General features: G+C 69.2%; 54 protein-coding genes (1 of these 54 running past the window's edge). 18 read left to right on the plus strand and 36 right to left on the minus strand.

The annotated features are described in order from the left end of the window. Positions 1–8: 8 nt before the first annotated feature. Both V6M57_RS11575 and V6M57_RS11580 read right to left on the minus strand, forming a co-directional pair. Entirely contained in the window at positions 9–1001 is a 993-nt protein-coding gene (locus V6M57_RS11575; protein WP_332815145.1) for a phosphopantetheine-binding protein, read from the minus strand. Further along, a complete protein-coding gene (locus tag V6M57_RS11580; protein ID WP_332815146.1) occupies positions 998–1963 on the minus strand; it encodes a radical SAM/SPASM domain-containing protein in 966 nt (321 codons plus the stop codon). The genes V6M57_RS11575 and V6M57_RS11580 overlap by 4 nt, the downstream gene beginning before the upstream one ends. 2 nt (positions 1964–1965) lie before the next feature. Between V6M57_RS11580 and V6M57_RS11585 the strand changes: the two genes are divergently transcribed. Continuing rightward, positions 1966–2184, plus strand: coding sequence for a hypothetical protein (locus V6M57_RS11585; RefSeq protein ID WP_332815147.1), 219 nt, complete (start codon positions 1966–1968; stop codon positions 2182–2184). 286 nt (positions 2185–2470) lie between these two features. On the opposite strand, the gene V6M57_RS11590 is transcribed toward V6M57_RS11585, so the two are convergent. From V6M57_RS11590 to V6M57_RS11620, 7 genes are read right to left on the minus strand one after another with little or no spacing between them, the layout of a single operon-like run. Continuing rightward, positions 2471–3067, minus strand: coding sequence for a hypothetical protein (locus V6M57_RS11590; RefSeq protein WP_332815148.1), 597 nt, complete (start codon positions 3065–3067; stop codon positions 2471–2473). An 11-nt stretch (positions 3068–3078) separates the two neighbouring features. Next, positions 3079–3711, minus strand: coding sequence for an SCO family protein (locus V6M57_RS11595; protein WP_332815149.1), 633 nt, complete (start codon positions 3709–3711; stop codon positions 3079–3081). Continuing rightward, a complete protein-coding gene (locus tag V6M57_RS11600) occupies positions 3711–4166 on the minus strand; it encodes an RrF2 family transcriptional regulator (RefSeq protein WP_332815150.1) in 456 nt (151 codons plus the stop codon). The genes V6M57_RS11595 and V6M57_RS11600 overlap by 1 nt, the downstream gene beginning before the upstream one ends. 14 nt (positions 4167–4180) lie before the next feature. After that, positions 4181–4780 (minus strand): c-type cytochrome, encoded by a 600-nt coding sequence (locus tag V6M57_RS11605; RefSeq protein ID WP_332815151.1) that lies wholly within the window; start codon positions 4778–4780, stop codon positions 4181–4183. Positions 4781–4796: 16 nt separating this feature from the next. Beyond that, positions 4797–5408 carry a cbb3-type cytochrome c oxidase subunit II gene (locus tag V6M57_RS11610; protein WP_332815152.1) on the minus strand — a complete coding sequence of 204 codons (612 nt, stop codon included), beginning with the start codon at positions 5406–5408 and terminating at the stop codon, positions 4797–4799. Next, a complete protein-coding gene (locus tag V6M57_RS11615) occupies positions 5398–7044 on the minus strand; it encodes a cbb3-type cytochrome c oxidase subunit I (RefSeq protein WP_332815153.1) in 1647 nt (548 codons plus the stop codon). The genes V6M57_RS11610 and V6M57_RS11615 overlap by 11 nt, the downstream gene beginning before the upstream one ends. After that, positions 7044–7439 (minus strand): group III truncated hemoglobin, encoded by a 396-nt coding sequence (locus V6M57_RS11620; protein WP_332815154.1) that lies wholly within the window; start codon positions 7437–7439, stop codon positions 7044–7046. Before V6M57_RS11620 ends, V6M57_RS11615 begins: the two co-directional genes overlap by 1 nt. A gap of 348 nt (positions 7440–7787) precedes the next feature. On the opposite strand from V6M57_RS11620, the gene V6M57_RS11625 reads away from it, so the two are divergent. Further along, positions 7788–8468, plus strand: coding sequence for a hypothetical protein (locus V6M57_RS11625; protein WP_332815155.1), 681 nt, complete (start codon positions 7788–7790; stop codon positions 8466–8468). 4 nt (positions 8469–8472) lie between these two features. Here the strand turns inward: V6M57_RS11625 and V6M57_RS11630 are convergent, their stop codons facing one another. The 11 genes from V6M57_RS11630 to gspG all read right to left on the minus strand — a co-directional run bounded on the left by V6M57_RS11630 (position 8473) and on the right by gspG (position 18616). Continuing rightward, positions 8473–9375, minus strand: coding sequence for an EamA family transporter (locus tag V6M57_RS11630; RefSeq protein WP_442968820.1), 903 nt, complete (start codon positions 9373–9375; stop codon positions 8473–8475). Between the two features lie 162 nt (positions 9376–9537). Then, on the minus strand, positions 9538–10932 hold the full coding sequence (locus V6M57_RS11635) for a GspE/PulE family protein (RefSeq protein WP_332815156.1): 1395 nt from the start codon (positions 10930–10932) through the stop codon (positions 9538–9540). Then, the gene (gene gspD / locus V6M57_RS11640; RefSeq protein WP_332815157.1) at positions 10932–13124 is read right to left on the minus strand and encodes a type II secretion system secretin GspD; all 2193 of its coding nucleotides are present in this window, start codon (positions 13122–13124) and stop codon (positions 10932–10934) included. The genes V6M57_RS11635 and gspD overlap by 1 nt, the downstream gene beginning before the upstream one ends. Positions 13125–13129: 5 nt before the next feature. After that, a complete protein-coding gene (gene gspN, locus V6M57_RS11645) occupies positions 13130–13924 on the minus strand; it encodes a type II secretion system protein N (RefSeq protein ID WP_332815158.1) in 795 nt (264 codons plus the stop codon). A gap of 15 nt (positions 13925–13939) precedes the next feature. Then, positions 13940–14422 carry a type II secretion system protein GspM gene (gene gspM, locus V6M57_RS11650; RefSeq protein WP_332815159.1) on the minus strand — a complete coding sequence of 161 codons (483 nt, stop codon included), beginning with the start codon at positions 14420–14422 and terminating at the stop codon, positions 13940–13942. Beyond that, a complete protein-coding gene (gspL, locus tag V6M57_RS11655) occupies positions 14419–15627 on the minus strand; it encodes a type II secretion system protein GspL (RefSeq protein ID WP_332815160.1) in 1209 nt (402 codons plus the stop codon). Before gspL ends, gspM begins: the two co-directional genes overlap by 4 nt. 54 nt (positions 15628–15681) lie before the next feature. After that, positions 15682–16662, minus strand: coding sequence for a type II secretion system minor pseudopilin GspK (gspK, locus tag V6M57_RS11660; RefSeq protein ID WP_332815161.1), 981 nt, complete (start codon positions 16660–16662; stop codon positions 15682–15684). Further along, on the minus strand, positions 16659–17360 hold the full coding sequence (locus V6M57_RS11665; protein ID WP_332815162.1) for a PulJ/GspJ family protein: 702 nt from the start codon (positions 17358–17360) through the stop codon (positions 16659–16661). Before V6M57_RS11665 ends, gspK begins: the two co-directional genes overlap by 4 nt. 2 nt (positions 17361–17362) lie before the next feature. Further along, on the minus strand, positions 17363–17725 hold the full coding sequence (gene gspI / locus V6M57_RS11670) for a type II secretion system minor pseudopilin GspI (RefSeq protein WP_332815163.1): 363 nt from the start codon (positions 17723–17725) through the stop codon (positions 17363–17365). Next, on the minus strand, positions 17722–18201 hold the full coding sequence (locus V6M57_RS11675; protein WP_332815164.1) for a prepilin-type N-terminal cleavage/methylation domain-containing protein: 480 nt from the start codon (positions 18199–18201) through the stop codon (positions 17722–17724). Before V6M57_RS11675 ends, gspI begins: the two co-directional genes overlap by 4 nt. Next, complete coding sequence (gspG, locus tag V6M57_RS11680) at positions 18176–18616, minus strand: type II secretion system major pseudopilin GspG (RefSeq protein WP_332815165.1); 441 nt, start codon at positions 18614–18616, stop codon at positions 18176–18178. The genes V6M57_RS11675 and gspG overlap by 26 nt, the downstream gene beginning before the upstream one ends. Before the next feature lie 41 nt (positions 18617–18657). Here gspG and V6M57_RS11685 point away from each other — a divergent pair, with 41 nt between their 5' ends. Further along, positions 18658–19113 carry a type II secretion system protein N gene (locus V6M57_RS11685; RefSeq protein ID WP_332815166.1) on the plus strand — a complete coding sequence of 152 codons (456 nt, stop codon included), beginning with the start codon at positions 18658–18660 and terminating at the stop codon, positions 19111–19113. 24 nt (positions 19114–19137) lie between these two features. On the opposite strand, the gene ilvA is transcribed toward V6M57_RS11685, so the two are convergent. Beyond that, a complete protein-coding gene (gene ilvA / locus V6M57_RS11690; protein ID WP_332815167.1) occupies positions 19138–20682 on the minus strand; it encodes a threonine ammonia-lyase, biosynthetic in 1545 nt (514 codons plus the stop codon). 260 nt (positions 20683–20942) lie between these two features. Between ilvA and V6M57_RS11695 the strand changes: the two genes are divergently transcribed. Next, a complete protein-coding gene (locus tag V6M57_RS11695) occupies positions 20943–21392 on the plus strand; it encodes an OsmC family protein (protein ID WP_332815168.1) in 450 nt (149 codons plus the stop codon). On the opposite strand, the gene coq7 is transcribed toward V6M57_RS11695, so the two are convergent. Then, a complete protein-coding gene (gene coq7 / locus V6M57_RS11700) occupies positions 21393–22010 on the minus strand; it encodes a 2-polyprenyl-3-methyl-6-methoxy-1,4-benzoquinone monooxygenase (RefSeq protein ID WP_332815169.1) in 618 nt (205 codons plus the stop codon). A 297-nt stretch (positions 22011–22307) separates the two neighbouring features. On the opposite strand from coq7, the gene V6M57_RS11705 reads away from it, so the two are divergent. The 8 genes from V6M57_RS11705 to V6M57_RS11740 all read left to right on the plus strand — a co-directional run bounded on the left by V6M57_RS11705 (position 22308) and on the right by V6M57_RS11740 (position 32246). Next, entirely contained in the window at positions 22308–23405 is a 1098-nt protein-coding gene (locus V6M57_RS11705) for a porin (RefSeq protein ID WP_332815170.1), read from the plus strand. A 177-nt stretch (positions 23406–23582) separates the two neighbouring features. Beyond that, complete coding sequence (locus V6M57_RS11710; RefSeq protein WP_332815171.1) at positions 23583–25163, plus strand: ABC transporter substrate-binding protein; 1581 nt, start codon at positions 23583–23585, stop codon at positions 25161–25163. A gap of 212 nt (positions 25164–25375) precedes the next feature. Then, complete coding sequence (locus V6M57_RS11715) at positions 25376–26356, plus strand: ABC transporter permease (protein WP_332745178.1); 981 nt, start codon at positions 25376–25378, stop codon at positions 26354–26356. Further along, positions 26356–27585, plus strand: a complete 1230-nt coding sequence (locus V6M57_RS11720) for a M20 aminoacylase family protein (protein ID WP_332745174.1) — start codon at positions 26356–26358, stop codon at positions 27583–27585. The genes V6M57_RS11715 and V6M57_RS11720 overlap by 1 nt, the downstream gene beginning before the upstream one ends. Positions 27586–27619: 34 nt before the next feature. Then, entirely contained in the window at positions 27620–29194 is a 1575-nt protein-coding gene (locus tag V6M57_RS11725) for an ABC transporter substrate-binding protein (RefSeq protein ID WP_442909629.1), read from the plus strand. A gap of 64 nt (positions 29195–29258) precedes the next feature. Beyond that, positions 29259–30170: an ABC transporter permease gene (locus tag V6M57_RS11730; protein ID WP_332815172.1), complete on the plus strand. Its 912-nt coding sequence runs from the start codon at positions 29259–29261 to the stop codon at positions 30168–30170. A 16-nt stretch (positions 30171–30186) separates the two neighbouring features. Beyond that, on the plus strand, positions 30187–31182 hold the full coding sequence (locus tag V6M57_RS11735) for an ABC transporter ATP-binding protein (protein ID WP_332815173.1): 996 nt from the start codon (positions 30187–30189) through the stop codon (positions 31180–31182). Next, positions 31179–32246: an ABC transporter ATP-binding protein gene (locus V6M57_RS11740; RefSeq protein WP_332815174.1), complete on the plus strand. Its 1068-nt coding sequence runs from the start codon at positions 31179–31181 to the stop codon at positions 32244–32246. Before V6M57_RS11735 ends, V6M57_RS11740 begins: the two co-directional genes overlap by 4 nt. 146 nt (positions 32247–32392) lie before the next feature. On the opposite strand, the gene zwf is transcribed toward V6M57_RS11740, so the two are convergent. Next, complete coding sequence (zwf, locus tag V6M57_RS11745; RefSeq protein ID WP_332815175.1) at positions 32393–33856, minus strand: glucose-6-phosphate dehydrogenase; 1464 nt, start codon at positions 33854–33856, stop codon at positions 32393–32395. 124 nt (positions 33857–33980) lie between these two features. On the opposite strand from zwf, the gene tal reads away from it, so the two are divergent. Genes tal through V6M57_RS11760 form a run of 3 tightly spaced genes read left to right on the plus strand, consistent with a single transcriptional unit; the run spans position 33981 to position 36914 of the window. Continuing rightward, a complete protein-coding gene (gene tal / locus V6M57_RS11750) occupies positions 33981–34928 on the plus strand; it encodes a transaldolase (RefSeq protein ID WP_332815176.1) in 948 nt (315 codons plus the stop codon). Positions 34929–34930: 2 nt separating this feature from the next. Next, complete coding sequence (gene pgi / locus V6M57_RS11755) at positions 34931–36490, plus strand: glucose-6-phosphate isomerase (RefSeq protein ID WP_332815177.1); 1560 nt, start codon at positions 34931–34933, stop codon at positions 36488–36490. Between the two features lie 55 nt (positions 36491–36545). Beyond that, positions 36546–36914, plus strand: a complete 369-nt coding sequence (locus tag V6M57_RS11760) for a DUF805 domain-containing protein (RefSeq protein ID WP_332815178.1) — start codon at positions 36546–36548, stop codon at positions 36912–36914. A gap of 168 nt (positions 36915–37082) precedes the next feature. On the opposite strand, the gene groL is transcribed toward V6M57_RS11760, so the two are convergent. Continuing rightward, positions 37083–38726 (minus strand): chaperonin GroEL, encoded by a 1644-nt coding sequence (groL, locus tag V6M57_RS11765; RefSeq protein ID WP_332815179.1) that lies wholly within the window; start codon positions 38724–38726, stop codon positions 37083–37085. Between the two features lie 92 nt (positions 38727–38818). Next, a complete protein-coding gene (locus V6M57_RS11770; protein WP_332815180.1) occupies positions 38819–39118 on the minus strand; it encodes a co-chaperone GroES in 300 nt (99 codons plus the stop codon). Positions 39119–39715: 597 nt separating this feature from the next. On the opposite strand from V6M57_RS11770, the gene V6M57_RS11775 reads away from it, so the two are divergent. Then, the gene (locus V6M57_RS11775; RefSeq protein WP_332815181.1) at positions 39716–40663 is read left to right on the plus strand and encodes a DMT family transporter; all 948 of its coding nucleotides are present in this window, start codon (positions 39716–39718) and stop codon (positions 40661–40663) included. Positions 40664–40694: 31 nt separating this feature from the next. Here the strand turns inward: V6M57_RS11775 and V6M57_RS11780 are convergent, their stop codons facing one another. From V6M57_RS11780 to V6M57_RS11795, 4 genes are all read right to left on the minus strand, one after another. Continuing rightward, complete coding sequence (locus V6M57_RS11780) at positions 40695–41594, minus strand: 5'-nucleotidase (RefSeq protein ID WP_332815182.1); 900 nt, start codon at positions 41592–41594, stop codon at positions 40695–40697. 19 nt (positions 41595–41613) lie between these two features. Beyond that, entirely contained in the window at positions 41614–42831 is a 1218-nt protein-coding gene (gspF, locus tag V6M57_RS11785) for a type II secretion system inner membrane protein GspF (RefSeq protein ID WP_332815183.1), read from the minus strand. 113 nt (positions 42832–42944) lie between these two features. Further along, entirely contained in the window at positions 42945–44561 is a 1617-nt protein-coding gene (locus V6M57_RS11790; RefSeq protein WP_332815184.1) for an AMP-binding protein, read from the minus strand. 14 nt (positions 44562–44575) lie between these two features. Further along, complete coding sequence (locus tag V6M57_RS11795; RefSeq protein ID WP_332815185.1) at positions 44576–45052, minus strand: MarR family winged helix-turn-helix transcriptional regulator; 477 nt, start codon at positions 45050–45052, stop codon at positions 44576–44578. A 127-nt stretch (positions 45053–45179) separates the two neighbouring features. Between V6M57_RS11795 and V6M57_RS11800 the strand changes: the two genes are divergently transcribed. Together V6M57_RS11800 and V6M57_RS11805 are read left to right on the plus strand one after the other, a co-directional pair. After that, positions 45180–46448 carry a class I SAM-dependent methyltransferase gene (locus V6M57_RS11800; protein ID WP_332815186.1) on the plus strand — a complete coding sequence of 423 codons (1269 nt, stop codon included), beginning with the start codon at positions 45180–45182 and terminating at the stop codon, positions 46446–46448. Beyond that, positions 46448–46771 carry a DUF1840 domain-containing protein gene (locus tag V6M57_RS11805; RefSeq protein ID WP_332815187.1) on the plus strand — a complete coding sequence of 108 codons (324 nt, stop codon included), beginning with the start codon at positions 46448–46450 and terminating at the stop codon, positions 46769–46771. Before V6M57_RS11800 ends, V6M57_RS11805 begins: the two co-directional genes overlap by 1 nt. 150 nt (positions 46772–46921) lie before the next feature. Here V6M57_RS11805 and V6M57_RS11810 read toward each other — a convergent pair whose 3' ends face one another. From V6M57_RS11810 to V6M57_RS11840, 7 genes are all read right to left on the minus strand, one after another. After that, complete coding sequence (locus tag V6M57_RS11810; RefSeq protein ID WP_332815188.1) at positions 46922–47926, minus strand: Bug family tripartite tricarboxylate transporter substrate binding protein; 1005 nt, start codon at positions 47924–47926, stop codon at positions 46922–46924. Between the two features lie 198 nt (positions 47927–48124). Continuing rightward, on the minus strand, positions 48125–49063 hold the full coding sequence (locus tag V6M57_RS11815) for a tripartite tricarboxylate transporter substrate-binding protein (RefSeq protein ID WP_442968823.1): 939 nt from the start codon (positions 49061–49063) through the stop codon (positions 48125–48127). A gap of 182 nt (positions 49064–49245) precedes the next feature. Next, entirely contained in the window at positions 49246–50493 is a 1248-nt protein-coding gene (locus tag V6M57_RS11820; RefSeq protein WP_332815190.1) for a phenylacetate--CoA ligase family protein, read from the minus strand. A 154-nt stretch (positions 50494–50647) separates the two neighbouring features. Continuing rightward, on the minus strand, positions 50648–51457 hold the full coding sequence (locus V6M57_RS11825) for an ABC transporter ATP-binding protein (RefSeq protein ID WP_332815191.1): 810 nt from the start codon (positions 51455–51457) through the stop codon (positions 50648–50650). A 99-nt stretch (positions 51458–51556) separates the two neighbouring features. Further along, positions 51557–52888, minus strand: coding sequence for an ABC transporter substrate-binding protein (locus tag V6M57_RS11830; RefSeq protein WP_332815192.1), 1332 nt, complete (start codon positions 52886–52888; stop codon positions 51557–51559). 109 nt (positions 52889–52997) lie between these two features. Further along, positions 52998–54074, minus strand: a complete 1077-nt coding sequence (locus V6M57_RS11835) for a branched-chain amino acid ABC transporter permease (protein WP_332815193.1) — start codon at positions 54072–54074, stop codon at positions 52998–53000. 98 nt (positions 54075–54172) lie between these two features. Next, a protein-coding gene (locus tag V6M57_RS11840) for a branched-chain amino acid ABC transporter permease (protein ID WP_332815194.1) crosses the window boundary here: on the minus strand, positions 54173–54665 show its 3' portion. Its footprint extends 437 nt past the window's final position; only the last 493 of its 930 coding nucleotides appear in the window; its start codon lies beyond the right edge, outside the window — the gene reads right to left on this strand; it ends in the stop codon at positions 54173–54175.

Below are 54665 nucleotides of genomic sequence, written 5' to 3' on the forward strand. Positions count from 1 at the left end.
GCCCCGCGTCAGCGCCCGCGCCGCATCGCCGCCCGCTGCCGCGCCTGGCTCAGACCGTCGCTCGCCGACGAGCCGCCGTAGTGGGCGGCCAACGCAGCGACCGTAGGGAAGCGGAACACGTCCAGTGCATTGGCCGCGATCCCGCAGCGTTCACCGAGTTGCCGGCTCAACTGGATGGCCTTGAGCGAGGTGCCTCCAAGGTCGAAGAAGTTGCTGCCGTGGGGAACCTCGGCGAGCGACAGCACTTCGCGCATGGCGTCGGCGATGCCGGATGCGAGCGTCCCGCCATTCACGGGTGAACCGGTACTTGCCGCGATCGCGGCGGCTCGGGGCTCGTCGGCCGCCGCGGCCATCGTGCCGGTGCCGGACGCCTGCACCAGCGTGGCCGGCACGCCCAGCGCGGTGGCGCCGGCGGGCACGTCGCAGACAACCAGTGTGTTGGCGGCAATGGTGGCCCCGGCGCCGATGCGCAAGTCCGGCAGGATGCTGGCGTTCGAGCCCACATACACCCGGTCTTCCAGGACCACGCGCGCGTTGATCACCGCATTGGGCGCCACCACGCAGCCCCGGCCCACCTGGGATCCATGGCCCACCACGGCGCCCACCAGCACCACGCTCGACCGGTCCACCGAAGCGGCGGCGCCGATGGTGGCGTGCTCGTAGATGCTGACTTCACCGGCCAGCTGGGCGCCGAGCAGGTCGACGCCCGGGTGCACCAGCGAAGCGAAGGGAATGCGAAAAGCGGCGATGCGCTCGCGTGCGCGGGCACGGCCGGCGGTGGTGCGGGTGACCAGGTTCACCACTTCGTCGAGTGCCGGGTCGGCCTGGCGCAGCAGGTCGAAGGAGCCGGCCACCGGCAAACCCAGGCGGGTGCTGCCGTGCTTGTCGGCGTCGTCGTCGAGCAGCACGATGCGACGCCAGCGCTCGGTGGCGCGGTTGACCTGCAGCGCCAGGCGGATGCCTTCCCCATTGCCCACGCCGCACAGATAGAGCGTCCTCATTTGGCCGCCACCGCATTCAGCCGTTGCCAGGTGGGTTCGACCGGGACAGCGTCGGCTTCGGGCCGCACGCGTTCCGCGGCGCCGGTCATCCAGTCGGTGCACTTGTGGCAGCGCTCCGGAAGCTCGTCGAACCTGCGCTCCAGGTGCAGTTCGCGGTACCGTCCCAGCTTCGCCCACAGGTTCGCCAGGCTGTCGTGCCAGGCATTGCCGGCGCCTTCTTCGCCCTCGGTGTCGCCGGGGCAGCGCGGCACCCGGCCGTCCCAGAACACGTGCATCATGGTCACGGCCCATGGGCAGGGGATGCGCTCGTCGTTCGAGATGCCCAGGCCGGTCTCGAACTGGCCGCCCCAGCTGAGCTGGCGGCGCACCTTCACGACGGCGTTGCGCGCCAGCCAGTGGGCCTTGTAGTCGTCGACCTCGTGGGCGTTGTCTTCCATGGTGATGAACTGCACCTGGATCGCCAGCTTCGAGCCGATTTCGTCGCGCCGCGACAGCAGGCGTTCGACGTTGGCATAGACCACGTCTCGGTTGGCCTTCACGCGGTACTTCTCGAACGAGGCCTTGGAGAAACCATCGACGCCGAAGACGACGAGGTGCGCGCCCGAACCGAGGATCGCATCGTCGAGGTCGGGCGTGAGCAGCATGCCGTTGGTGTTGATGTTCAGGGACTTCAGGCCCACCGATCGGCCATAGGCCAGGCATCTCAGCAGCAGCTCGGGCTCCAGCAGGGGCTCGCCGCAGAAGGAGAACCAGCATTCGGTCCGCGGCGAGACGGCTGCGATCTCGTCGGCACACTTCTGCCACAGCGGAAAAGGCATGGTGCCCTTCGGCCGCTTCATCGAGGGGTGGTGGCACATCGAGCAGGCGAGGTTGCATTCGGCGCAGATCTCGACGGCGAATTTCCGCGGGAAGGCGAACTTGCCCAGGGTGGCGGCAATGTTTTCGAGTTCGACGGCAGCCATGAATGCATCTCCATGAAAAGGTGGAAGGCAACGCCCTGGCGCCGGAGGAAATCCGGATCCACGCCGGCGGCACGAATCAGGCTAATCAATTCGGCGATTGCGGTGGGGTCGTGGCACACCGCCGTCGGACCGGGTGTTTGATCTCCATCATCGATTCGTCGCGCGAGCCCGAACTGCACAACCCAGCAGTGCAACTCATGCGCGGCCGCCGTGGCCGCTGATGTGTTTAGGTGGAAGTGCGCGGACGATGGGCGTGGCCCGCAGGCGCGCGGCGCCGGCTTGCTAACCCGTCTTGCTTTCGCTCACCACGCTGGGCGCGGGGTGGCGCTGGTCACGCAACGAAGCGGCGCGCACAATGCGTGAGGACTTTCTCCCGATTGCACGCCATGAACCGGTTCTGGGCGCGTTTCACGCCACTGCTGCTGGAGTCGGAGCCATTGGCCGCCGGCATCGCAGGGGCGGCGCTCCTGCTCGTCATCTGGTGGTCCGGGTACTGACGCGAAGGCGTCAGCCCTTTTCAGCCACGGGCTGTGCCGCGGCCGGGTGCATCAGTTTGCGCGTGGCGTGGACCAGCCAGGCGACGGCCACGATGGCACAGCCCGCGATCAATCCCTGCCCGACGCGGACCTGGTCGTCCAGCAGGTAGGCGTTGCACACGCGCAGGGGCGAGTCGATGAACAGCTGCCCCGCCATTGCCGTCATGGGCAGGACGTTCCCGAGGAAGAAGAACTGGCCGAGCAGCCCCGACTTGGTCCATGAGAGCCGCAGCGCGGCACCGGTGGCGAGCAGGGCGATCCACTTGGCCGCTTCGATCCGCGTGTCCACCAAAGCCAGGTCCAGCAGGCGCGGGATCATCAGCAAGGCCAGCAACAAGGCGGCCGCCAGCAGGCCGGTGAGGCCGTAGGCGTTCCAGCGCTGCAGCCGCTCGCGCACCCCCGGCTGCAGCGCCCCCGCCAGCACGAATCCGGCCAGCGCGACCAGCGGAAACTGCAGCAGCATGTGCAGTGCCATGCTGCCCTCCAGCAACGGTCGCAGCGGCGGCAGCGCGAGCACCACCAGCAGGCCGGCAGCCAAGGCGGGTGCCCTGCCGCGCAGCAGTGCCATCGGACGATTCCTCACAGCTGCCCGCCCGCCGCCAGGTGACGCGCATAGTCCAGCGCCATCTGCTGCTCGGCCAGGTCGAAGATGCGCACCAGCCGGCCCTGCGCATCGACCACCAGCAGCGCGGCGTTGTGCTGGAAGTCGCCGCGGCCGTCCGGCACCACCACCAGCTGGAAGCGCTCCAGCAGCTGCCGTGTGTCGACCGCATCCGGCACGCGCACGAAGCGCCACAGCGCCGGATCGGCCTTCATCAGCTTCGTCGCATACCAGTCCAGCCGCTGCACCGAATCGCGCTCCGGATCGAAGGTCACGGACAGCAGGCGCACGCCGGCATCGCCGGGCTCGGCCTGCAGCACCGCCTGCATCTGCTGGAAGGTGTTGCCCAGCACCAGGCACAGGCTCTCGCAGTGGGTGTAGACGAATTCGACGATGGTGACGTGGCCGCTGTCGGCCAGCAGCTGGCGCAGGTCGCGCTGCGCGACCTGCGGCCCTTCGACCGGAACGGCGGGCACGGGAACGGGCTGCTGCACCACCTCCAGCCGTCGCGCGCCTTCGGCGGTCCACACCTGGAAGTCGTGCGTAAGCCAGCCGGCGCCGAACCAGGCGCCCAGCGCCAGCACGGCACAGGCGACGGCGGTGCGCAGCATCAGCGCACCTCGGCCTTGGCCGGCCTGTGGACGTGGACGCGCCGCGGCGCCCCTGGCGCCGGTGGCAGCACGTCGGCCAGGGTGTGCGAATCCAGGTGGTCCATGAACCGGTGCAGCGCGCCGTCCATGATGCCGGTCAGTTCGCAGCTGCCCGTGAGCGAACAGGTATTCCCCGTGGAGAAGCATTCCACGATGAAGAAGTCCGGCTCCATGGTGCGCACCACGTCGCCCAGGCGGATCTGCTCCGGCGGGCGCGCCAGCCGGATGCCGCCGCCCTTGCCGCGCGCGGTCTCGAGCCAGCCCGCCAGCGCGAGCTGGTGGGTGATCTTCATCAGGTGGGTCTCGGAAATCCGGTAGGCATTCGCGACCTCGGCAATGTGGCAGCGCCGCTCGGGGTGCTGCGCCACGTAGATCAGCAGGCGCACCGCATAGTCGGTCATGTGCGCAAGCCGCATCGCGCCGCCTTCGCTCAGTTGCTGCCGCCGGCCAGCGCCTTCAGACCGGCCTCGCCCTCGAACGGTTTGTCGCGGGTGGACGCCTTGCGCTCGCCGGCGATCAGCGCGGCGTCCAGCGGCTCGGCCTTGTTCGACCAGCTCGAACGCACGTAGCTCGCCACCGCGGCCAGCTCCGCGTCGCCCAGCTGCGCAAACGCCGGCATCGCGCCCTGGTAGGTGGCGCCCTTGACCGTCAACTCGCCGGTGACGCCGTGCAGCAGGATGTTGGCCAGCACGCGCGGCTCGCCGGTGACCCATTCGGAGCCGTCCAGCGGCGGGAACACGTTCGGCAGGCCGGCGCCGGTGGCCTGGTGGCAGGCCACGCAGTTGGCCGTGTAGACCTGCTTGCCGTCGATGGCCACGCCGGCGGGCGGGCCGGCGAGGTCGGCCACCGTGCGCTGGTCGCCCAGCGCCGGTGCGCCGAAGGGCTCGGACAACAGGATGTAGCCGACGCCGGCCAGCACCATGGCCAGCGTGACGCCGGCCACGATCAGCGGAATCGGCTGGGTGCGTTCGGTCGGTTCCGCCTCCTCGCGCAGCTGCGCCGGAGTGGGCGGGGGGGCTTGGGTCGCCATGCAATGCCTCCTTCGATCAGCGCGCGGCGGCTGCCGCCGGGGCGGGCAGCACCGGGTAGGTGTGGTCCAGGCCCTGCATGTACTTCACCAGGTCCAGCGCCTCGGGCGTGGGCACCACCACCTGGCCGACCTGCGGCCCGTAGCCGGGCGGCAGCAGGACCGGCTGGTCGCCTTCGCGCTTGGCCTCTTCCGCGTCCTTGATGCGGAAGAGGTAGGGATAGGCCGGCATGATCGATTCCTTCACGTAGGCGCGCGGCTGGTACAGGTGGCCCAGGTGCCAGTCCTTGCTCGGCTGGCGCGCGCCGATGTTGAACAGGTCGGGGCCGGTGCGCATGCTGCCCAGCAGGTGCGGCTTGTCGTAGTAGTAGTCGCCCGGCACGGCAGCGCGCCCCCAGCCGCGCTGCAGGTCCGGCCCGAGGCCGCGGTCGCGCGGCTGCTGGCTGTGGCAGTACACGCAGCCGTTGGCGATGTAGACCGCGCGGCCGCGCAGCTGGGCATCGGTATAGGGCTTGAGCTTGGGCGGCGGAGCGATGTCGCGCGCCTGCACGTAGGGCAGCACCACCAGTGCGGCGGTGGCGACGCCCAGCGCCACCATCGCACCGGCGGCCAGCTTGATTTCATTTTCCATACGCGGGTTCCATGTGGTGGCGGGCGCCGAACAGCGCGGCACCGGTGCGCATCGGGCCGAAACGCAGCGCCATGGCCATGAAGTGGCCGACGAACACCAGGTGCGCCAGCACCAGCAGGCCGCCGCCGACCGAACGCCACTGCAGGTAGGGGATGGTCAGGGTGACCGACTCCATGAAGGCGCGCGCCGGGTCCAGCATCGCCAGGCCCTGCAGCCAGCCGCCGATCGTCAGCGAGGTGAAGTAGATGCCGATGCCCACGGCCGACAGCCAGAAGTGCACCGTGATCAGCTTCGGGAACGGCCACTCCCAGTTCAGCACGCGCGGCATCATGAAATAGATGGCGCCGAACAGCACCATGCTGACGAAGCCGTACGCACCCAGGTGCGCGTGGCCGACGGTGTAGTGGGTGAAGTGGGCGACGGCGTTGACGCTGCGCAGCGCCTCCATCGAGCCTTGCAGCGAGGAGGCCATGTACATCAGCCCGCCGAACATCATGAAGCGCAGCGTCGGCGACCAGCGCGCCAGGTGCATGCGCCCCTGCAGCGTCAGCCCCATGTTGATGGTGAAGGCGATCACCGGGATCACCATCATCAGGCTCTGCACGATCGACAGCGTGATCAGCCAGCCGGGCACCGGCCCGCCGATCAGGTGGTGGCCGCCGACCTGGCCGTAGAAGAAGGCCAGCGTCCAGAAGCCCAGGATCGACAGGTTGTACGAGCGCACCGGCCGGCCGATGATCTTGGGCAGGAAGTAGTAGATCGCGCCGACGCTGACCGGCGTGAACCACAGGCCCAGCACGTTGTGGCCGAACCACCAGTTCATGGTGGCCTGCTGCACGCCGGTGTGCACGCCGGGCAGCTTGGCCACCAGGTACAGCAGCGTGATCCACAGCAGCCCCGCCACCATGTACCAGGCGCTCACGTACAGGTGCTCGGTCTTGCGGTTCACCACGGTGTAGAGCACCGGCAGGATGATCATCGCGAAGCCGGCCACGATGAACAGGCCGACCTGCCAGGGGATCTCCAGGTACTCCATGCCGTCGCTCCAGCCGGCCGCGATGGCGCCGATGCCGGCGGCGATGCCGGTATTGATCAGGGCGCCGCCCAGCAGCGTCCAGACGGCCCCGTGCAGGTGGGTGCGCAGCAGCCGCGGCAGCAGCCACAGGATCATGCCGAGCGCGGCGTTGGTGATCCAGCCGTACAGCACCCCCTGCAGGTGCACCGTGCGGACGCGGCCGAAGGTGAGCCAGGGCTGCTGCACCAACCAGTCGGGCGCGTGCAGCTTGATGGAAGCCGTCAGGCCCGCCATCGAGCCCAGCAGCAGCCAGAAGCAGGCGAAGGCCGCGAACATGAACACCGGGAAGGCGGTCGACTGGTCCGCCACCACCCGCGCCTGCAGGTCGGTGGGATCGGTGTGCGGCAGCGGCTCGGGGTGCGCCGCTTGCTGCAACTCGCGCTGGCCTTCTTCGCGCAGCGCCGGGTCGTCCACCCGGCCGACTTCGCCGCGCGCGAAGATCACCGACGCGGCCGTCGGGTTCTCCACCAGCAGGCCCTTGCGCAGCGACCAGATGAAGACGAACAGTCCGATGATGGACAGCAGGAAGGCCCCGAGCAGGCTGATGACGGCGCTGTCCATCACACCAGCCCCTCGGCGACGTCCATGCCGCGGCTGATCCGCCAGCCGTACCACAGGCTGTCGGCGATCCGGTGCGCGAGCACGTCGGCCCGCTCCTTCATGGCCGGGTTGCCCAGCGCGGCGGTGGTGGCGCCGAACAGCGCCAGCCAGCGCTGGAACAGGGCTTCGCTCAGGCCGGGCAGCGCCACGTGCTTGGGCATGGGCGTTCCGCGGAACCGCGCGGTACCGCGCAGCGCCGAGGACCAGAAGTCCACCATCTTGGACAGGTGCGGGTCCCAGTCACGGATGTGGGCGTCGAACACGGGCCCGAGATCGGGGTCCAGCCGGACCTTGGCATAGAAGCCGTGGACCAGGCGATGCACTTCTTCCTCGGTGCAGAGATCGGGAGTGGGCATATACGGGTTTCCTCGGGGCTGGATTTTAAGATTCGTCAAAGATTCATCTTCTAAGAGGCCTCTCCCCAAGCACGGGCATTCCGGGAATTCGGGGTATTCCGGCCGGCGCCGGGCTTTCCGGGGCGGGGTGTGGCAGGCGGGCACCGCGCGCGCCCAACCGGACCGGAGCAGGGCATTGAAGAAGGCCTACGGCCGGCGGCTGTGCTCGCCTACTCTCCCGGCCGGCGGATCCTGCGAAGTTCCCGGAAGGTCCAGTCGCAGCGGGAGGCATCCATGGAGCAGGTACGTGCAGTCCCCCGTCGCCGGTGGGCCGATGCCGGGGCGCCGCCCCCGGGCGGGCCGTGGGGCATGGCCGATCGCTGGCCCCTGCTCGTGTCCGTGCTGGCGGATGAACAGGCCGGCCTGCTGCGCGCCGTGCAGGAACATCTCGAATCCACGGACGGGCTCCCGCCGCGCGAGGTGGAGGCGCTGCTGCAAGCGTCCGACCGCCTGCGGCAAGCCAGCCGGCGCGCCCAGCAGATCACCCGGCTGGCGGGCGGCCGCGTGAGGCAGTTCCGTGAGCGCATCGATTTGCGCGAAGTGGTGCTGGCGGTGCTGGCCGACCTCGCGCTCGACCCGCTCGGCGGCGGTGCGATCGCCGAACTCGACCTGGCGCCCTGCGAGGCCTTCATGGATGCGCCGTCGGCCTACACCGTGGTCGAATGCCTGCTGGCCTGGCTGCGCACGCATGGCAGCGGGCTCGTGTTGAAGACCGAGCCGGGCAGGCGCGCCGCCGGCCCGGTCCTGAGCGCGTTCGGCCCGCGTGCCAGGCCGGATGCAGGCGCCGGCGTGGACCCGCCGCGCCGGCGCCTGGACGACGGGCTGGACCTGTTGCTGCTGCAGCAAGCGGTATGGGCCAACGGACTGACCCTGCGCCTCCTGGCCGGCGGCGACATCAGTGTCCGGGTCGGCTTTCCGCCGCGCAGTGCGGACGTCCTCGGCCCGCTCGAGTCGCCGGCGCCGCACCCGGGCAGCGACGGCCGGTGCTGATCCCTCAGCGGGCAGCCTCCGCCTCGACCGCCGTTCCGGCCGCTGCCCGCGGCCACCACAGGTTGATCGCCAGCCCGCCGATCACCAGGGCCGCCGCGGCCAGTTTCCAGGCCGGCAGCGGCTCGCCCAGCCAGACGGCGGAGGCGCCCATGCCGAACACCGGGATCAGCAGCGCCAGCGGCGTGACGGTCGCTGCCGGATAGCGCGAGAGCAGCCAGTTCCAGGCGGCATAGCCGAACAGCGAATTGGCCCACGACTGCCAGGCCACCGCCACCCACACGCCCGCTGTCGCCTGGCGCACCCCGCCCACGATCGCATCCCAGCCTTCCATCGCGAGCGACAGCGCGAACAGCACCGGCACGGCAAAGGCGGACGACCAGACCACGTAGGCCACCATGTTGATGCTGCCGGCACGCTTGGTCAGGATGTTGCCGCCGGCCCAGGTGGCTGCGGCGCCCAGCACCAGCAGCAAGCCGGTGGCGGTGGTGGTGGCATCGGTGTGCCAGCCAACCACCGCCAGCCCGGCGGCGGACACCAGCACGGCCACGGCCTGGAAGGCGCGCAGGCGCTCGCCGGTCAGCCACATCGCCAGCCCGATGGTGAAGAACACCTGGGTCTGCACCACCAGCGAGGCCAGTCCGGGCGAGATCTGGCCGTTCATCGCGATGTACAGCAGGCCGAACTGGCCGGCGCCGATCAGCAGCCCGTATCCCGCCAGGTTCGACAGCGCGACCCGTGGCCGGGGCAGGAACAGGAACGCCGGTGCCAGTGCCAGGGAGAAGCGCAGCGTCGCCAGCAGCAGCGGCGGCAGCGCATCCAGCGCCACCCGGATCACGACGAAGTTGGTGCCCCAGACGGCGACGACGACGAGCGCCAGCAGCGCGTGGGCAGGCGAGATCCGGGACATCGGCGCAGAGCATACGGCCTGCGCCCGGCCGGATTGATGAAAAGCGGGCCTCCCACTGATGCGGATCGCGCCAGCGTGCCCGACCCGAACGCCGGCGACCGGGTCGAGCGCAACTCCGCGCTGCCTGGCGGGGTGGCAGCGAATGCAATCGCGGCTGCGCCGTCAGTCGCGCGTGACGCGCAGCACTTCGGCCTGCGAGGTGATGCCTTCGCGCACCAGCCGCTCGCCGTCCTCCCGCATCTGGGTCATGCCGGCGGCCATGGCCGCCTCGCGAATCCGGGATTCCGGAGCCCGGTTGTGGATCAGGGCCCGGATGGCGTCGTCGGCCAGCATCAGCTCGAACACGCCGGTGCGGCCCTGGTAGCCGCTCTGCCCGCACTCGCCGCAGCCGCGTCCGTGGCAGTGCGGGCACAGCTTGCGCACCAGCCGCTGCGCCAGCACGCCCAGCAGCGACGAACTGAGCAGGAACGGTTCCACGCCCATGTCGGTCAGGCGCGTGACGGCGCTGGGCGCGTCGTTGGTGTGCAGGGTGGCCAGCACCAGGTGGCCGGTGAGCGAGGCCTGGATGGCGATCTGCGCGGTCTCGTAGTCGCGGATCTCGCCGATCATGATCACGTCCGGGTCCTGCCGCAGGATCGCCCGCAGCGCCTTGGCGAAATCGAGGTCGATCTTGGCATTGACCTGGGTCTGGCCGATGCCGGGCAGCTCGTACTCGATCGGATCCTCCACCGTCATGATGTTGCTGCTGGCGGCGTCCAGCCGCGACAGCGCCGCATAGAGGGTGGTGGTCTTGCCCGAGCCGGTGGGCCCGGTCACCAGGATGATGCCGTGCGGCTGGGTGATCAGGCCCAGGAAGCGCTGCAGGGTGTCGCCGGTCATGCCGACCGACTCGAGGCTGAGCTTGCTCTCGCTCTTGTCCAGCAGGCGCAGCACGGCGCGCTCGCCGTGCGCGCTGGGCAGGGTGGACACGCGCACGTCCACCGCGCGGGTGCCGATGCGCAGCGAGATGCGGCCGTCCTGCGGCAGGCGCTTCTCGGCGATGTCCAGGTCGGCCATGATCTTCAGGCGCGAGATCAGCGCGGCGTGCAGCGCGCGATTGGGCTGCACCACTTCGCGCAGCGTGCCGTCGACCCTGAAGCGCACCGACGAGTGGCGCTCGTAGGGCTCGATGTGGATGTCGCTGGCGCCGTCGCGCGCCGCCTGGGTCAGCAGCGCGTTGAGCATGCGGATGATGGGCGCGTCGTCGCTGGTCTCCAGCAGGTCCTCGACCGCCGGGAGTTCCTGCATCATGCGCGAGAGGTCGGCGTCGTTCTGCACTTCGCTGACCACCGTGGCCGCGCTCGATTCGCCCTGCGCGTAGGCGGCGGAGATGCGCTGGGCCAGGGCGGTCGGATCCAGCTGCTGGAGCGAACGCACCGGGAACTTGCGCATCACCTCGCTCCACGCGCCCGCCGCCGGGCTGGCCCCGTGCCACAGCGTGAGGGCCTGGCCGTCGTCCTCCAGCAGCAGCTGCTGGGTGCGGGCGAAGCTGTAGGGCAGCGGGTAGCGGGCGGGCATCAGCGGGTCGGGGCAGGCTCGACCGGCGCGGGCGGCAGCGGCGCCGGGGCGTCGGCGGGTGCGGCGGGCACCGGTGTTCCGGGCGGAGCGGCATTCAGCATGCCCGCGGGTTCGGCGGGGGAGGCCGGCGGCACCCGCGCAGCGGGCGCCGGCAGCACCGGCCCGGCATTGACCGGAACCACGGCGCTGGGGACCGGCTGCCCGGCCTCCTGCTTCAGGCGCATCAGGTCATAGCGGTCCAGCGACAACTCGTCGGTCTGGGCGGAGTCCCGCACCACCACCGGACGCAGGAACACCATCAGGTTGGTCTTCTTGCGCGAGCGCGCCTCGCTGCGGAACAGGTGGCCGAGTACCGGCACGTCGCCCAGGCCGGGCACCTTCTCCTGGCTGCCGGCGTACTCGTCCTGCAGCAGCCCGCCCAGCACGACGATGGCACCGTCGTCCACCAGCACGTTGGACTCGATCGAGCGCTTGTTGGTGATCAGTCCGGTGGGCGAATTGATCGACGCCGGCTGCACGCTGGAGACCTCCTGGAAGATCTGCAGCTTCACCGTGCCGTTCTCGCTGATCTGCGGCTTGACGCGCAGGGTCAGGCCGACGTCCTTGCGTTCGATGGTCTGGAACGGGTTGACGGCGCCGTTGGTGGCGCCGGTGTTGGTGAACTGGCCGGTGACGAAGGGCACGTTCTGGCCGATGACGATGCGGGCTTCCTCGTTGTCCAGGGTCAGCAGGTTCGGCGTCGACAGGATGTTGGCGTCGGCATTCGATTCCAGGAAGCGCGCCAGCGCCCCCAGGATGTAGGTGCCGTTGATGTTGCGCAGCAGGCCCAGGTTGATGCCGGTCGACGGCGCGCTGAGGTTGCCGGTGGCGGCGCCCAGCTGCAGGTTGATGATGTTGGCGCCGCCGACGCCGAAGTTGGTGCCCAGCACGCCGATGTTCTTGTCGCCGCGGTTGCCGAAGGCGTTCTGCCACTGGATGCCGAATTCGGCCGCCTTGTCGGCGTTGACCTCGGCGATCAGGCTCTCCACGAAGACCTGCGCGCGGCGCGAGTCCAGCCGGTCGATCACCGCGCGCAACTGGCGGTACTGCGGCTCGGCGGCGGTGATGATCAGCGAGTTGGTGGCCGGGTCGGCCTGGATCTGCCCGCCGGTGGACGGTTGCGCCAGCGGCTGGGCCGCCGCGGTCGCCGGGCTGGCGGCGCCGGCCGCGGTCGACGCCGGGGTGGCGGCGGTGGTCATGCCCGCCGGCGTCGCGAGGCCCGTCGTGGTGGTGGTGGCGGCGCCATTGGTCATGCCCGCCATCGCTGCGCGCAGCGTGGTCGCCAGGCGCACCGCGTCCGCGTTCTTCAGGTAGACGACGTAGATGTTGCCGGTGGGGTTCTGGGCGGCCGGCTGGTCCAGCCGTTCGATGATGGTGCGCACCAGGTTCATGCGCGCGGGGTTGGCGGCGCGCACGATCAGGCTGTTGCTGCGCGGCTCGGCGATCACCGCGGTACGGAAGGACGTGTCGGCCTGCCCCTGGGCGGCCGCGGGCACCGGGCCGCCGCCGCTGTCGACCAGCCGCTGCACCACCGGGGCCAGGTCGGGCGCCAGCGCGTGCTGCAGCACGATGACCTCGACGCCGGTGGCGTTGGGGATGTCCAGCGCCGAGATGATGCGGCCGATGCGCTGCAGGTTGTCGGCGTAGTCCGTGATCACCAGCGAGTTGTTGCCTGGGTTCACGTTGATCGTGTTGTTCGGGCTGATCAGCGGCCGCAGGATGGGCACCAGGTTGTTGGCCGTCTCGTGGTTCAGGCGGAAGATCTGGGTCACGATCTGCGCGCCGCCCGGCGGCGACCCGACGGAGACGGCGCCGCCCTGCAGCTTGGCGTCGGCCTCCGGCACCACCTTGAGCAGGCCGCCCGACTCCACCACCGTGTAGCCCGACAGCCGCAACGTGGAGACGAACTGGTTGAAGGCCGTCTGCGGCGGCACCGGCCGCTCGGTGGACAGGGACATCGTGCCCTTGACGCGCGGATCCACCACGATGTTGCGGCCGGTGATCGCCGCCATGGTGCGGGCCACGGCATCGATCTCCGCGTTGACGAAGTTCAGCGTCACGGGGTCCCGGGCGCTCTGCGCTTGCACGGCGGCAGCGGCAGCAGCCAGCATCACGAAGGCGGCCAGGGTGGCGAGGGCTCTTTGGAGTTTCATGATGGTCAGCCTAGGGTGATGATGGATCGGGAGCCGCTGCGGCGGCCGATGATGTTCAGCAGGTTGGCCAGGGCCGCTTCGCGCTCGGGCGCGGCGCTCGCCTCGCCGTTGAAGCGCAGCCGCGAGGCCACCCACTGCCCCGTGCCCGACAGGCGCAGCGGACCGTCCAGCGTGGAGAGCTGCAGCATGGGGACGTCGCCGCCCGACAGCACCAGCCGGTAGCTGCCCATGGGCCGCAGCGTGGTCAGGCGAGAGCCCATGCGCTCGGCCGTCAGCTCGGCCTGGCCGGCCACCGACAGGCGGCCCTGGGCCCACTGCAGCAGCAGCGAATCGGTGCGCAGCGCCAGCTCGCCCTCGAGCTGCAAGGTGTTCCAGGGCGTGCCCAATCCGGTCAGCAGCGAGGCGGGCCACTGCGAACGCCCGTCGGACAGTCGCAGCGAGCGGCTGTTCCAGCCGAGACGCCAGTCCAACGCCAGCGGCTCGGGGGTGCAGCAGTCGGTCGCCAACACGGCGTGCACGCCGCCGGGCGCCGGGCGCAGGCGCCATTGCACGCGCGAAGGCAGGGCGGCCGCGTCGCTGCTGCCGGGTCCGCCGGTCAGCACCAGCTGGGCCGAGCCGTTCCAAACCGTGCCGCGGGCATCCTGCAGCAGCACCTGCCCGCCGGTGGCAGCGGACACGCGCGCGGCCAGCCAGCGCGCGGGCGCGAACAGGACCAGCGCAAGCGCCAGGCCGAGCAGCAGCCCGGCGCCGGCCCAACGCCAGGGCGCGGCGGGAGCCGAAGCCAGTCGGTTGCGCGCCACCTGCCGCCGCCTTCCTCAGCGCGGCGGCAGGGACAGCACCAGCGTGCCCTCCCAGCCTCCGGCGGCCGCGCGGGTCAGGCGCGCTTCGTTCGGTACGGCGCGGGCGTTCACCCGCGCCTGCGACAGCCAGCCGGCCAGCGCGTCGGCCGGCGTGCCGGCCAGCGTCAGGGTCACGCGGTCGCCGGCCACCGTCATGCGCGCCGTGGTGCCCAGGCGCTCGCGCACCGACGTCTCCAGCAGCCGCAGCGATTCCTCGTAGCCCTGCTTGGGCTGGGCCTGCAGCGCCTGCGCCTGCTGCTGCAGCGCGCGCATGCGGGCCAGCTGCGTGTCGATCTCGCGGTGCTGGGCAGCGGCCGATCGCGCGACCGACAGCGCGGGCGCGACCGCCAGTCCCCACAGCAAGGCCAGCAGCAGCAGCGCGGCTGCGCCGGCGATCAGCAACTTCTCGCGCGGCGCCAGCGGCTCCCACGCGGCCCGCCACTGCGCCGGCAGCTTCATGGCTGCGCCTCCGGCCGCACCACCAGCGTCTCGCCCTGCACGGTGGCGGCATAGCCGCGGCTGCGCAGGCCCTGCACGATCGGCTGGGCCTCGGCCTCGTTGGCGGCCAGCCCGCGCACGCGCAGTTCGCTGCCGTTGTATTCCAGCCCGGTCGCCACCCGTCCGGCCGGCGCGGCGGCGGCCACGGCACCCAGCATCGATTCCAGGTCACGCGCGGACGGCGCCCCGGTGAGCTGGCGCAAGGCGGCCACTTCGCGATCCATCTGCACCGGCGCGTCGACCACCGCACGCACCTGCGGGAACGTCTGGGTCAGGATCGAGCGCGCGGTCTCGCGCTTGTCGGCCAGGGCCGAGCGCTCCTTCCAGGCCCAGGCGTTCAGGCCCACCAGCTGCACCGCCACCAGCAGCGCCGCGCCCCAGCGCGCCGGTCGCCACTGCGGCGCGCGCGCCAGTTCGGCCCAGCCGGCCGACAGCTTCTTGAAGGTGCGGGCCCGCCCGGAACTGGCGAACTCCAGCTGCGCCAGGTCCCAGCGGCCGCGGGCGGCGGCCAGCAGGCGCTCGGCCGGCTGCTGCAGCTGGGGGGTGTGCCGCAGCAACTGCTCGGCCTGCGCTGCCACGGCAGGCTCGGCCACGAAGGGCGTGGTCTCGGGCAGCGAGGGCAGCAGCGCCAGCGAGGTGGCGGCCAGCGGCAGCGCGAACACGCCCTCGGCGCCGGCGCAGACGATCCTCGCGGCCTCCGGTTCGCCGACGGCATACAGCACCGTTTCGCCTTCCGGCGCAAACTCCGGCACCACGCGCGTGACCGGCCGCTGCGCCGACTCGAACAGCTGCAGCGCGTCCCTCAGCCAGGTGCGATCGCAAGCCGCGATCCAGGAGGGGCCTGCGGCGGGTGGTGAGGGCTCGAGCGCGAAGTGCAGGTGCTCGGGCTCGTCCAGCAGCCGGTCTTCCAGCAGGCCTTCGAGCACCGCGCGCAGTCGCGGCGACCGCGGGCCCGCGCCCTTGGGCAGTTCCGTGCGGTGCCACGACAGCGCCGATGCGGGTGCGATCAGCACCACTTCGCTGCCTGCACCGCTGGCCGGCGGCAGCAGGGCGACTTGCGCGCTGCCGTGGCGGGCGATGCTGCGGCCATCGGGCGACAGCACGTAAGCGAGCTCGGTCTGCGCCGTGACGGGCGATGCCGGGAGCAGGACGTAGATCGAACTCATGGGAGTGCAGGGATTGTAGGGACGGCAGCAACTCTGCCGTTGCCCTGCGGGCCTTCAGCGTGCGGCGAACGGCAGTCCGGGCGCGGACGGCGGCTCCAGCACGCCGCGTTGGCGCCGCAGCGTGCGCACGTCCAGGCCCTCGCGCTGCACCAGCGAGCGCTCTTCCACCACCAGCGCGTCCAGGCGCAAGCGGCCGCGCACTTCGAAGAAGCGGGACGACACGCTCACGGTGCCTTCGGTGAAGCTGCTGGCGTGCTGGGGCATGAGCCGGGCCACGTCGGTGATGCCGCGGAACGGGGACTGCGAGCGCCGCGCCACCAGTTCCTGGGCGTCGGCCAGGGTGATGCTGCCCACGGCCGCATAGATGACTTCGGGTGCGGCCGTGTTCAGGTTGACCGGCGTGCGCGCGGGCAGCAGCGTCACGTAGGGCTTGAGCGTGTCCACGGTGGCGGGCGGCAGGCCGAGCCAGCCCAGCTGGTCGACCTCCTGCGGCATCAAGGGCGCCTGCGATGCCGAGCGGTTGTCGGTGCTGATGTCGGAGGCGAAGCGCAGGTTCTCCGCCAGCCGGTTGAGCTGGGCCGCCGGCAGCCCCAGCAGTTCGAACAGCCGCTGGAAGCTGCGATAGCCGGTCTCGGAGACGCGGCCGGCTTCGACCAGGTTGTTGACGTTGAGCAGCGCCTGCTGGTCGGTGATCTGTCCGGACAGGAAGACGTTGTCCGCATCGGTGAGGGCCTCGCCGGCGCCGGTGCTGTCGGCGGCCAGGAAGGTGGACAGCCGCGCTTCCTTGAGCGGCACCGACCAGGGCTCGGCCAGGTGGTCGGCGCCGCCGGCGCGCGCGTCCTCGCGCAGGATCAGCCGCGACCAGTCCAGCGCGCCGGTCAGGATCCAGGCCGCCTGCAGCCGCGCGCGCGTGGCGGCCTCGACCTCGACCGCGCGCCACTGCTGCCACAAGGCGGCAGCCGCGAAGCTGGCCACCAGCGTGACGGTGAGCATGGCCGTCAGGATGGCCGCGCCACGCTGGGCGAAGCGGCTCATGAGGACTTGCCTCCGCCGACCGTGGGCCGGACCCAGTCGTCCACCAGGTCGCCGCTGATCGCCTGTCCCGGCGCAAGCGTCAGGACGATGCGCACGCCATCGGGCAACTGGGCGGTGCGGTTGCCGGGCGGCGGCGCGCGGCCGGCCGGTGCGGCGGGCGGTTCCTGCGTCGCATCGCTGGACAGCGGGTTGGTCCAGGCGTTGCCGCGGTAGAAGAAGACCTGCCAGTCCTGCAGGCCGGTGAGCGCGACGGCGCTGCCGTTGTCGCCGCCGGCCTGTTCCTGCGCCCAGGCGTCGGCACGCGCCCAGGCTTCCTCGACCTGCCCGCGGGTGGTCAGCGGCGGCGATTGCCAGCGCATCCAGCGGCTGGCGCCCGCCTCGCTGCGCCGGCTCCAGCCGACCACGACCACGCCCTCCGCCTGCGAGGTCGCCGACAGCCGCGTCAGGCGCAGTACGCGCCCGTTCCATTCCAGCGCCGTGAGCTGCGGCAACTGCACCAGCGCGTCCAGGTCGGTGCGCCATTGGGCCAGGCCGACCTGGAGCGAATGCACGTCGTCCGCGCGCGCCTCGGTCTGCTGCTGGGCGCGCACCATGCCGTCCAGGCCGCGCCAGCTCAGCACCGCGATCAGCGACAACGCAAACAGGGCCACCAGCAGTTCCACCAGGGTGAAGCCGCGGGCCGCGGCCGGCACGCGCATCGTCAGAACCTCCCGACCACGGTGGACAGGCGCAGCACCGGTGCGGCCGCCTCGAACACCTGGGCGTCCACCCGCAGGAAGTTCGGGTTGGGTGTCGGCGCCACCGTGACCGCCACCTCGAAGTCGACGTTGCCCTGCCGGCAGGCGCTGCGGCGCGTGCCTATGCCGGGCATCTGGCGCGCCAGGCGCACCGCCACCAGCTCGTTCTCCGCGCACAGCTGCGCCAGCAGCACGCTGGACTGCCGCTGGGCATTGGAGGTGAGCGCTGCAGTGGCCTGCAAGCCCGCCACCAGGGCGATCGCCACGATGCCGAGCGCCACCAGCACCTCGATCAGCGTGAAGCCGCCGCAGCGTCCCCGCTTCATGGTGTGCCCGGGTCCTGGATCGCGAACGCGCGGACGCCGTCGGTGGCGATGCGCAGGGTGCGCCCGGGCAGGGCGGTGGAGCCGATCAGCACCTCCTGGCGGCCGATGATGGGTTCGGGTCCGAGCACCACCCGCGTGCCGCCGTGCACCACGGTGGCGTTGTCCAGCCAGTGGTCCGGCAGCGTGCCTTCGGGCAGTCCCTCGAAGCGAAAGCCCCCCTGGACGGCATGCCAGACCACGGGGCGCCCGCTGCTGCGCGACTGCGCGCGGGCCGACTCGAACAGCGCCGAGAGCCGCCGCGCCTCGCGCTCGAGCTGGGCGCCGGAGTTGTCGCGAAAGGCCAGGCTGACGCCGGCGGTGGCGGCGGCGATGATCGCCACCACCACCAGCAGCTCGATCAGCGTGAAGCCGCCGGCGCGCGCCGCGGCGGCCCGGGAACGGTCGCCGGCCTTATTGCCAGGAGCCGATATCCGCATCCTTGCCCTCGCCGCCCGGCTGTCCGTCGGCGCCGTAGGACATCACGTCGATCTCGCCCTTGATGCCGGGATTGAGGAACTGGTAGGGCCGGCCCCAGGGATCGTTGGGCAGGCGCTCGAGATAGGGCTTCCAGTTGGCCGGCGCCGGGCCCGCGGAGGGCCGGGCCACCAGGGCCTGCAGCCCCTGCTCGGCGGTGGGGTAGCGCTGGTTGTCGAGGCGATAGAGCTTGAGCGCCTGCATCAGGTTGTTGACGTCGGTGCGCGCCGCGGTGACGCGCGCATCGTCGGCGCGATCCAGCACGTTGGGCACGATCAGCGCCGCCAGCACGCCGATGATGACCAGCACGACCATCAGCTCGATCAGCGTGAAGCCGCGCTGCAGCTGGCGGCGCGAAGCGGTGAACAGCGTTGTCATCGAAGGTCCAGTCACGAATCGCTTGCCATGATAATGGCCGCATGGTGAGCAAGGGCGCGGCCAACCGGACAGTCAAGGGCGTGACCTTGCTCGTGTGGGCGGCCGCGGCTGCGAGTGCGGCCTACTGGGGGCTCAAGGTTTCCGGCCAGGGCGCCTCCGGCCCCGTCGCCGCGGCCGGCTTGCGCCAGCCTGCACCGGCCGACCCGGCGGCCATCGCGCGCCTGCTGGGTTCGAGCGCAGGGGCCGCGGCAGCGCCGGCGGCCGGCCCGCAGCCCAGTGCCGCGAGCCGCTTCCAGCTGGTCGGCGTGGTGGCCGACAAGTCGCAGCACGGTGCCGCACTGATCGTGGTGGACGGCAAGCCGGCCAAGCCGTACCGGGTCGGCGCGCGGGTCGACGAAGGCCTGGTGCTGCAGTCGGTGCAGCCGCGTCGTGCCGTGCTGGCGCCGTCCATGCAGGGGGAGCCGGCGATCACGCTGGAGCTGCCAGTCCCGCGCTGAAGTCCGCAGCGGCGGGTCGCCCCCTCAGGAGCGCAGGAACAGGCGGTAGGCCGGGTTGGCGGTTTCCTCCACGTACGGATAGCCCAGCGTCTCCAGGAAGGCCTGGAACGCGGCGTCGTCCGCCTGCGGCACCTGCAGGCCGACCAGGATGTGGCCATAGTCGGCGCCCTGGTTGCGGTAGTGGAACAGCGAGATGTTCCAGCTTGGCCGCATGTGCGACAGGAATCGCAGCAGGGCGCCGGGCCGCTCGGGGAACTCGAAGCGCAGCAGGCGCTCGTCGTGCGCCAGTCCCGAATGGCCGCCGACCATGTGGCGAAGGTGCTCCTTCGCCAGTTCGTCATGCGTCAGGTCGAGCGCCTGGAAGCCGTTGCGGGTGAAGGCCGCGGCGATGCGCGCCGACTCGCCCTTGCCGTGGGTGGCGAGGCCGACGAAGACATGGGCGGAGGCGGCGTCGCTGATGCGGTAATTGAACTCGGTGACGTTGCGCGGCCCGCCCGGCAGCGCGCCGATCAGCTCGCAGAAGCGCCGGAAGCTGCCGCGCTCCTCCGGCATGGTGACGGCCAGCAGGGCTTCGCGCTCCTCGCCGACCTCGGCGCGCTCGGCCACGAAGCGCAGCCGGTCGAAGTTCATGTTGGCGCCGCACAGGATGGCGGCGTAGGTCTCGCCGCGGGTCTTGTTCTGCGCCACGTACTGCTTGATGGCGGCCACCGCCATCGCGCCGGCCGGCTCGACGATGCTGCGGGTATCGACGAACACGTCCTTGATGGCGGCGCAGACGGCATCGGTATCGACCGTGATGAACTCGTCGACCAGCTCGCGCGCGAGCCGGAAGGTCTCCTCGCCCACCAGCTTGACCGCGGTGCCGTCCGAGAACAGGCCGACGTCGGCCAGGTTCACGCGCCGGCAGGCCTGCACCGACCGCATCATTGCGTCCGAATCGTCCATCTGCACGCCGATCACCTTGACCTCGGGCCGCACCGCCTTGATGTACGAGGCCACGCCGGAGACCAGGCCGCCGCCGCCGATCGCCACGAACACGGCGTGCAGCGGGCCCTGGTGCTGGCGCAGGATCTCCATGCCGATGGTGCCCTGGCCGGCGATCACGTCGGGGTCGTCGAACGGGTGGATGAAGGTCAGCCCTTCCCGCTCGCACAGCGTGACGGCGTGGCCGTAGGCGTCCGAGTAGCTGTCGCCGTGCAGCACGACTTCGCCGCCCAGCGCCTTGACGCCTTCGATCTTCAGTTGCGGGGTGGTGACCGGCATCACGATCACTGCGCGCGTGCCCAACCGGTGGGCGGCCATGGCGACGCCTTGCGCGTGGTTGCCGGCCGAAGCGCAGATCACGCCGCGCCGCAGTTCTTCCGGCGCCAGCTGCACCATCTTGTTGTAGGCGCCGCGCAGCTTGAAGCTGAAAACCGCCTGCTGGTCCTCGCGCTTGAGCAGCACCTTGTTGTGCAGCCGGCGGCTCAGGGCCTTGGCCGGCTCCAGCGCCGACTCCACGGCCACATCGTAGACACGCGCCGTCAGGATCTTCTTGAGGTAATCCGCCGGCTTCAGGGGCATGTTCATGAGCTGATCATAGGAGCGGGACGGCCAGGCCCCCGTTGCCGTCCCGGGTTTCCGGCCCGTGACGGGCGCCGAGAAAAAAGCCCCCGGCGCCTTGCGGTCCGGGGGCCAAGTCCACCAAACGAGAGGTGGAGGAGACAAGCGTCCGCACAACGCGATTCGTTATGCTTGGCCTCGAGTATAGCTGGACCATGCTGCGATGCAGCAACCCGGCTCGTCAGCACGACTATCGATCGCGACCGTGTCGCGGCAGGAACACATCCATGGAATGCATCGTCACATGGACCGGCGCCACGGGCACCCGGTCCGGCATGGGATTCATCGCGGAAACCGGCAGCGGCCACGTGCTGGCGATGGACGGCGCCCCCGACGAGGCAAGGCCCGAGAACGGTGGCCGCAACCTGGCGCCGCGGCCCATGGAAACCGTGCTGGCCGGCACCGGCGGCTGCACTGCCTACGACGTGGTCCTCATCCTGAAGCGCGGCCGGCACGCAGTGAGCGGTTGCTCCGTGGAATTGAAAGCCGAACGGGCGGACGCCGACCCCAAGGTCTTCACGAGCATCCACATGCACTTCAAGGTGCGCGGCAGGGGCCTGCCCGCAGCTGCCGTGGAGAGAGCGATCGCCATGAGCCACGAAAAGTACTGCTCCGCCAGCGCCATGCTGGCGAAGACCGCTGCGATCACCACCAGCTTCGAGCTGATCGAGGGCTGATCAGACGTAGTGCGCGGTGGTCGTCATCACCCGGGCGGCCGCGCGCATCAGCCCCTTGGCGAGCGGATGCAGCTCCGCCGCGCCTGCTTCGGCCGCTTGCGCGGCGTGGCCGGCCTCGTCCTCCTTCATCTGGGCGACGATGGCGCGGGAAGCGTGGTCCGACGCCGGCAGACGCTCCAGATGGCTGGCCAGGTGGGCCTCGACCTGGCGCTCCGTTTCGACCACGAAGCCCAGGCTGATGGGGTCGCCCAGGCGCCCCGCCACCAGCCCCAGGGCGAATGCGCCGGCGTACCAGAGCGGGTTGAGCAGCGAGGGCCGGGAGCCCAGTTCGTCCAGGCGTGACCGGGTCCACGCCAGATGGTCGGTCTCCTCTCGCGCGGCGCGCTCGAAGTGCTGGCGCAGCGCGGGATTGTCGGTGGCGGCGGCTTGTGCGGTGTAGAGCGCCTGCGCGCACACCTCGCCGACGTGGTTCACCCGCATCAACGCAGCCGCTTCGCGGCGCTGCGGCAAAGTGAGCGCTGTCTCATCCCCTGCCACGGTGGGGCACGGGCGAACCGCCCGATGGTGGGCGAAGAGGGTGCGAAGCGCGCTGTCGGCAGCGCCCAGGAGTCGGTCCATCGGGCGAGTTTAGGGCCGCGTCGGGCGGGTGCGGGGTTGCGAACTTTTCACGCACCGACAGGGCCTTCGGCAAGCTTGTGTTGCGTTCTTTCAACTGGTCCGGAAGCCCATGTTGTCAGGGTGCAACGAAACGTCCGCTCACGGGCTAAATACTTTGCGAAAGAAAAGCCGCTCTGGTGCAATAGCGCCAACTTCCCAAAAGGAGGTTGGCCCGGGGATCCGGCGGGAGCACGCGAGTGCCTGCATGAGCTGAGCCCTTCGAACCGGAGCCCTATGTTTAACCTTGGAGAAACTTGCATGAAAAAGTCCCTGATCGCCCTGGCCGTGCTGGCTGCCGCCGGCACCGCTTCGGCTCAGTCGTCTGTCACGCTGTTCGGCATCGTTGACGCGACGGTCCAGCGCATTTCCAACAGCGGTGGCGCCAGCGTCACCCACCTGACCGACTCGGGCTACAACAGCTCGCGCCTGGGCTTCCGTGGCACGGAAGACCTCGGCGGCGGCATGTCCGCTTCGTTCTGGCTGGAAGCCGGCGTCAACAACGACAACGGCACCGGCGATGCCACCAGCACCAACAACCAAGCTGTTGGCGCGTTCGTCCCCGGAACCGGCGCCAACGCCCCGGTCCGCGCGGGTACGCAAGGCCTGACGTTCAACCGCCGTTCCACCGTCAGCCTGGCCGGCGGCTGGGGTGAACTGCGCCTGGGCCGTGACTACACGCCCCAGTTCTTCAACCTGACCGTGTTCGATCCGTTCGGCACCAACGGTGTGGGCACCACCCAGACCCTGAACAGCATCATCACCGGCTCGACCGCCGTCCGTGCTTCCAACAGCATCGGCTACCTGCTGCCGGCCAAGCTCGGCGGCTTCTACGGCCAGCTGCAGTACTACATGGGCGAGAACCTCGACAACGTCGCCAACGAAGACGACGGCACCGGTGTCGGCGCCCGCGTCGGCTACGCTGCCGGTCCGTTCAACGTCGCGCTGTCCCTGAGCCGTACCGACAACCTGGGCGCGGACATCCAGCAGAACAACATCGGTGGCCAGTGGGATTTCGGCATGGCCAAGCTGATGGGTCACTACAGCTGGGATGAGGTGGGTGCCGTTGAAGGCAAGGGCTGGCTGATCGGCGGTCTGGTGCCGGTCGGCGCCGGCGAGATCCGCCTGGCCTTCTCGCAGTACGAGACCGATCTGGGCCTCGGCGGTGCGGATCCCAAGGCCCGCAAGCTGGCCCTGGGCTACGTGCACAACCTGTCCAAGCGGACGGCCCTGTATGCCACGTACGCTCGCGTGCGCAACAGCAACGGTTCCGCCGCCGCCGTCGCGGCTGGCGCCGGCGCCCCGGCTGTCAACGCCTCGTCCAGCGGCTTCGACCTGGGCCTGCGTCACAGCTTCTAAATCGATGGCTGGGCAACCAGCCTGAGAAAATAAGAAACTTGAAAAGCCGCCTTCGGGCGGCTTTTTTTTTTGCCCGGGTCCGGGCCAAGAGGGCGGAGAGCCGGTGGAAACCCCTTTGACGAGTCGGGGATGGCTCCTCATAGTCGCGCGTTCCCAGACAACCCCTCAAGAGGACCCATGAATTTCAAGCCCGCATTCCTGTGCATCGCGGTGGCGGCCGCGCTCGCAGGCGCTCCGGCACTGCACGCCAAGCCCTTCAAGTGGAGCAGTGCCAGCGACATTCCGACGCTGGACATCCATTCGCAGAACAACGCGCTGGGCAACGGCGTGCACGCAGCCATCTACGACTCGCTGGTGTACTACAACAGCCAGACTTTCAAGCCGGAGCCGCAGCTGGCTGAATCCTGGCGCCAGGTCACGCCCACGCAGGTGCGTTTCAACCTGCGCCAGGGCGTGAAGTTCAGCGACGGCACGCCGTTCACCGCGGACGATGTGGTGTTCTCCATCCACCGCGCCATGGCCAGGACCTCCAACTATCAGGTCTACACGCAGGGCATCGACAAGGTGGTGAAGGTCAACGACAACACCGTCGACTTCATGATGAAGGGGCCCAACCCGGTGCTGCTCAACCAGCTCACCGAACTGCGCATGATGAGCAAGGCATGGGCCGAGAAGAACAAGTCGGCCGAGCCCAAGGACATCCGCACCAAGGACGAGACCTTCGCGCACCGCAACGCGATGGGCACCGGCCAGTACATGGTCAAGGAATGGCAGCCCGACCAGCGCCTGGTGCTGGTGAAGAACCCCAATTACTGGGGCAAGACCGACAGCAACGTCACCGAGATCATCTACACCCCGATCAAGGCCGAGGCGACCCGGGTCGCGGCCCTGTTGTCCGGCGAGGTCGACTTCGTCCTCGATCCCAGCCCGCAGGACCTCGCCCGGATGCGGGCGCACCCGAACCTGAAGGTGATCGACGGCGTCGAGAACCGCACCATCTTCTTCGGCATGGACCAGCACCGCGATGAGCTGCCGGGCTCCAACATCAAGGGCAAGAATCCGCTGAAGGACCAGCGGGTGCGGCGCGCGCTGTACCAGGCCATCGACAGCGATGCCCTGCATCGTGTCACCATGCGCGGCCTGTCGCAGCCCACCGGCACCCTGGTCGCGCCGCAGGTGGCCGGCTGGACCGAGGCGGTGCACAAGCGCATGCCTTACGACGGCGAAGGCGCGAAGAAGCTGCTGGCCGAGGCCGGCTATCCGCAGGGCTTCGAAGTGGATTTCGCCTGTCCGAACAACCGCTACATCAACGACGAGGAAATCTGCCAGGCGGTCACCGCGATGTGGTCGCGCATCGGCGTCAAGGCCAAGCTGCGCACGCTGCCGCTGGTGACCTACTTCCCCATGATCCAGCGCCACGAGGCCAGCATCTACATGCTGGGGTGGGGCGTACCGACCTTTGATGCGCTGTACAGCCTGCAGTCGCTCACGCGCACCGTCGGCACGGGCGGCGACGGCAACTACAACGTGGGGCGCTACAGCAACCAGCGCATGGACTACGTGGTCGACCGGATCAAGGTGGAGACCGACCTGCCGGTGCGCAACCGGCTGCTGACCGAAGGACTGCAGCTGAGCAATGACACCGTCTCGCACATCCCGCTGCACAACCAGATCATTCCGTGGGCGATGAAGAAGTCCGTGGAGGTGGTGCACCGCGCCGACAACCGCCTCGACTGGCGTGTCGTCAAGGTGAATTGAGGCTGGAAAGGCCGGCGCAAGCCGGCCGTCCAGCCTCATCCCGGCGAAAGCCGGGATCCACGGCGGCGAAAGCCGAGATCCACTCTGGCGAAAGCCGGGAACCACGCCCAGGCGCGAACTGCTGGTCGTCAGACCGGCCCTCGCCCCGCTCGTTTCCACCCGTGGCGCGGGTGCGCGGCTCTGCTAGCATCCCTGCGCCTTCCGTATTAGCGATGCTCGCCTTCATCCTTCGCCGCCTGCTGCAGGCCGTGGTCGTCATGGTCACCGTGGCCTTCATCGCGTTCCTGCTGTTCCAGTACGTCGGCGACCCGGTCGTTTTCCTGCTGGGCCAGGACGCGACGCCGCAGCAGATCCGCGAATTGCGCGCCGACCTCGGCCTGGACCAGCCCTTCTTCGTGCAATTCGGGCACTTCCTGGTCAATGCGGTGCAAGGGGAGTTCGGGCTCAGCCTGCGCCAGGGCGCCAAGGTCTCGCGCCTGATCGCCGAGCGCTTTCCGGCGACGCTGGAACTGTCGCTGGTGGCCGCCTTCCTGGCGCTGGTGGTCGGCATTCCGATGGGCGTCTATTCGGCGCTGCGCCGGGGCACCTTCCTCAGCCAGACGTTCATGACCGTGTCGCTGCTGGGCGTGTCGCTGCCGACCTTCCTGATCGGCATCCTGCTGATCCTGGTGTTCTCCGTCACGCTCGGCTGGTTTCCCAGCTTCGGCCGCGGCGAAACGGTGCAGATCGGCTGGTGGTCGTCGGGCCTGCTGACCTCCAAGGGCTGGCACCACATCGTGCTGCCCGGCATCACCCTGGCCATCTTCCAGCTGACCCTGATCATGCGGCTGGTGCGGGCCGAGATGCTGGAGGTGCTGCGCACCGACTACATCAAGTTCGCGCGCGCGCGCGGCCTGCCTAGCCGAGCCATCCATTTCGGCCACGCGCTGAAGAACACGCTGGTTCCGGTGATGACCATCACCGGCCTGCAGCTGGGCGGCCTGATCGCCTTCGCCATCATCACCGAGACCGTGTTCCAGTGGCCCGGGATGGGGCTGCTGTTCATCCAGGCCGTGACCTTCGCCGACATCCCGGTGATGGCCGCCTACCTGTGCCTGATCGCGCTGATCTTCGTGGTGATCAACCTGGTGGTGGACCTGCTGTATTTCGCCGTCGATCCGCGCCTGCGCGTGGGCGGCGCCAAGGGGCACTGATGCTGGCGCCGGCCATCGCCACACCGCGCCTGAAGGCCAACGGCCGCGCCTTCGCGCACATCGCGCAGTTCCACCCGGAGCTGGTGGCGTTGCGGCGCGACCTGCACGCGCACCCCGAGCTCGGCTTCGAGGAGGTCTACACCGCCGCCCGGGTGCAGGAAGCCCTGCGGGTGTGCGGTGTCGACGAGATCCACACCGGCATCGGCAAGACCGGCGTGGTGGGGCTGGTCCACGGCCGTGGCCGGGGCAGCGGCCGCATGATCGGCCTGCGCGCGGACATGGACGCCCTGACCATGACGGAGCACAACGAGTTCGCCTGGAAGTCCACCCGCAGCGGCATGATGCACGGCTGCGGCCACGACGGGCACACCGCCATGCTGGTGGGCGCCGCGCGCTACCTGGCCGAGACGCGCGACTTCGACGGCACGGCGGTGCTGATCTTCCAGCCGGGCGAGGAGGGTTTCGCCGGCGCGCGCGCCATGATCGAGGACGGCCTGTTCGAGCGTTTCCCGGTCGAGGCGGTCTACGGCATGCACAACTGGCCCGGCCTGCGGCCCGGCAAGATCGGCCTGACGCCGGGGCCGATGATGGCGGCGGCCGACAAGATCACGATCGAGATCACCGGCAAGGGCGGGCACGGCGCCCATGCCTACCTGGCCACCGACCCGGTGCTGGTGGCCGCCCACATCATCACCGCGGTCCAGAGCATCGTGGCGCGCAACGTGCGGCCGCTGGACAGCGCCGTGATCAGCCTTTGCGCGATGCAGGCCGGCGACGTCCACGCGATGAGCGTGATCCCGGGCAAGGCCACCCTGGTGGGCACGGTGCGCACCTTCACGGCGGAAGTGCAGGGTCTGGTCGAGCGGCGCATGACGGAGCTGTGCAGTGCCGTCGCGCTGGGGTTCGGCGCCACGGCGTCGGTCAACTACGAGCGCATCTATCCCGCCACCACCAACACCCTGCGCGAGGCCATGTTCGCCGCCGACGTCGCCGAGTCGCTGGTCGGCGCCGACCACGTGGTGCGCGACCTCGACCCCAGCATGGGAGCGGAGGACTTCTCCTTCATGCTGCAGGTCAAGCCCGGCGCGTACATGCGCATCGGGCAGGGCGGCGAGGGCAACTGCATGCTGCACAACAGCCGCTACGATTTCAACGACGACATCCTGCCGCTCGGCTCGGCGCTGCACGCCAGCCTGGTGGAGCAGTCCATGCCGCTGCCGCCGGCCTGACCCGTTTCCCACCCGCTCACCAAGGAGCTCTCCCATGAAAATGAAGACAACCCTGATCCATGCGGCCCTGATGTGCGTGCTGGCCGGTGCGGCGTCGGCGCAGACGGTGCGCGTCGCCAACCAAGGCGATGCGCTGTCGATGGACCCGCACTCGCTCAACGAGTCGCTGCAGCTGTCGGTGACCAGCAACGTCTACGAGCCGCTGGTCGGCCGCAACAAGGACCTCTCGCTGGCCCCCGCGCTGGCCACGGCCTGGAAGCAGACCTCGCCCACGGTGTGGCGCTTCGAGCTGCGCAAGGGCGTGCAGTTCCATGACGGCACCCCGTTCACGGCCGACGATGTGCTGTTCACCATGGCGCGCACCCAGGTCGACGGCTCGGACATGAAGAGCTACACCAACGACGTGAAGGCGGTGCGCAAGGTCGACAGCCACACGGTCGAGATCGAGACCAACGACCCGTTTCCGATCCTGCCGGACGTGCTGTCGCAGGTCTTCGTCATGAGCAAGAAGTGGTGCGAGGACAACCAGGCCACCCGTCCGGTCGACCGCCGCAAGGGCGTCGAGAATGCCGCCTCCTTCCGCGCCAACGGCACCGGTCCGTACCGCCTGCGCGAGCGCCAGCCCGGCGTGCGCACGACCTTCGTTCGCAACGGCAATTACTGGGGCAAGATCGAGGGCAACGTGCAGGAGGTGATCTTCACCCCGATCGGCAACGATGCCACGCGCGTGGCTGCCCTGCTGTCCGGCGAAGTCGACGTGATGGAGCCGGTGCCGGTGCAGGACATCGACCGCGTGCGCAACTCGCCCAATGCGCAGGCGCTGGTGGCGCCCGAGCTGCGCACCATCTTCCTGGGCATGGACCAGAAGCGCGACGAACTGCTGTACTCCAGCGTCAAGGGCAAGAACCCCTTCAAGGACAAGCGGGTGCGCCAGGCCTTCTACCAGGCCATCGACATCGAGGGCATCAAGCGAACCGTGATGCGCAACGTGTCGCTGCCCACGGCCCTGATGGTGGGCCCCGGCATCAACGGCTTCAGCCAGGAGCAGAACAAGCGCCTGCCCTATGACGCGGATGCCGCCAAGAAACTGCTGACCGACGCCGGCTACCCCAACGGCTTCGAGGTGACGATGAACTGCCCGAACGACCGCTACGTCAACGACGCGCGGATCTGCCAGGCGGTGGCGGCCAACCTGTCGCGCATCGGCGTCAAGATCAACCTGCAGGCCGAGACCAAGGGCACCTACTTCCCCAAGATCCTGCGCCGCGACACCAGCTTCTACCTGCTCGGCTGGACGCCCAGCACCTACGACGCGCACAACGCCATGAACGCGCTGATGGCCTGCCCCAACGACAAGGGCGCCGGCCAGTTCAACCTGGGCAGCTACTGCAATCCCGAGTTCGACAAGCTCACGCGCGCCGTGCAGTCGGAAACCGACAAGAACAAGCGCAACGCCATGATCAAGCAGGCCTTCGACATCCACGCCAACGACGTCGGCCACCTGCCGCTGCACCAGCAGTCGCTGGCCTGGGGCGTGAGCAAGAAGGTCAAGGTGGTCCAGCGCGGCGACAACTACCTCGACTTCAAGTGGATCACCGTTTCGAAGTAATCCTCCACTAGCACACGAGCGCCGCGCGGCTCCGGCCCCGCGGCGTTCGTTCATCGGCAATCCCATGGGACAGACCCTCGCGCGCTGGTTCGACAGCGACATCGGCTACAGCTTCCGCACCTCGCCCGTGGCGATCGTGGCGGCGGCCATCGCCTTCATCTGCGCGTTCTGCTCGGCCTTCGCCGGCTGGGTGGCTCCGCACGACCCGTTCGACCTGACCACGCTGGTGCTGTCCGATGCCCGCCTGCCGCCGGCCTGGCACCCGGACGGCAGCAGCAAGTACCTGCTGGGCACCGACGACCAGGGCCGCGACATCCTCTCGGCACTCATGTATGGTTCGCGCATCTCCCTCGTCGTCGGGCTGGCCTCGGTGTTCTTCTCGATGCTGATCGGGGTGGCGCTGGGCCTGCTGGCCGGCTTCAAGGGCGGCTGGATCGACGGCCTGCTGATGCGCCTGTGCGACGTGATGCTGAGCTTTCCGGCCATCCTGGTGGCGCTGCTGATCGCCGGCGTCGGCCGGGCGATGTTCCCGGACGCGCACAACACCGTGGCCTTCGGCGTGCTGATCGTGGCGCTCACGCTGACCGGCTGGGTGCAGTACGCGCGCACGGTGCGCGGTTCCACCCTGGTGGAGCGCAACAAGGAATACGTGCAGGCGGCGCGCGTGACCGGCGTGGCACCGCTGCGCATCATGGTGCGGCACGTGCTGCCCAACGTCACCGGCCCGGTGCTGGTGCTGGCGACCATCCATGTCGCCACCGCCATCATCACCGAGGCCACGCTGTCGTTCCTGGGCGTGGGGGTGCCGCCCACCTCGCCTTCCCTGGGCACGCTGATCCGGGTGGGCAACGACTACCTGTTCTCGGGCGAGTGGTGGATCACCATCTTCCCGGGGGCCATGCTGGTGCTGATTGCGTTGTCGGTGAACCTGCTGGGCGACTGGCTGCGCGACGCGCTCAACCCTCGATTGCAGTAACGGGCCCCGCATTCCGATGAGCCTGCTCGAAGTCAAGAACCTGGTCGTCGAGTTCCCCGGCCGCCGCGGCACGCTGCGGGCCCTGGACGACATTTCCTTCTCCATTGCGCCGGGTGAGGTCCTCGGCGTGGTCGGCGAGTCCGGCGCCGGCAAGAGCCTGACCGGCGCGTCCATCATCGGCCTGCTGGAGCCGCCCGGACGCGTCGCCTCCGGCCAGATCCTGCTGGAGGGCCAGCGCATCGACAACCTGCGGGCCGAGCAGATGCGGCACATCCGCGGCCGCAAGATCGGCGCCATCTTCCAGGACCCGCTCACTTCGCTGAACCCGCTGTACACCATCGGCCGGCAGCTGGTGGAGACCATCCAGGCCCACCTGCCGGTGGACGGGGCCGAGGCGCGCCGGCGTGCCATCGGCCTGCTGGAGGACACCGGCATCCCGGGCGCGGCCGACCGCATCGACCACTTTCCGCACCAGTTCTCCGGCGGCATGCGCCAGCGGGTGGTGATCGCGCTGGCGCTGGCGGCCGAGCCCAAGCTGATCGTCGCCGACGAGCCGACCACCGCGCTGGACGTGTCGATCCAGGCCCAGATCATCCAGCTGCTCAAGCGCATCTGCCGCGACCACGGGGCGGCCGTCATGCTGATCACGCACGACATGGGCGTGATCGCCGAAACCTGCGACCGGGTGGCCGTGATGTATGCCGGCCGCATCGCCGAGATCGGCCCGGTGCACGAGGTGATCAACGCGCCGGCCCACCCCTACACGACCGGGCTGATGGCGTCCATCCCCGACATGGAGAGCGACCGCGAGCGGCTCAACCAGATCGACGGCTCCATGCCGCGGCTGAACGCGATCCCGCCGGGCTGCCCCTACAACCCGCGCTGCCCGCGCGTGTTCGATCGCTGCACGCGCGAGCGGCCCGACCTGCTGCCGGCCGGGGCCACTCGCGCGGCCTGCTGGCTGCACGACACGCAGCAGCGCACCGCCGCTGCCGCCGGGGTCGCCGCATGAGTGCCGTCGCCTCCGAATCGGCAACCGCGCGGCCGCCGCGAACGGACGGCACGGCAACGCCCCTGGCCGGCCCCGCACCGCTGGTGCAGGCACGCGACCTGGCCAAGACCTTCGACGTGTCTGCGCCCTGGCTCAACCGGGTCCTGGAGCGCAAGCCGCGCCAGTTGCTGCATGCCGTGGATGGGGTCAGCTTCGACATCCAGAAGGGCCAGACGCTCGCGCTGGTGGGCGAATCCGGCTGTGGCAAAAGCACGGTGGCGCGCTTGCTGGTGGGCCTGTACGAGCCCACCCGCGGCGACCTGCTGTTCGACGGCATCGAGGCGCACCGGGTGTTCAAGACCGGCGAAGGCCGCAAGTTGCGCCGGCGCATCCAGATGATCTTCCAGGATCCCTATGCCAGCCTGAACCCGCGCTGGAAGGTGGAGGACACCGTGGCCGAGCCGCTGCGCGAGCACGGCATCCTGAGCGGTGCCGCGGAACTGAGGGAGCGGGTCGGCCAGTTGCTGCAGGGCGTGGGCCTGTCGCCGCTGGACATGGTGAAGTACCCGCACCAGTTCTCCGGCGGCCAGCGCCAGCGCATCTCGATCGCGCGCGCGCTGGCCACCGAGCCGGATTTCCTGGTGTGCGACGAGCCGACCAGCGCGCTGGACGTCTCGGTGCAGGCGCAGGTGCTCAACATCATGAAGGACCTGCAGCGCAAGCAGGGCCTGACCTACCTGTTCATCTCGCACAACCTGGCGGTGGTGCGCCACGTGTCCGACCAGGTCGGCGTGATGTACCTCGGCCGGCTGGTGGAGCTGGCCGGCAAGCACCAGCTGTTCGGCCAGCCGCGGCACCCGTACACGCGCATGCTGCTGGACGCGATTCCGAAGATGCACGACACGGGGCGGGCGCGCACGCCGGTGCAGGGCGAGGTGCCCAACCCGCTGAACCCGCCCTCGGGCTGCGCCTTCAACCCGCGCTGTCCGCATGCCAACGACCGCTGCCGCACCGAGCGGCCGGCCCTGCTGACGATCGGCGGGATCAAGGTGGCCTGCCACGCGGTGGAGGAAGGGCGGATCTGAGCGGCACGCCTGGGGAGGTCATGGCGGCGCCGGGCCGCAAACCGAGGTTATCGCGGCCTCGAGCCGCAATCCATCTCCCACGCGTGGCCGGCCTTCGCCGCAATGACACGCAGCGGCGCCGCCGCCCGCCGCCCGCGTCGTCCGCGTTACTGCTCCTCGCTCCAGCAGAACCCGTCGCGCGCGATCATGGCGCTGGCCGCGCTGGGCCCCCAACTGCCGGCGGCGTAGGTGCGCAGGCCCGCTTCGTTCCCGGGGGCCCACGCCTCCAGCAGCGGCTCGACCCAGCGCCAGGCGGCTTCCTGCTCGTCGCTGCGCACGAACAGGTTGAGCCGTCCATCGATCACGTCCAGCAGCAGCCGCTCGTACGCCCCCACCCGCTGCGAGCCGAAGCGCTGGTCGAAATCCAGGTTCAGGTGCACCGGCACCAGCGGCTGCGTCTGCAGCGGCCGCCCCTGCTGCTGGCCTTGCGCCAGCAGGTGCAACTCCAGTCCGTCGCGCGGCTGCAGGTTGATCACCAGCCGGTTGGCCGCGCCCAGTGGCGCGCGGAAGATGGCGTGCGGGGCCGGCCGGAAGTTGACCACGATGTGCGCGTCGCGCGCGGCCAGTCGCTTGCCGGTGCGGATGTAGAACGGCACGCCGGCCCAGCGCCAGTTGGCGATCTCGGCGCGCAGCGCAACGAAGGTCTCGGTCGTGCTGTCGGGCGCGACACCGTGCTCGTCGCGGTAGGCGCGCACCGGCTCGCCCCGCACGCTGCCGGAGCCGTACTGCCCGCGGATCGCGTGCTGGCCGATGGCCTCGCTGGTCCAGGGGCGCAGCGAGCGCAGCACCTTGAGCTTCTCGTCGCGGATCGCGTCGGCGTCCGAGCTGATCGGCGGCTCCATGGCCAGTGCGCACACCAGCTGCAACGCATGGTTCTGCACCATGTCGCGCAGCGCGCCGGTGCTGTCGTAGAAGGCGCCGCGCTTCTCCACCCCCAGATCCTCGGCAATGGTCAGCTGGATGTTGGCGATGGTCTCGCGCCGCCAGAGGGGCTCGAACAGCGCGTTGCCGAAGCGCAGCGCGAACAGGTTCTGCACCGACGGCTTGCCCAGGTAGTGGTCGATGCGGAAGATCTGCTGCTCGGGGAAGACATGGCGCACGGTGTCGTTGATCGCGCGGTTCGACGCGAGGTCGTGGCCCAGCGGCTTTTCCAGGACGATGCGGGTGGCCGGCGTGTTCAGCCCGGCCGCCGCCAGCTGCTCGCAAACGGTCGTGAACAGCGCTGGCGAGGTGGCCAGGTACATCACCACCGTGGCGGCGTTGCGCTGCTGCAGCCGCTCTTTCAGGGCGCCGTAATCCTCGGGCCGGGACAGGTCCAGCCGCTGGTAATGCAGCATCCGGGCGAAGCGGCCGAACTCGTCCGGGCCGGGGCGCTTGTCGAGCTCGACGCGGGCGAAGCGTTCCTCGATGAGGCGGCGGAATTCCTCGTCGCCGAGGTGGTCGCGGGCGATGCCGATGATGCGGCCGTCGCGCGGCAGGGTGCCATGGCGGAACGCCTGGAACAGCGCAGGCATCAGCTTGCGCCAGGCCAGGTCGCCGGTTCCGCCGAAAAGAACGAGGTCGAAGCTCATGGGCAGGACAAGGGTGGACCGGCTACTTTAATGGCCTTGCCGCGGCCCCGGTGCTCCCGGCCGCCGACAGGCCAGCGGTGCGGCCAGGTCATGGACGGGCACCCCCGAGCCCATAATTCCCGGCATGAACCAACTCCAGGCCCTCAAGCAGTTCACCACCGTGGTCGCCGACACGGGCGACTTCCGGCAGCTCGCGCAGTTCCATCCCCAGGACGCGACGACCAACCCCTCGCTGATCCTCAAGGCGGTGCAGAAGCCCGACTACGCGCCGCTGCTGCAGGAGACCATGGCCAAGTTCCGCCACAAGCCGCTGGACGAGACCATGGACCGGCTGCTGGTGCGCTTCGGCCGCGAGATCCTGTCCCTCATTCCGGGCCGGGTATCGACCGAGGTCGATGCGCGGCTGAGCTTCGATACCAACGCAACGCTCACGCGCGCCGAGCGCATCGTCGAGCTCTACCAGGCCGAGGGAGTGCCGGTCGATCGCGTGCTGATCAAGGTCGCCTCGACCTGGGAGGGCATCCAGGCCGCCCAGCGGCTGGAGCAGCGCGGCATCCGCACCAACCTCACCCTGCTGTTCTCGTTCTGCCAGGCGGTGGCCTGCGGCCAGGCCAAGGTGCAGCTGATCTCGCCTTTCGTCGGCCGCATCTATGACTGGTACAAGAAGAGCGCCGGCGCTGCGTGGGACGAGGCGGCCAACGCGGGTGCCAACGACCCCGGCGTCAAGTCGGTGCGGCAGATCTGGCTGCACTTCAAGCATTTCGGCATCCGCACCGAGGTGATGGGCGCGAGCTTCCGCAACACCGGCCAGATCCTGGCGCTGGCCGGTTGTGACCTGCTGACGATCAGCCCCGAACTGATGGCCCAGCTGGCGACCACCGATGCGCCGGTCGAGCGCGCGCTGGATGCCGGGCAGGCCCGCCAGATGGATCTGCAGCCGGTCAACTATGACGAGGCGGGGTTCCGCTACGCGCTCAACGAGGACGCGATGGCCACCGAGAAGCTGGCCGAGGGCATCCGCGCCTTCGCCGCCGATGCGGTCAAGCTCGAGAAGCTGATGAAGGAGGCCTGAGCATGGCCGCGCCGCTGCCGCCGCGCTGTGACGAGACCGGGGCGTGGAAGGCGCTGCAGCAGCACTTCGACGCTGCCGGCCGGTCCTTCGACGTGCGGCGGGCGCTGGCCAGCGACGCCGGCCGGGTCCAGGCCTTCAGCGTGCAGGCGCCGCACGTCTTCGCCGACCTGTCGAAGAACCTGCTCGACTCCGAGGGCGAGCGCTTGCTGCTGCAACTGGCACGCGAATGCCGCCTGGAGGCGCAGCGCGACCAGATGCTGGCCGGCGAGCCGGTCAACGCGACGGAAGGGCGGCAGGTCATGCACTTCCTGCTGCGTGCGCCGCGCAACGAAGCCGTGCCGCAAGGGATCGCAGCCGACCTCGGGCAAGTGCACGAAACGCTGGACGCGATGCTGGCCTTCGCGGAGGCCGTGCGGGCGGATGCGCAGGTCACCGACGTGGTGAACATCGGCATCGGCGGCTCCGATCTAGGACCGCAGATGGCCGTCCGGGCCCTGGGCGAGTTCCTGGCTCCCGGCAAGCGCCTCCATTTCGTGTCCAACATCGACGGCCACGAGCTGGCCGGCGTGCTGCGCAGCCTGCAGGCGCAGCACACCCTGTTCCTGGTCGCCTCCAAGACCTTCACCACGCTGGAAACCATGACCAACGCGCGCTCGGCGCGGCAGTGGTTCACGGAGCACGGCGGCACCGACGTCGCGCGGAATTTCGTTGCCCTCACCACCAACGTGAAGGCGGCCGCCGATTTCGGCATCGCCCGCTGCTTCGGTTTCCGGGACTGGGTGGGCGGACGCTATTCGATGTGGTCGGCGATCGGGCTGCCGATCGCGATCGCCGTCGGTGCGCAGCGATTCCGCGAGCTGCTGGCCGGCGCGCATGCGATGGACCGCCATTTCCGCAGCGAGCCGCTGGAGCACAACCTGCCGGTGCGGCTGGCCCTGCTGGATATCTGGTACCGGGATTTCCACGGCTTCGCCAGCCGCAGCGTGGCTCCGTACCACAGCTCGCTCGGCCGCCTGCCCGCTTACCTGCAGCAGCTGGAAATGGAGAGCAACGGCAAGCGTGTCGACCGGCAGGGCCGCGTGCTGCCCTTCGGCACCTCGCCGGTGGTGTGGGGCGAACCGGGCACCAATGGCCAGCACGCCTATTTCCAGATGCTGCACCAGGGCACCGACGTGGTGCCGGTGGAGTTCATCGCCGTCAAGACGCCCGCGCACGGCCTGGCGGATCACCATCCCCAGTTGCTGGCCAACGTGCTGGCGCAGGCGGCGGCGCTGATGCAGGGCAGGGACGATGCCGGCGGCCACAGGCACTTTCCCGGCAACCGCCCCAGCACGATGCTGGTACTGGACCGGCTCGATCCGCAAAGCCTGGGCGCGCTGATCGCGCTGTACGAGCACCGGGTGTTCTGTGCCGGTGCGCTGTGGGGCATCAACAGCTTCGACCAGTGGGGCGTCGAGCTGGGCAAGGTGCTGGCCAGGGACATCGCGCCGCGGCTGGCCTCGGGCGACACCGCAGGCCTGGACGCATCCACGGCTGCCTTGCTGGGACGGCTGAGGTCCTGACACGAACCGCCCCTATGATGCGGCCGCGGGCCGGTGCCCGCAGGAGGGAAGAAGAATGGATTTCGTCGAAGCGATCAAGACCTGCCTGCGCAAGTACGCCACTTTCGAGGGCCGGGCCGGGCGCCCTGAGTACTGGTGGTTCGTGCTGGGCTACCTGCTGGTGAGCATTGCCGCATCGGTCGTCAGCGAGGTGCTCAATGCGGTGGTTGGCCTGGCGCTGCTGCTGCCTTCCCTGGCGGTGGGGGCGCGCCGGCTGCACGACATCGGCAAGTCGGGCTGGCTGCAGCTGCTGTGGTTCATCCCGTTCATCGGCTGGATCGTCCTGCTGTACTGGGCCGTGCAGCCCAGCGGCCCGGCCAACCAGTACGGCGCGGGCCCCGACCAGCCCCGCGACGATCCCTTGGGCATCCCGCCGGGTGTCTGAGCGCAGACCAACAGCAAAACGCCCGCTGCAAGCGGGCGTTTTGCTCTCTGTTCGCGCGGAATAACATGCAGCGCGAACGCTTCATGCAAGAGGCCGGATTCACTCCGGCCTCTTGCATCTGACTGGAAAGCACCCGCAAATCGCGGAGCGATTTGCGGGTGAACGGGATTACATGTCCATCCCGCCCATGCCACCCATGCCGCCCATGCCGCCAGGCATGGCCGGGGCCTCGTCCTTCGGGGCCTCGGCGATCATGGCTTCGGTCGTGAGCATCAGCGAAGCGACCGAGGCGGCGTTCTGCAGCGCCGTGCGGGTCACCTTGGTGGGGTCCAGGATGCCCATCTCGATCATGTCGCCGTACTGGCCGTTCTGGGCATTGAAGCCGTAGTTGCCCTTGCCACCCAGCACCGCGTTGACCACCACGCTCGGCTCGTCGCCGGCGTTGGCGACGATCTCGCGCAGCGGCGACTCGATCGCCTTGAGCACCAGCTTGATGCCGGCGTCCTGGTCGGCGTTCTCACCCTTGATCTCGCCGGCAGCCTGCTTGGCACGCAGCAGGGCCACGCCACCGCCGGCCACGATGCCTTCTTCCACGGCAGCGCGGGTGGCGTGCAGTGCGTCTTCCACGCGGGCCTTCTTCTCCTTCATCTCGACCTCGGTGGCGGCCCCGACCTTGATGACGGCCACGCCGCCGGCCAGCTTGGCCACGCGCTCCTGCAGCTTCTCGCGGTCGTAGTCGCTGGTGGCTTCCTCGATCTGGACGCGGATCTGCTTGACGCGCGCCTCGATGTCGGCCGCGGCGCCGGCGCCGTCGATGATGGTGGTGTTTTCCTTGCCCACCTCGATGCGCTTGGCCTGGCCCAGGTCGGCCAGCGTGACCTTCTCCAGCGTCAGGCCGACTTCCTCGGCGATGACCTTGCCGCCGGTCAGGATGGCGATGTCTTCCAGCATGGCCTTGCGGCGGTCGCCGAAGCCCGGCGCCTTGACGGCCACGACCTTCAGGATGCCGCGGATGGTGTTGACCACCAGGGTGGCCAGCGCTTCACCTTCGACTTCCTCGGCCACGATCAGCAGCGGGCGCGAGGCCTTGGCCACCTGCTCCAGCGTGGGCAGCAGGTCGCGGATGTTGCTGATCTTCTTGTCGAACAGCAGCACGAACGGGTTCTCGAGGATCGCGCTCTGCTTGTCCGGGTTGTTGATGAAGTAGGGCGACAGGTAGCCGCGGTCGAACTGCATGCCTTCCACGACATCCAGCTCGTTCTGCAGGGATTTGCCGTCCTCGACGGTGATCACGCCTTCCTTGCCGACCTTGTCCATCGCCTCGGCGATGATCTGGCCGATCGACTCGTCGCTGTTGGCGGAAATCGAGCCGACCTGGGCGATTTCCTTGGACGTCGTCGTCGGCTTGGAGGCCTTCTTCAGCTGCTCGGTGAGCTGCAGCACGGCCTTGTCGATGCCGCGCTTGAGGTCCATCGGGTTCATGCCGGCGGCCACGTACTTCATGCCTTCGCGGATGATGGCCTGGGCCAGCACCGTGGCGGTGGTCGTGCCGTCACCGGCGTTGTCGCTGGTCTTGGAAGCCACTTCCTTGACCATCTGCGCGCCCATGTTCTGGAGCTTGTCCTTGAGCTCGATTTCCTTGGCCACGGACACGCCGTCCTTGGTCACGGTGGGCGCGCCGAAGGAGCGCTCGAGCACCACGTTGCGGCCCTTGGGGCCCAGGGTCACCTTGACCGCGTTGGCCAGGATGTTCACGCCTTCGACCATGCGGGCGCGGGCGTCGCCGCCGAACACTACGTCTTTTGCTGCCATTTGTATGACTCCGAAAAAATGAATGAGGGGGTGACTAGTGAAGATTCCTAGTCAGTTGGGGACAGAGCAGCAGAGCTGATCTGTCCCCAAGATCACTTGGAAGACGCCTCGACCACCGCGAACAGGTCTTCTTCCTTCATGACCAGCAGCTCGTCGCCTTCGACCTTGACGGTCTGGCCGCTGTACTTGCCGAACAGCACGCGGTCGCCGACCTTCACGCCCACGGGCGACAGCTCACCCTTGTCGTTCTTGCGGCCCGGGCCGACGGCCAGCACCTCGCCCTGGTCGGGCTTCTCGGCGGCGTTGTCGGGGATCACGATGCCCGAGGCCGTCTTGGTCTCGTTTTCCAGGCGCTTGACGATCACGCGGTCGTGCAGAGGACGAAGTTTCATTGCATCTCCTTCTAGGAAAGCTTTGGTTGGGACATCAAAAAGCGCCAACAAAGTTAGCGCCAATTAACTTGACGCAGAGGGGTGCCGACTCATCTGCTAGCACTCATCTCCAGCGAGTGCTAATGATAAGGGATCCGGAGCCACTTTCAAGGCTGGACGGCCGCCGGCGCAAAGGCACGGCCCCGCGCGCCGAGCTGGCGGACCACGAAGTGCGCGCCTGAAGCACTGCCGCGCGGGGGCCCCCGCGCCTGCCTACCTCAGAGCGGCAGGAAGAGGTGCAAGGTGCTCGTCCCGCCCGGCGCGATGCCCGGCGTCGTCGCGGTGGAGCACGGCTACGGCCACCGCGAGTTCGGCGTGCGCCCACCGCATCGGGGGCAAGACGCTGCCGCACCAGCCGCAGCTGGCCGCCGGCATCAACATCAACGACGTGGGGCTGGCCGATCCGGCCTACGAAGGCCGCTCCGTCTGGGTGGATGCGGTGTCGGGCACTTCGGTGCGCAACGCGCTGCCGGCGCGGCTCCTCCCGGCCTGATCCAGGGCCGGCCCGACGCGAACCCGCCCTGAAGCCCCTATAGTCGGGGCCGATGGAAACGACACATGCCGGCTGAAGGCAGGGCCGGCAGCTGGCAGCGCCACCCCTGGGTGCGCCGGGCCTGGCTCGCGCAGCGTCGCGCCGAGCGCCTGCCGCCCGCCCTGCGCGGGCTGCTGTGGTCCACCGGCGCGGGCCTGCTGTTCGTGCTGCTGAACACCCTGATGCGCAAGCTGGCGATGCAGCTGGATCCCTTCCAGACCCAGTTCCTGCGCTACCTGGCGGCACTGGGCGTACTGCTGCCGCTGATGGCGCGCGGCGGCTGGTCGACCTGGCGGCCCAGGAACGTCGGCGGGCAGTTCACCCGGGGCGCGGTGCACACCGCCGGGCTGTGCCTGTGGTTCATCGCCGTGCCGCACATCACGCTGGCCGACACCACCGCGATCGGCTTCACCACGCCGATCTTCATCATGATCGGCGCGGTCCTGCTGTTCAGGGAGGCGATGCGCTGGGAGCGCTGGGCCGCATCGCTCGTGGGATTTGCCGGCGTGCTGACGGTGGTGGCGCCGCAGCTCACGGGCAGCGGCGGCTGGTATGCGGTGGTGATGCTGGCTTCGTCGCCGGTGTTCGCCGCGTCGTTCCTGATCACCAAGGCGCTGACCCGCTACGAGCGTCCCGAAGTCATCGTCGCCTGGCAGGCGATCACCGTCACGGCCTTCAGCCTGCCCCTGGCGCTGCTGCACTGGAGCTGGCCCAGCGCCGTGCAGTGGCTGCTGTTCATCGCCTGCGGTGTCCTCGGCAGCGTGGGCCACTACTGCCTGGCGCGCTCCTACAGCGTGGCCGACATCTCGGCGACGCAGTCGGTCAAGTTCCTCGACCTCGTGTGGGCGACCGTGCTCGGCTGGCTCGTGTTCGCCGACCTGCCCAGCCGCTGGACGCTGGCCGGCGGGGCCGTGATCTGCGCCTCCACCGTCTGGATCGCGCACCGGGAAGCGCGCGGCCGGGTGCCGGCCTGACGCCCGTCGCCGCCCGGGCGCACCGGCCTTTTCACGCTTCGTTGGCGATGCCGCCGGCGACGTGACCGGAGGGCACGTGCTGCGCGGCATGCGACACGTGCCGGGTCTGGTCGTCGAAGAAGAAGTCGGGCTCGAACTCGCGCAGGAACTCGCCCTTGGGCAGGCCGCCCAGGAACATCGCCTCGTCGACGTGGATGTTCCACTGCATCAGCGTGCGGATGGCGCGCTCGTGGGCCGGCGCGCTGCGCGCCGTGACCAGCGCCGTGCGGATCTTCATCGCCGGCGTGCCGGCCGCCTGCAGCCGGTGCAGCGCCGCCAGCAACGGCTTGAACGGCCCGTCAGGCAGCGGCTGCAGCGCCTTGCTCGACTCGTGCTGCTGGAACGCGTCCAGCCCTTCGCTCTGGAACACCCGCTCGGCCTCGTCGGAGAACAGCACGGCGTCGCCGTCGAAGGCGATGCGCACTTCGTTCGGGTAGTTGTCGCCGGCCTGGACGGAGTCCGTCAGCACGCGCGCCGCGGGAAAGCCGGCCGCCAGCGCTTCGCGCACGTCGTCGGCATTGGCCGACAGGAACAGGTGCGCGCGCAGCGGCCGCAGGTAGCGGAACGGCGAGCGGCCCTGGGTGAACACCCCGCGCTCCAGCTTGATGCGGTTGGCATTGCCGGACCGGAAGATGCGCATGCCCGAGACCGGGTCGTTGCGCGAAAGGATCACCACCTCGACCCGCTGCGCCGTGGTGTCGTTGAAGGCCAGCAGCTTCTGGATCAGCGAGAAGGCGATGCCCGGGCGGGCCGGCTGGTCCAGCCGGTCGAGTTGCAGCGCCATGTAGGCCCGGGCGTCGCCGCTCTCGAAGATGCGGTTCTCCTCCTCGAAGTTGAACAGCGCCCGCGACGAGATGGCGACGACCAGGCGGTCGTCCGAAAATACGCTCAAGGTCCCCTCCGGATGGTCTTCAACGCACCAGCTGGTTGAGCTGGATGATGGGCAGCAGCACCGCCAGCACGATCAGCATGACGACCAGCCCCATGCCCACGATCAGCAGCGGCTCCAGCACCGTGGCCAGCTGCATGGCGCGGCGCTGCACCTCGTTGCCGAGCTGGTTGGCCGCGCGCTGCAGCATCACGGGCAGCTGGCCGGTCTGCTCGCCCAGCCGTGCGAACATGGCCAGCAGGCCGGGGAAGCGCTTCTTCTGTGCCAGCGCCGAAGCCAGCGGCGCGCCCTCGCGCACCAGCACCAGCGCATCCATCGCGTCGGCGCGCATGGCCCGGTTGTTCAGCGTTTCGGCGGCAGCCTGCAGCGCCCGCAGGATCGGAACGCCCGCTGCGGTGAGCATCGCGAGCGTGTTGCCGAACTGCGCACTGTTGTACCCACGGGCGAGGCGGCCCAGGACCGGCAGCGAGAGCCAGCCGGCGTCGAATCGCTCGCGGAAACGCTCGTTCTTCAGCAGGGTCCGCAGGACGATCCCCCCGCCCAGCAGCAGGACACCGAAGATCCAGCCCCACTCGCGGACGAGGGCACTCAAGCCCAGCATGGCGACCGTCAGGAACGGCAGCCCGCGCTTCGTGCCGGCGAACACGTTGGCCACCTGCGGCACCACATAGGTCACCAGGAAGACGACGATGGCCAGCGCCACCACCGTCACGATCGCCGGATACAGCGCAGCCCCGGTCAGCTTGGCCTTCAGCGCCTGCCGGTTCTCCAGGTCGTCGGCCAGTCGCTCCAGCACCATGCCCAGGTGCCCGCTCTGCTCGCCGGCGCTGACCACCGCGATGTAGATGTCGGAGAACTCGCGCGGGAAATGGGCCAGGGCCGATGCGAACGTGGCACCGGCGTTCACTTCCGCCCGCAGCGCGGCCACCAGGTGGCGCTCGGCCTCGCCGGGCGCCTCGTCCGACAGGGCGGTGAGCGCCCGCTCCAGTTGCAGCCCCGAGCTCACGAGCCCGGCCAGCTGCCGGGTCCAGACGGCCAGCTGGGTGTCGCCGAACACCCGCCGGCTCCAGCGCGTGCCGAGCGCACCGCCGGTGCCGCCGGCGGCCACCGGCCGTACCTCCAGCGGGACCAGCGACTGCGAGCGCAGTTGTCCGCGCGCCGCCTTGGCGGTATCGGCTTCCAGGACGCCGCGCCGGGTGGCGCCCTGCGCGTCCAGTGCTTCGAATGCGTACGCGGGCATGGAGGTACTCCCGCAGGGAGTGTAAGCATGTCGAAGCCAGCGCCGGAAGGCCTCGATGGCCCGGTTCGGCCCCGGGCCCGTCCATCCGCTCCGCCGGCGGGCAGTCCGGCCGGCTAGGCCTGCCCCTGCCGCAGCTTGAAGCGCTGCAGCTTGCCGGTCTCGGTGCGCGGCAGGCTGGCCATGAACTCGATTTCGCGCGGGTACTTGTAGGGCGCGATCGTGGCCTTCACGTGGTCCTGCAGGATGCGCACCATCTCCGGCCCGGGCTGGTGGCCCGGCTTGAGCACGCAGAAGGCCTTGACGATCATGCCGCGGTCCTCGTCGGGCTTGCCGATCACGCCGCACTCGGCCACGGCCGGGTGGCGCAGCAGGGCGTCTTCCACTTCCGGACCGCCGACGTTGTAGCCCGCCGTGATGATCATGTCGTCGGCGCGCGCCTGGTAGAAGAAGTAGCCGTCGGCGTCCTGCACGAAAGCGTCGCCGGGGAAATTCCAGCCGTCCTGCACGTAGTTGGACTGCCGCGCATCGTCCAGGTAACGGCAGCCGGTCGGGCCGATCACGGCCAGCTTGCCCACCGTGCCGTGCGGCACTTCCTTGCCGTCGTCGTCGACCACCTTGGCCTGGTAGCCCGGCACCGCCTTGCCGATCGCGCCGGGGCGCACGTCGGCGCCGGCGGAGGAGATGAAGATGTGGAACATCTCGGTGGCGCCGATGCCGTCGCACATCTCGATGCCGGTGGCCTGCTTCCACAGCTGGCGGGTGGCGTCGGGCAGGCCCTCGCCGGCGCTGACGCACTGGCGCAGGGTGGGCACGCCGTGCTGCCGGGCGAACGGCGCCATCTGGCGGTAGAAGGTCGGCGCCGTGTAGCAGATGGTGGCGCCGACCTCGCCGATCAGCTTGACCATGGCCTCCGGCGTGTACGGGATGTCGGGGAAGTAGACCGAGGCGCCGGCCCACATCGGGAACACCAGCAGGCCGCCCAGGCCGAAGGTGAAGGCCAGTGGCGGAGAGCCCATCACGATGTCGTCCGGCGTGGCCTTGAGCACGTGGCGCGGCCAGGCCTCGCAGGAGGCCAGCACGTCACGGTGCGAGTGCACGGCAGCCTTGGGCTTGCCGGTGGTGCCCGAGGTGAATGCCAGCAGGGCGATGTCGTCGCCCGACGTCGGGCAGGCCGGGAAATCGCCATCCTTCTGCGCCGCGCGCACCGCCAGCGTGCCGGGTTGGCCGGGTGCGTTGAAGGGGATGATCTCGCGCAGCACCGGCCGGCCTTCGCGCGCCTTCTCCATCTCGTCCAGCAGCCTGGCGTCGCACAGGGCCACGGCGGGCTGGGCCTTGTCGATGATCTCGCCCAGCTCGCGCGCGCGCAGCAGCGGCATGGTGGCCACGGCCACCAGGCCCGCCTTGACCACCGCCAGCCAGGCCAGTGCCATGCCGATCGAGTTGCCGCCTCGCAGCAGCACCCGGTTGCCGGGCACCAGGCCCAGGTCCTCCACCAGCACGCGGGCGATGCGGTCGACCCGCTCGCGTGCATCGGCATAGCTCAGCGTGATCTTGGGCGAGCGCAGCATGGGCCGGTCGCCCCAACCCCGCGCGGCGGCCTTGTCGAGCAGTTCCTCGACCAGGTTCAGGCGCTCGGGCAGGCGCAGTTCCGGCAGGTCGTAGCACATTTGCGGCCACTGCTCGCGCGGGGGCAGGCGGTCGTGGACAAATCGGTCTGTCTGTGCTGACATCGGTGTTCCTGGGTTCAGGCCGGCTGCTGGCCACGCTCGAGCGTGTGCTCCTTCACCTTGCCCAGCAGCCGGTGCAAGGTGGCGAGGTCCCGGTCGGAGAGGGCCGAGAAGGCCTGCACGATCCATTCCTCGTGCTGCTGCGCCATTTCGTTGAACAGCTTGCGGCCCTTGGCGGTGAGCCGCACGCGGTAGGCGCGGCGGTCGCCTTCGACGTCGACCCGGTCGACCAGCCCCTCCTGCACGAGCTGGTCGGTGATGCCGGTGACGTTGCCGCCGGTGACCATCATGCGGCGCGACAGCTCGTTCATCTTCAGGCCCTCGGGGGCACGCTCGAGCTGCGCCATCAGGTCGAAGCGCGGCAGCGTCGTGTCGAACCGCTCGCGCAGCCGGGTGCGCAGCTGCTTTTCCACCAGCTGGGTGCAGGTCAGCAGCCGCAGCCACAGCCGCAGCGCCTCCGGGTGCTCGCTGTGCGCCCGTGCTTCCATGTCCATGGGGCGTGTCGAAGGAGTGAAGGTCTAAATAGTTTAAACCTCAAGTAATTGCTGTCAATTGGAAGAAGCGAAGCCGTCCTACAGCTGAGCAGTTGACCGCCGCGCGGATGAGTGGCAGAAATTGCGCATGGAACCCCTCGAGCGAAAGATCGCAGCGCAACTCGAGTCGCTGCCCGTGCCGGTCGCGCTGGTCCTGCCCGGAGGCAAGCGGCTGGGGCCGTCCCAGGCCTGCGTCACCCTGGCGGCGTCCGACTGGTCGGGCGTGGCGGTGCTGGCGGCGGGACAGATCGGCAAGCTCGCCGAGGACATCGTCGAGGGCCGCGTGGAGGTGCAGGGCCGCATGCGCGACCTGATGGCCGCCGCGGCCCACCTGCTGCCGGGCAGCCCGGTGGGCAGCGACACCGGCTGGTGGACCCAGGTCGTGCGGCACGCCAAGTCGCTGGCGGCGCACTCCTCGCCGCAGAAGGACGCCGAGAAGATCCAGTTCCACTACGACGTTTCGGACGATTTCTATGCGCTCTGGCTGGATCCGAGGCGCGTCTATTCCTGCGCGTACTACCGCGAAGCCGGCATGTCGCTGGCGCAGGCGCAGGAATCCAAGATCGACCACATCTGCCGCAAGCTGATGCTGCGGCCGGGCGAGCGCCTGCTGGACATCGGCGCCGGGTGGGGCGGCCTGCTGCTGTGGGCGGCCGAGCACTACGGCGTCGACGCCACCGGCATCACGCTGTCGAAGAACCAGCATGCCCACGTCAACCGGCTGATCGAGGAAAAGGGTTTGAGGGGCCGGGTGCGCATGGAGCTGCGCGACTACCGCGAGCTCGACGAGAGCCAGGGGTACGACAAGATCGCATCGGTGGGCATGTTCGAGCACGTCGGCAGCGCCAACATGCCGGTCTACTTCGGCAAGGTCCTGCGGCTGCTGCGGCCCGGCGGACTGGTGATGAACCACGGCATCACCGCAGGCGGCGTGGCCACTTCGCAACTGGGTGCGGGGATGGGCGACTTCATCGAGAAGTACATCTTCCCCGGCGGCGAGCTGCTGCACGTCAGCCACGTGCTGCGCGAGCTGTCGCTGGCGGGGCTGGAGATGGTGGACACCGAGAACCTGCGGCCGCACTACGCCCGCACGCTGTGGGCCTGGTCGGATGCGCTGGAAGACCGGCTGGATGAGGCGCGCCGCGTGCTGGAGAGCACGGGCAGCGAGCGCAATGCCGCCAAGGTGCTGCGCGCCTATCGGCTGTACCTGGCCGGCTGCGCCATGAGCTTCGAGCAGGGCTGGATATCGCTGCACCAGGTGCTGGCTGCGCGGCCCGACGGCAAGGCGGAGACCGGCTCCCTGCGCGGCGCACAATCGGCGTATCCGTTCAACCGCGCCTACATCTACACAAGCTGATGCTCTACAAGTTCAAAAGCAAGGCGGCCGGCGACCTGATCATGCTCGAGCCCAACGGCCGCCGGGTGCTGGAAATCATCGGCAAGGATCCCGCACCCAAGGGCATCATCGAAACGCAGCAGATGCCCGCCGCCATCCAGGCCCTGGAGGCGGCGATCGTGAGGGAAGAAGCCGAACAGCAGGCGTTGGTCGAGGAGGCCCGGGCCAAGGGCGAGGTGCCGCCCACGTTCGCGGAGGTGTCCCTGCGCCAGCGTGCATTGCCGTTCATCGACATGCTCACGCGCTGCCAGAAAGCCGGCAAGGAAATCGTCTGGGGCGTGTAGGAGTCACTCGGAAAGCGCTGCGCGTTTTCCGAGTGGCCTTCCAGTCAGTCGGGCGAGGACCGGCGAAGCCGGATCCTCGCCCAACAGGTGTTCGCGCTGCATGTTATTCCGCGCGAACGGAAGCGCCCGCGGCTGCGGGCGATCGGCGGATCAGTCGACCTTCGCGCCCGACGCCTTCACCACCGGCTGCCACTTCTTCAGTTCGGCATCGATGTGTGCGGCGAACTGCTGCGGGGTGTTGCCGCTGGGAATGGCGCCCTGGGCCAGCAGCTTTTCCTTCAGCTCGGGCGCGCTCAGCGCCCGGGCCACCTCCTGCTGGATGCGGTTGGCGATCTCGGGCGGCAGGCCGGCGGGCCCGAGCAGCCCGAACCAGGAACTGGCCTCGTAGCCCTTGAGGTTGCCGGCCTGTTCCACCGTGGGAACGCCGGGCAGCGCCGCCGAAGGCTGCGCGCTGGTGACGGCCAGCGCCTTGAGCTTGCCGGCCTTGATGTGCGGCATGGAGGCGGGCAGGTTGTCGAACATGACGTCCATCTCGCCGCCGATCAGCGCCAGCAGCGCCGGGCCGGAGCCGCGGAAGGGGAAGTGCACCATGTAGGTCCCGGTCATCGCCTTGAACAGCTCGCCGGCCAGGTGGATCGAGGTGCCGTTGCCGCTGGAGGCCATGTTCAGCTTGCCGGGGTTGGCCTTGGCGTAGCGGATGAAATCCGCCACCGAGTTGATGTTGTTGGCGCGCGCCTTCTCCACCGGCACCACCATCACGTTGGGCACGGCGGCCACCAGCGTGATCGGCGTGAAGTCCTTCTGCGGGTCGAACGGCATGCGCGCATACAGCCACTTGTTGATGCTCTGGGTGCCGACGGTTCCCATCAGGATCGTGTAGCCGTCCGGCGCGGCCTTGGCGACCAGGTCGGCGCCGATGTTGCCGCCGGCGCCCGGCTTGTTGTCGACCACGAAGGACTGGTTGAAGGCCTTGCCCAGCTCCACCGAGATGGCACGCGCCAGGATGTCGGTGGTGCCGCCGGGCGCGAACGGCACGACGATGCGCACCGGCTTGCTGGGCCAGTCGGACTGCGCCCAGGCGGGCGCAGCGAAGGCCGCGGCGGTGGCGGCGGCCAGCGCCAGCACGTGGCGCCGTGGAAGGCGGGTGGCGGTCATGCTTGTCTCCTGCTTGTTCGAAGCTGTCGCGGGAGGCGCATGATGCCATCGCTGCGCGGTTTGCGTGAGTCGCGTTTGCGCGCAGCAGGCCCGGGTTGGCCCGCCGTGGCCCGGCTGCGGAGTGCACGACGGCTGCCGGCACCATGAAAAAAGCCGCCCGAAGGCGGCTTTGCGCGGCAAGGGCCCGGGGTGCCCGCGTCAGTCGGCGTAGACGCCGGCGGCGCGGATCACCGGGGTCCACTTGTTGATTTCGGAGGCGACGAATTTCTTGTGCTCGGCCGGCTCGACCCGGTTGTCGTTGACGACCACCGCGCCCAGTTCCCCCTGGCGGCGCAGGAAGTCGGGATCCTTCAGCGCGACCTTCAGGGCGTCGTTGAGTTTCTTGAGCACCGGCGCCGGCGTGCCCTTGGGTGCGTACAGGCCGTGGAAGATGTTCACTTCGAAGTCCTTCAGGCCGACTTCCTGCAGCGTGGGCAGGTCCTTCAGGGCGGCCGTCTTCAGGCGCTGGTCCGTGGTGACGGCAAAGGCCTTGACCTTCTTGCCTTCGATCTGCGCCGTCGTGTTGGTGGTCTGGTCGCACATCAGGTCCACCTGGCCGCCGATCAGGTCGGTCAGCGCGGGGCCCGTGCCCTTGTACGGCACCGTGGTCATGTCCAGCTTGAGCGCGCTCTGGAACAGCAGGCCGCACAGGTGCGAGGCGGCGCCCAGGCCGGCGTTGGCGAGGTTGATCTTGCCCTTGTTGGACTCCATCCACTTGGTCAGCTCGGCCCAGTTGTTGGCCGGCAGCGTCGGGCGGCCGATCAGCGTCATCGGGACTTCGTTGATCAGGCCGACGTATTCGAAGGCGTCCAGCGGCTTGTACGGCAGGTTGCGGTACAGCGCCGGCGACGTCGCCATGCCGATGTGATAGACGAGCAGCGTGTAGCCGTCGGCCGGGGCCCGGGCGACCTTGTTGGCGCCGATCGTGCCGCCGGCGCCGGCGGCGTTCTCGATCACGATGGTCGCATTGCCCAGCGGCTTGCGCATGGCCTCGGCGAGCTGCCTGGCCACCAGGTCGGTGGGACCGGGCGCGAACGGGACGACGATGGTGATCGGCTTGGCGGGGAAGTCCTGGGCGCCGGCGGCGGCAGCCGCCATCAGCGCGATCGGAACGAGGGTCTTGGTGAGCAGCTTCATGGAGCCTCCTGGTCTCGGGTGGGCGCCATGATAGGGAGCGGGCGGGGGCGATCCATCGCGGGAATTACGTACCGCCAGCTCGTGAAAAACCCATGGGCGGGCGCGCGGTTGATGGGCATCAACCCGGGCCGGTGCGCTGCAGGCTAGCGGTAGCTGCGGGCGTCCTCGATCACCTTGCCGTCGTTCGGAAGGGCGCCGGGCTCGAGGCATTCGACGTCGCCGCGCAACTTGGTGATGTCGCGGATCGCCTCGGCGATGCGTTCGTCCAGTCCCTGGGGCCAGGAAGCGGCCTCGACCTTGAGCGTCATCTGGTCGTTGGCCATCTCGCCACTGACCACCAGCCGGGCCTTCACCACTTCGGGGAAGCGGCGCGTGATGTCGGCCACCTGCCCCGGATGCACGAACATGCCGCGCACCTTGGTGGTCTGGTCGGCGCGGCCCATCCAGCCCTTGATGCGGGCGTTGGTGCGGCCACTCGGGCAGGTGCCGGGCAGCATCGCCGAGAGATCGCCGGTGCCGAAACGGACCAGCGGGTATGCCGGGTTGAGCGTGGTGACCACCAGCTCGCCCACTTCGCCCGCCGTCACCGGGTCGCCGGTGCCGGGCCGCACGATTTCGACCAGGATGTCTTCGCTGAGCACCAGGCCCTGGCGGGCCGATGTTTCGTAGGCGATCAGGCCGATGTCGGCGGTGGCGTAGCTCTGGTAGACGTCCACGCCGCGTTGCGCGAACCAGTCGCACAGGCTGGCCGGCAGTGCTTCGCCGCCGGTCACCGCCTTGCGCAGGCTGCCGATGTCGGCGCCGGTCTCCTGCGCCTTTTCCAGCAGGATGCGCAGGAAGCTGGGCGTCCCGGTGAAGGCGTTCGGGCGCAGCTCGGCGATCGCCTGCAGTTGCTGTTCGGTCTGGCCGATGCCGGCCGGGAACACGCTGCAGCCCACCGCATGCGCGCCGGCTTCCATGATGAAGGCGCCCGGCGTCATGTGGTAGCTGAACGCGTTGTGCACCAGGTCGCCGGAGCGAAAGCCCGCGGCGAACAGGGCGCGCCCGGTGCGCCAGTAGTCGCGGGTGCCGCCCTCGGGTTCGTAGATCGGCCCCGGCGAGGAGAACACGCGCGGCATGGCCGGCCCGCGCACCAGCGCGGAAAAGCCGCCGAACGGGTCGCGGCCGACGTGGGCGCGCTGGCGCTCCAGCAACTCGTGCTTGCGCGTGACCGGCAGGCGGGCGAGGGCCTCGCGCGAAGTCACGGCGGCCGGGTCCACGCCATCCAGGATGGCGGCCATGGCGGCCGAGGCCTGCCTGGCATGCGCCACCTGCCTGGGCAGCGCTCGCAGCAGGGCGGCCTCACGCTCGGCCGGATCGCGCGTTTCCAGCGCGTCGAAGAACTCGCTCATCGATCGTCCTTGCTTTCAGTTCTCCAGGGCGGGCAGATCATCTGCTGGGGCGCAACGCTGCGGACGGCTTCCAGTGCCACCGCGGAACCGGCTCCGCCGGGCCGCCGGTGGCGCCCCCCTGAGGGGGGAGCGCCGCAGGCGCTTCGGGGGTGGGTCATGCCAGCCAGCGCTTGCGCCGCTTGTAGCTCTTGACGTCGCGGAAGCTCTTGCGCTCGCCGCCGCCCATGCCGAGGTAGAACTCCTTGACGTCCTCGTTGCTGGCCAGTTCCTGCGCCGGGCCATCCATCACGATGCGGCCGCTCTCCAGGATGTAGCCGTAGCTGGAGTACTTCAGCGCCATGTTGGTGTTCTGCTCGGCCAGCAGGAAGGTCACGCGCTCCTTGGTGTTGAGGTCCTTCACGATCTCGAAGACCTCCTCCACGATCTGGGGTGCCAGGCCCATGGAGGGTTCGTCCAGCAGCACCATGCTGGGGCTGGCCATGATCGCGCGGCCGATGGCGCACATCTGCTGCTCGCCGCCGGAGGTGTAGGCCGCCTGCGAGGTGCGGCGCGTCTTCAGGCGCGGGAAGTAGGCGTAGACCTTCTCCAGGTTGGCCGCGATCTCGGACTTGCTGGCGCGCGTGTAGGCGCCGGTCAGCAGGTTTTCCTCGATGGTCAGGTGGGCGAAGCAGTGCCGGCCCTCCATCACCTGCACCACGCCGCGGCGCACCAGTTCGGCCGGCGACAGGTTCTCGATGCGCTCGCCGCGCAGCTCGATCGAGCCCTTGGTCACTTCGCCGCGCTCGCCCCTGAGCAGGTTGGAGACGGCGCGCAGCGTGGTGGTCTTGCCGGCGCCATTGCCGCCCAGCAGGGCGACGATGCCGCCCTCGGGCACCTGCAGCGAGACGCCCTTGAGCACCAGGATCACGTGGTTGTAGATGACCTCGATGCCGTTGACGTTCAATACGATGTTCGGTTTGTCCATGGGGTGTCTTCACCAATCGAAAGGCGAGCGGCCTTTCGATTGGCGGCTCGCCAGGAGCCGCTGGCCCTCCCCGGGACGGGGAGGGTTCTGGAACTCAGCTCAGCCTGCCGATTGGCACTCCGACGGGTTGCGCCGCTGCAGCTTCTTGTCGGCCAGGTACTTGTCGGCCCCGGCCTTGACCATCGGCTTGAGGATCTGCTCGTCGGCCTGGTACCAGTCGCTGGTGAAGTTCCACTTGCTGCCGTCCCAGGTGTGGATGCGCGCCCAGGTGGAGCCCTGGTGGTCGGTGCAACTGGTCGACAGCGGGCGCATCACGCCGTTGAAGCCCAGGGCATCGAGCCGCTTCTGGTCGAGGTTCAGGTTCTCCAGGCCCCAGCGCACCTGCTCGGGCGTCATGACCTTGCCCTTGCCGAAACGCTCCTGCGCGCGGCGGACCGCTTCGTGGCTGAGCATCTGGATGATCACGCCGCGGGTGTACAGCACGTGGCCGACTTCATCGCGCGGACCGGTGCCCTGGCCCTTGTCGTGCACGTACTTCAGGATGTCCTGGATCACCTTGGGCTCCTTGCTGCTGGGGTTGAGCGCCAGCGCGTTGTAGCCCTTGGCGCCCGCGCCCACGTCCTTGACGTCAGGCTCGGCACCGGCCCACCATACGCCGTACATCTTCTCGCGCGGGTAGCCGGTGGCCTGCGCTTCCTTCAGCGCCGTGGAGTTCATTACCCCCCAGCCCCACAGGAAGACGTAGTCCGGGCGTTGCTGGCGTACCTGCAGCCAGGTGGCCTTCTGTTCCACGCCCGGCGCGGTGACCGGCAGCAGGCTCAGCTCGAAGCCGTGCATGCGGGACCGCTCCTGCAGCAGCGGGATCGGCTCCTTGCCGAACGGCGAATCGTGGTAGACCAGCGCGATCTTCTTGCCCTTGAGCTTGTCGAGGCCGCCTTCCTTCTTGCCCACGTGCTGGATCAGGATGTCGGCGCCGGTCCAGTAGCTGCCCATCAGCTCGAAGTTCCAGGGGAACGCCATGCCGTCGGCGGAAATCGACAGCCCGTAGCCCAGGGTCAGCAGCGGGATCTTGTCGTGCAGCGCCTTGTCGGTCAGTGCGAAGGTGATGCCGGTGGACTGCGGGTCGATCAGCGTCACGCCCGGGCGGCTCTTGAGGCGCTCGTAGCATTCCACGCCGCGGTCGGTGGCGTAGCCGGTCTCGCACTCTTCCCAGGTGAGCTTGACGCCGTTGATGCCGCCGTCGCGGGCCATGATCATCTTCAGGTAGTCCTGCTTGCCGTTGGCCCAGGGCGTGCCGTTGGGCGCGTAGGGGCCGGTGCGGTAGGACAGCAGCGGGAAGAACTGCTCCTTGGCCTGGGCCATCGCCGCGGGGGCCGAAGCCAGCGCGGTGCCGGCCACGAGTGCGGCCGTGAGGAGGGAACGAAGCTTCATGGGATGTCTCCTTCTGAGGTGAAGCGAACGGGGAAGCGTCAGTGAAACCCGGGAAGGGTGGCCGGCGCATCGGTGAATGCGAGCACGGGGTTTGCTTGCATCGGCGCGATCAATGGGGGAAGGGCCACAGCCGCAGCTTCTGCTTGCCCGTGGACCACAGCCGGGCCAGCCCGTGCGGCTCCACCGCCAGGAACCACACGATCAGCGCGCCGAAGATCATCAGCTCGGCATGCGACACGGCGGTGGTCGAGAACTCCACGCCGACCAGCGCTGCGAGCACCGGCAGCACCTGGTTCAGCACGATCGGCAGGACCACGATGAAGGCGGCGCCGAAGAACGCGCCCATGATCGAGCCCAGGCCGCCGATGATCACCATGAACAGCAGCCGGAACGACAGGTCCACCGAGAAGGCGGCCGGCTCCCAGGTGCCCAGGTAGACGAAGGCCCACAGCGCGCCGGCCACGCCGACGATGAACGAGCTGACCGCGAAGGCGCTGAGCTTGGCGTACATGGGGCGGATGCCGATCACCGCGGCGGCCACGTCCATGTCGCGGATGGCCATCCATTCGCGGCCGATCGCGCTGCGCACCAGATTCTTGGCCAGCAGGGCCATGACCACCAGGATCGCCAGGCAGAACCAGTAGCGGCTGGCGGCGCTGTCGATCGGCATGCCGAGCACCTGCAGGTTGGACACGCCCACCGATCCCGAGGGCGAGTCGTTCAGCAGCCACTTGACGCGCAGGAACATCCAGTCGGAGAAGAACTGCGCGGCCAGCGTGGCGACCGCCAGGTACAGCCCCTTGACGCGCAGGCTGGGCAGGCCGAACAGGATGCCGAACGCGGTGGCGCACAGGCCGCCCAGCAACAGCGCCGGAATGAGCGGCAGGCCGGGAATGCGCACGAAGAAGTTGTAGGCGCCGTAGGCCCCCACCGCCATGAAGGCGCCGGAGCCCAGCGAGATCTGGCCGCAGTAGCCCACCAGGATGTTCACGCCCAGCGCCGCCAGGGACATGATCAGGAAGGGGATCAGGATGGCGCGGAACAGGTAGTCGCTGGCCAGGCCCGGCACGACGACGAACGCCACCACCAGCAGCAGCAGGATGAACAGCCGGTCCTGCTGGATCGGGAAGATCTGCTGGTCGGCGCGGTAGCTGGTCTTGAACTGGCCGTTTTCGCGGTAAAGCATGGGTAATCTGTAGGTCGATGATCTTTTGGCTACGACACGCTTCGCTTAACTTTGCTTCGCAAAGTTAGTCTTCGCTGAAAGATCATTGATCGCGTATTTCATACGCGATCAATGATCTTTTCGCCGAACAGGCCCTGCGGGCGGATCAGCAGGAAGCCCAGCGCCAGCACGTAGGCGAACCAGATCTCGATGCCGCCGCCGACCATCGGGCCGATGTACACCTCGGAGAGCTTCTCGCCCACGCCGATGATCAGGCCGCCGATGATGGCGCCGGGCACCGAGGTGAGCCCGCCGAGGATCAGCACCGGCAGCGCGCGCAGCGCCACGGTCGCCAGCGAGAACTGCACGCCCAGCTTGCTGCCCCAGATCATCCCGGCGACCAGGGCCACCACGCCGGCCACGCACCAGACGATCACCCAGATGCGCGACAGCGGGATGCCGATGGACTGCGCCGCCTGGTGATCGTCGGCCACCGCCCGCAGGGCCCGGCCGGTGGAGGTCTTCTGGAAGAACACCGACAGCAGCAGCACCAGGGCGGCGGCGATCAGCGCGGCGATCAGGTCTTCCTTGTTGATCAGGATGCCGCCCTCG

Origin of the sequence: Ramlibacter sp. (assembly GCF_036676645.1) — a bacterium.
GTDB lineage: Bacteria > Pseudomonadota > Gammaproteobacteria > Burkholderiales > Burkholderiaceae_C > Ramlibacter.

Excerpts from the sequence above, each read along its gene's own strand:
- V6M57_RS11620 (WP_332815154.1), bottom strand. The coding sequence starts at position 7,439 with ATGCCCACTCCCGATCTCTGCACCGAGGAAGAAGTGCATCGCCTGGTC.
- V6M57_RS11835 (WP_332815193.1), bottom strand. The coding sequence starts at position 54,074 with ATGCTTTACCGCGAAAACGGCCAGTTCAAGACCAGCTACCGCGCCGAC.
- V6M57_RS11635 (WP_332815156.1), bottom strand. The coding sequence starts at position 10,932 with ATGCCCGCCCGCTACCCGCTGCCCTACAGCTTCGCCCGCACCCAGCAG.
- gspL (WP_332815160.1), bottom strand. The coding sequence starts at position 15,627 with ATGAGTTCGATCTACGTCCTGCTCCCGGCATCGCCCGTCACGGCGCAG.
- V6M57_RS11705 (WP_332815170.1), top strand. The coding sequence starts at position 22,308 with ATGAAAAAGTCCCTGATCGCCCTGGCCGTGCTGGCTGCCGCCGGCACC.
- gspK (WP_332815161.1), bottom strand. The coding sequence starts at position 16,662 with ATGAGCCGCTTCGCCCAGCGTGGCGCGGCCATCCTGACGGCCATGCTC.
- V6M57_RS11615 (WP_332815153.1), bottom strand. The coding sequence starts at position 7,044 with ATGGACAGCGCCGTCATCAGCCTGCTCGGGGCCTTCCTGCTGTCCATC.
- V6M57_RS11830 (WP_332815192.1), bottom strand. The coding sequence starts at position 52,888 with ATGAAGCTTCGTTCCCTCCTCACGGCCGCACTCGTGGCCGGCACCGCG.
- zwf (WP_332815175.1), bottom strand. The coding sequence starts at position 33,856 with ATGAGCTTCGACCTCGTTCTTTTCGGCGGAACCGGCGACCTGGCCTGG.
- V6M57_RS11820 (WP_332815190.1), bottom strand. The coding sequence starts at position 50,493 with ATGAGCGAGTTCTTCGACGCGCTGGAAACGCGCGATCCGGCCGAGCGT.
- V6M57_RS11725 (WP_442909629.1), top strand. The coding sequence starts at position 27,620 with ATGAAAATGAAGACAACCCTGATCCATGCGGCCCTGATGTGCGTGCTG.
- ilvA (WP_332815167.1), bottom strand. The coding sequence starts at position 20,682 with ATGAACATGCCCCTGAAGCCGGCGGATTACCTCAAGAAGATCCTGACG.
- V6M57_RS11810 (WP_332815188.1), bottom strand. The coding sequence starts at position 47,926 with ATGACCGCCACCCGCCTTCCACGGCGCCACGTGCTGGCGCTGGCCGCC.
- V6M57_RS11770 (WP_332815180.1), bottom strand. The coding sequence starts at position 39,118 with ATGAAACTTCGTCCTCTGCACGACCGCGTGATCGTCAAGCGCCTGGAA.
- V6M57_RS11600 (WP_332815150.1), bottom strand. The coding sequence starts at position 4,166 with ATGCGGCTTGCGCACATGACCGACTATGCGGTGCGCCTGCTGATCTAC.
- gspM (WP_332815159.1), bottom strand. The coding sequence starts at position 14,422 with ATGAAGCTGCCGGCGCAGTGGCGGGCCGCGTGGGAGCCGCTGGCGCCG.
- coq7 (WP_332815169.1), bottom strand. The coding sequence starts at position 22,010 with ATGGACCGACTCCTGGGCGCTGCCGACAGCGCGCTTCGCACCCTCTTC.
- V6M57_RS11800 (WP_332815186.1), top strand. The coding sequence starts at position 45,180 with ATGGAACCCCTCGAGCGAAAGATCGCAGCGCAACTCGAGTCGCTGCCC.
- V6M57_RS11625 (WP_332815155.1), top strand. The coding sequence starts at position 7,788 with ATGGCCGATCGCTGGCCCCTGCTCGTGTCCGTGCTGGCGGATGAACAG.
- pgi (WP_332815177.1), top strand. The coding sequence starts at position 34,931 with ATGGCCGCGCCGCTGCCGCCGCGCTGTGACGAGACCGGGGCGTGGAAG.
- V6M57_RS11715 (WP_332745178.1), top strand. The coding sequence starts at position 25,376 with ATGCTCGCCTTCATCCTTCGCCGCCTGCTGCAGGCCGTGGTCGTCATG.
- V6M57_RS11590 (WP_332815148.1), bottom strand. The coding sequence starts at position 3,067 with ATGGCACTGCTGCGCGGCAGGGCACCCGCCTTGGCTGCCGGCCTGCTG.
- V6M57_RS11720 (WP_332745174.1), top strand. The coding sequence starts at position 26,356 with ATGCTGGCGCCGGCCATCGCCACACCGCGCCTGAAGGCCAACGGCCGC.
- V6M57_RS11805 (WP_332815187.1), top strand. The coding sequence starts at position 46,448 with ATGCTCTACAAGTTCAAAAGCAAGGCGGCCGGCGACCTGATCATGCTC.
- V6M57_RS11760 (WP_332815178.1), top strand. The coding sequence starts at position 36,546 with ATGGATTTCGTCGAAGCGATCAAGACCTGCCTGCGCAAGTACGCCACT.
- groL (WP_332815179.1), bottom strand. The coding sequence starts at position 38,726 with ATGGCAGCAAAAGACGTAGTGTTCGGCGGCGACGCCCGCGCCCGCATG.
- V6M57_RS11825 (WP_332815191.1), bottom strand. The coding sequence starts at position 51,457 with ATGGACAAACCGAACATCGTATTGAACGTCAACGGCATCGAGGTCATC.
- V6M57_RS11790 (WP_332815184.1), bottom strand. The coding sequence starts at position 44,561 with ATGTCAGCACAGACAGACCGATTTGTCCACGACCGCCTGCCCCCGCGC.
- V6M57_RS11605 (WP_332815151.1), bottom strand. The coding sequence starts at position 4,780 with ATGGCGACCCAAGCCCCCCCGCCCACTCCGGCGCAGCTGCGCGAGGAG.
- V6M57_RS11710 (WP_332815171.1), top strand. The coding sequence starts at position 23,583 with ATGAATTTCAAGCCCGCATTCCTGTGCATCGCGGTGGCGGCCGCGCTC.
- V6M57_RS11675 (WP_332815164.1), bottom strand. The coding sequence starts at position 18,201 with ATGCGGATATCGGCTCCTGGCAATAAGGCCGGCGACCGTTCCCGGGCC.
- V6M57_RS11735 (WP_332815173.1), top strand. The coding sequence starts at position 30,187 with ATGAGCCTGCTCGAAGTCAAGAACCTGGTCGTCGAGTTCCCCGGCCGC.
- V6M57_RS11695 (WP_332815168.1), top strand. The coding sequence starts at position 20,943 with ATGGAATGCATCGTCACATGGACCGGCGCCACGGGCACCCGGTCCGGC.
- V6M57_RS11580 (WP_332815146.1), bottom strand. The coding sequence starts at position 1,963 with ATGGCTGCCGTCGAACTCGAAAACATTGCCGCCACCCTGGGCAAGTTC.
- V6M57_RS11610 (WP_332815152.1), bottom strand. The coding sequence starts at position 5,408 with ATGGAAAATGAAATCAAGCTGGCCGCCGGTGCGATGGTGGCGCTGGGC.
- V6M57_RS11585 (WP_332815147.1), top strand. The coding sequence starts at position 1,966 with ATGCATCTCCATGAAAAGGTGGAAGGCAACGCCCTGGCGCCGGAGGAA.
- V6M57_RS11575 (WP_332815145.1), bottom strand. The coding sequence starts at position 1,001 with ATGAGGACGCTCTATCTGTGCGGCGTGGGCAATGGGGAAGGCATCCGC.
- V6M57_RS11630 (WP_442968820.1), bottom strand. The coding sequence starts at position 9,375 with ATGTCCCGGATCTCGCCTGCCCACGCGCTGCTGGCGCTCGTCGTCGTC.
- gspF (WP_332815183.1), bottom strand. The coding sequence starts at position 42,831 with ATGCCCGCGTACGCATTCGAAGCACTGGACGCGCAGGGCGCCACCCGG.
- V6M57_RS11685 (WP_332815166.1), top strand. The coding sequence starts at position 18,658 with ATGGTGAGCAAGGGCGCGGCCAACCGGACAGTCAAGGGCGTGACCTTG.
- V6M57_RS11730 (WP_332815172.1), top strand. The coding sequence starts at position 29,259 with ATGGGACAGACCCTCGCGCGCTGGTTCGACAGCGACATCGGCTACAGC.
- V6M57_RS11795 (WP_332815185.1), bottom strand. The coding sequence starts at position 45,052 with ATGGACATGGAAGCACGGGCGCACAGCGAGCACCCGGAGGCGCTGCGG.
- V6M57_RS11740 (WP_332815174.1), top strand. The coding sequence starts at position 31,179 with ATGAGTGCCGTCGCCTCCGAATCGGCAACCGCGCGGCCGCCGCGAACG.
- gspI (WP_332815163.1), bottom strand. The coding sequence starts at position 17,725 with ATGAAGCGGGGACGCTGCGGCGGCTTCACGCTGATCGAGGTGCTGGTG.
- gspD (WP_332815157.1), bottom strand. The coding sequence starts at position 13,124 with ATGAAACTCCAAAGAGCCCTCGCCACCCTGGCCGCCTTCGTGATGCTG.
- V6M57_RS11595 (WP_332815149.1), bottom strand. The coding sequence starts at position 3,711 with ATGCTGCGCACCGCCGTCGCCTGTGCCGTGCTGGCGCTGGGCGCCTGG.
- V6M57_RS11665 (WP_332815162.1), bottom strand. The coding sequence starts at position 17,360 with ATGCGCGTGCCGGCCGCGGCCCGCGGCTTCACCCTGGTGGAACTGCTG.
- tal (WP_332815176.1), top strand. The coding sequence starts at position 33,981 with ATGAACCAACTCCAGGCCCTCAAGCAGTTCACCACCGTGGTCGCCGAC.
- V6M57_RS11775 (WP_332815181.1), top strand. The coding sequence starts at position 39,716 with ATGCCGGCTGAAGGCAGGGCCGGCAGCTGGCAGCGCCACCCCTGGGTG.
- gspG (WP_332815165.1), bottom strand. The coding sequence starts at position 18,616 with ATGACAACGCTGTTCACCGCTTCGCGCCGCCAGCTGCAGCGCGGCTTC.
- V6M57_RS11815 (WP_442968823.1), bottom strand. The coding sequence starts at position 49,063 with ATGGCGGCTGCCGCCGCCGGCGCCCAGGACTTCCCCGCCAAGCCGATC.